This window comes from Halobellus sp. GM3 (genome assembly GCF_052545375.1).
This window is the reverse complement of record NZ_JBQWLT010000002.1, coordinates 54,681-110,272: the sequence shown is the minus strand read 5'-3', so window position 1 is coordinate 110,272 and position 55,592 is coordinate 54,681. Positions and strand designations below refer to the sequence as shown.

The 55,592-nt window shown below is 64.0% G+C and carries 52 protein-coding genes, 1 tRNA gene and 1 pseudogene (2 of these 54 cut by a window edge); 27 read left to right on the top strand and 27 right to left on the bottom strand.

Going from position 1 to position 55,592, the window contains the following annotated elements:
* Together ACT3HL_RS03325 and ACT3HL_RS03320 are read right to left on the bottom strand one after the other, a co-directional pair.
* Positions 1 to 366, bottom strand: the 5' portion of a protein-coding gene (locus tag ACT3HL_RS03325; RefSeq protein WP_445085392.1) for a PIG-L family deacetylase. The gene continues 306 nt to the left of window position 1, outside the view; 366 of the gene's 672 nt are visible here — the first part of the coding sequence; its start codon is at positions 364 to 366; its stop codon lies beyond the left edge, outside the window.
* A 536-nt stretch (positions 367 to 902) separates the two neighbouring features.
* Positions 903 to 1,946 (bottom strand): glycosyltransferase, encoded by a 1,044-nt coding sequence (locus ACT3HL_RS03320; protein WP_445085391.1) that lies wholly within the window; start codon positions 1,944 to 1,946, stop codon positions 903 to 905.
* A gap of 319 nt (positions 1,947 to 2,265) precedes the next feature.
* Between ACT3HL_RS03320 and ACT3HL_RS03315 the strand changes: the two genes are divergently transcribed.
* Together ACT3HL_RS03315 and ACT3HL_RS03310 are read left to right on the top strand one after the other, a co-directional pair.
* Entirely contained in the window at positions 2,266 to 4,059 is a 1,794-nt protein-coding gene (locus ACT3HL_RS03315) for an ATP-binding cassette domain-containing protein (RefSeq protein WP_445085390.1), read from the top strand.
* Between the two features lie 228 nt (positions 4,060 to 4,287).
* Positions 4,288 to 4,695, top strand: coding sequence for a serine O-acetyltransferase (locus ACT3HL_RS03310; protein WP_445085389.1), 408 nt, complete (start codon positions 4,288 to 4,290; stop codon positions 4,693 to 4,695).
* An 88-nt stretch (positions 4,696 to 4,783) separates the two neighbouring features.
* Here ACT3HL_RS03310 and ACT3HL_RS03305 read toward each other — a convergent pair whose 3' ends face one another.
* Positions 4,784 to 6,058, bottom strand: coding sequence for a nucleotide sugar dehydrogenase (locus tag ACT3HL_RS03305; protein WP_445085388.1), 1,275 nt, complete (start codon positions 6,056 to 6,058; stop codon positions 4,784 to 4,786).
* A gap of 60 nt (positions 6,059 to 6,118) precedes the next feature.
* Positions 6,119 to 7,039 (bottom strand): glucosyl-dolichyl phosphate glucuronosyltransferase, encoded by a 921-nt coding sequence (gene aglG / locus ACT3HL_RS03300; RefSeq protein WP_445085387.1) that lies wholly within the window; start codon positions 7,037 to 7,039, stop codon positions 6,119 to 6,121.
* A gap of 202 nt (positions 7,040 to 7,241) precedes the next feature.
* On the opposite strand from aglG, the pseudogene ACT3HL_RS03295 reads away from it, so the two are divergent.
* Together ACT3HL_RS03295 and ACT3HL_RS03290 are read left to right on the top strand one after the other, a co-directional pair.
* Positions 7,242 to 7,481: pseudogene (locus ACT3HL_RS03295) on the top strand (UTP--glucose-1-phosphate uridylyltransferase); the annotation flags it as partial.
* Positions 7,482 to 7,570: 89 nt separating this feature from the next.
* Positions 7,571 to 10,783: an oligosaccharyl transferase, archaeosortase A system-associated gene (locus ACT3HL_RS03290; RefSeq protein ID WP_445085386.1), complete on the top strand. Its 3,213-nt coding sequence runs from the start codon at positions 7,571 to 7,573 to the stop codon at positions 10,781 to 10,783.
* Between the two features lie 119 nt (positions 10,784 to 10,902).
* Here ACT3HL_RS03290 and ACT3HL_RS03285 read toward each other — a convergent pair whose 3' ends face one another.
* Positions 10,903 to 11,526: a methyltransferase domain-containing protein gene (locus ACT3HL_RS03285; RefSeq protein ID WP_445085385.1), complete on the bottom strand. Its 624-nt coding sequence runs from the start codon at positions 11,524 to 11,526 to the stop codon at positions 10,903 to 10,905.
* A gap of 81 nt (positions 11,527 to 11,607) precedes the next feature.
* Entirely contained in the window at positions 11,608 to 12,771 is a 1,164-nt protein-coding gene (locus ACT3HL_RS03280) for a DUF7350 domain-containing protein (RefSeq protein ID WP_445085384.1), read from the bottom strand.
* 120 nt (positions 12,772 to 12,891) lie between these two features.
* On the opposite strand from ACT3HL_RS03280, the gene ACT3HL_RS03275 reads away from it, so the two are divergent.
* Both ACT3HL_RS03275 and ACT3HL_RS03270 read left to right on the top strand, forming a co-directional pair.
* Positions 12,892 to 13,467 (top strand): DUF7342 family protein, encoded by a 576-nt coding sequence (locus tag ACT3HL_RS03275; protein WP_445085383.1) that lies wholly within the window; start codon positions 12,892 to 12,894, stop codon positions 13,465 to 13,467.
* Positions 13,464 to 13,931: a hypothetical protein gene (locus ACT3HL_RS03270; RefSeq protein ID WP_445085382.1), complete on the top strand. Its 468-nt coding sequence runs from the start codon at positions 13,464 to 13,466 to the stop codon at positions 13,929 to 13,931. Before ACT3HL_RS03275 ends, ACT3HL_RS03270 begins: the two co-directional genes overlap by 4 nt.
* Before the next feature lie 12 nt (positions 13,932 to 13,943).
* Here ACT3HL_RS03270 and ACT3HL_RS03265 read toward each other — a convergent pair whose 3' ends face one another.
* From ACT3HL_RS03265 to ACT3HL_RS03240, 6 genes are all read right to left on the bottom strand, one after another.
* Positions 13,944 to 14,381: a CBS domain-containing protein gene (locus tag ACT3HL_RS03265; RefSeq protein WP_445085381.1), complete on the bottom strand. Its 438-nt coding sequence runs from the start codon at positions 14,379 to 14,381 to the stop codon at positions 13,944 to 13,946.
* Positions 14,382 to 14,448: 67 nt separating this feature from the next.
* Positions 14,449 to 14,880: a PIN domain-containing protein gene (locus tag ACT3HL_RS03260; protein WP_445085380.1), complete on the bottom strand. Its 432-nt coding sequence runs from the start codon at positions 14,878 to 14,880 to the stop codon at positions 14,449 to 14,451.
* Positions 14,877 to 15,152, bottom strand: a complete 276-nt coding sequence (locus tag ACT3HL_RS03255; protein WP_445085379.1) for a hypothetical protein — start codon at positions 15,150 to 15,152, stop codon at positions 14,877 to 14,879. The genes ACT3HL_RS03260 and ACT3HL_RS03255 overlap by 4 nt, the downstream gene beginning before the upstream one ends.
* An 85-nt stretch (positions 15,153 to 15,237) precedes the next feature.
* Positions 15,238 to 16,107: a succinate--CoA ligase subunit alpha gene (gene sucD, locus ACT3HL_RS03250; protein WP_445085378.1), complete on the bottom strand. Its 870-nt coding sequence runs from the start codon at positions 16,105 to 16,107 to the stop codon at positions 15,238 to 15,240.
* Positions 16,104 to 17,249 (bottom strand): ADP-forming succinate--CoA ligase subunit beta, encoded by a 1,146-nt coding sequence (gene sucC / locus ACT3HL_RS03245; RefSeq protein WP_445085377.1) that lies wholly within the window; start codon positions 17,247 to 17,249, stop codon positions 16,104 to 16,106. The genes sucD and sucC overlap by 4 nt, the downstream gene beginning before the upstream one ends.
* Before the next feature lie 157 nt (positions 17,250 to 17,406).
* Positions 17,407 to 20,010, bottom strand: a complete 2,604-nt coding sequence (locus ACT3HL_RS03240; RefSeq protein WP_445085376.1) for a carboxypeptidase regulatory-like domain-containing protein — start codon at positions 20,008 to 20,010, stop codon at positions 17,407 to 17,409.
* Between the two features lie 684 nt (positions 20,011 to 20,694).
* Between ACT3HL_RS03240 and ACT3HL_RS03235 the strand changes: the two genes are divergently transcribed.
* The 6 genes from ACT3HL_RS03235 to ACT3HL_RS03210 all read left to right on the top strand — a co-directional run bounded on the left by ACT3HL_RS03235 (position 20,695) and on the right by ACT3HL_RS03210 (position 25,247).
* The gene (locus tag ACT3HL_RS03235; protein ID WP_445085375.1) at positions 20,695 to 21,651 is read left to right on the top strand and encodes an alcohol dehydrogenase catalytic domain-containing protein; all 957 of its coding nucleotides are present in this window, start codon (positions 20,695 to 20,697) and stop codon (positions 21,649 to 21,651) included.
* Positions 21,652 to 21,850: 199 nt separating this feature from the next.
* A complete protein-coding gene (locus tag ACT3HL_RS03230) occupies positions 21,851 to 22,135 on the top strand; it encodes an AbrB/MazE/SpoVT family DNA-binding domain-containing protein (protein WP_445085374.1) in 285 nt (94 codons plus the stop codon).
* Complete coding sequence (locus tag ACT3HL_RS03225) at positions 22,128 to 22,595, top strand: hypothetical protein (RefSeq protein ID WP_445085373.1); 468 nt, start codon at positions 22,128 to 22,130, stop codon at positions 22,593 to 22,595. Before ACT3HL_RS03230 ends, ACT3HL_RS03225 begins: the two co-directional genes overlap by 8 nt.
* Positions 22,596 to 22,763: 168 nt before the next feature.
* Positions 22,764 to 24,137 (top strand): sodium-dependent transporter, encoded by a 1,374-nt coding sequence (locus ACT3HL_RS03220; protein WP_445085372.1) that lies wholly within the window; start codon positions 22,764 to 22,766, stop codon positions 24,135 to 24,137.
* Positions 24,138 to 24,403: 266 nt separating this feature from the next.
* Positions 24,404 to 25,006 (top strand): hypothetical protein, encoded by a 603-nt coding sequence (locus ACT3HL_RS03215; RefSeq protein WP_445085371.1) that lies wholly within the window; start codon positions 24,404 to 24,406, stop codon positions 25,004 to 25,006.
* On the top strand, positions 24,984 to 25,247 hold the full coding sequence (locus ACT3HL_RS03210) for a hypothetical protein (protein ID WP_445085370.1): 264 nt from the start codon (positions 24,984 to 24,986) through the stop codon (positions 25,245 to 25,247). Before ACT3HL_RS03215 ends, ACT3HL_RS03210 begins: the two co-directional genes overlap by 23 nt.
* Before the next feature lie 64 nt (positions 25,248 to 25,311).
* Here the strand turns inward: ACT3HL_RS03210 and ACT3HL_RS03205 are convergent, their stop codons facing one another.
* Positions 25,312 to 25,947: an NAD-binding protein gene (locus ACT3HL_RS03205; protein WP_445085369.1), complete on the bottom strand. Its 636-nt coding sequence runs from the start codon at positions 25,945 to 25,947 to the stop codon at positions 25,312 to 25,314.
* 63 nt (positions 25,948 to 26,010) lie between these two features.
* A complete protein-coding gene (locus ACT3HL_RS03200) occupies positions 26,011 to 26,928 on the bottom strand; it encodes an alpha/beta fold hydrolase (protein WP_445085368.1) in 918 nt (305 codons plus the stop codon).
* 170 nt (positions 26,929 to 27,098) lie between these two features.
* Between ACT3HL_RS03200 and ACT3HL_RS03195 the strand changes: the two genes are divergently transcribed.
* On the top strand, positions 27,099 to 28,532 hold the full coding sequence (locus ACT3HL_RS03195; protein ID WP_445085367.1) for a sodium-dependent transporter: 1,434 nt from the start codon (positions 27,099 to 27,101) through the stop codon (positions 28,530 to 28,532).
* 55 nt (positions 28,533 to 28,587) lie between these two features.
* Here ACT3HL_RS03195 and ACT3HL_RS03190 read toward each other — a convergent pair whose 3' ends face one another.
* Positions 28,588 to 28,785, bottom strand: a complete 198-nt coding sequence (locus ACT3HL_RS03190) for an HVO_0649 family zinc finger protein (protein WP_445085366.1) — start codon at positions 28,783 to 28,785, stop codon at positions 28,588 to 28,590.
* A 176-nt stretch (positions 28,786 to 28,961) separates the two neighbouring features.
* On the opposite strand from ACT3HL_RS03190, the gene ACT3HL_RS03185 reads away from it, so the two are divergent.
* Both ACT3HL_RS03185 and ACT3HL_RS03180 read left to right on the top strand, forming a co-directional pair.
* Positions 28,962 to 30,506 (top strand): carboxyl transferase domain-containing protein, encoded by a 1,545-nt coding sequence (locus ACT3HL_RS03185; RefSeq protein WP_445085365.1) that lies wholly within the window; start codon positions 28,962 to 28,964, stop codon positions 30,504 to 30,506.
* A 4-nt stretch (positions 30,507 to 30,510) separates the two neighbouring features.
* A complete protein-coding gene (locus tag ACT3HL_RS03180; RefSeq protein WP_445085364.1) occupies positions 30,511 to 30,792 on the top strand; it encodes an acc operon protein in 282 nt (93 codons plus the stop codon).
* Positions 30,793 to 30,922: 130 nt separating this feature from the next.
* Here ACT3HL_RS03180 and ACT3HL_RS03175 read toward each other — a convergent pair whose 3' ends face one another.
* A complete protein-coding gene (locus tag ACT3HL_RS03175; RefSeq protein WP_445085363.1) occupies positions 30,923 to 31,120 on the bottom strand; it encodes a 30S ribosomal protein S17e in 198 nt (65 codons plus the stop codon).
* Between the two features lie 112 nt (positions 31,121 to 31,232).
* Positions 31,233 to 31,655: an AsnC family transcriptional regulator gene (locus ACT3HL_RS03170; RefSeq protein ID WP_445085362.1), complete on the bottom strand. Its 423-nt coding sequence runs from the start codon at positions 31,653 to 31,655 to the stop codon at positions 31,233 to 31,235.
* A gap of 97 nt (positions 31,656 to 31,752) precedes the next feature.
* Here ACT3HL_RS03170 and carA point away from each other — a divergent pair, with 97 nt between their 5' ends.
* Positions 31,753 to 32,826: a glutamine-hydrolyzing carbamoyl-phosphate synthase small subunit gene (carA, locus tag ACT3HL_RS03165; RefSeq protein ID WP_445085361.1), complete on the top strand. Its 1,074-nt coding sequence runs from the start codon at positions 31,753 to 31,755 to the stop codon at positions 32,824 to 32,826.
* A gap of 75 nt (positions 32,827 to 32,901) precedes the next feature.
* On the opposite strand, the gene ACT3HL_RS03160 is transcribed toward carA, so the two are convergent.
* Positions 32,902 to 34,587: an NAD-binding protein gene (locus tag ACT3HL_RS03160; protein ID WP_445085360.1), complete on the bottom strand. Its 1,686-nt coding sequence runs from the start codon at positions 34,585 to 34,587 to the stop codon at positions 32,902 to 32,904.
* Between the two features lie 169 nt (positions 34,588 to 34,756).
* Here ACT3HL_RS03160 and ACT3HL_RS03155 point away from each other — a divergent pair, with 169 nt between their 5' ends.
* Positions 34,757 to 36,235 (top strand): DUF7115 domain-containing protein, encoded by a 1,479-nt coding sequence (locus ACT3HL_RS03155; RefSeq protein ID WP_445085359.1) that lies wholly within the window; start codon positions 34,757 to 34,759, stop codon positions 36,233 to 36,235.
* 7 nt (positions 36,236 to 36,242) lie between these two features.
* Here the strand turns inward: ACT3HL_RS03155 and ACT3HL_RS03150 are convergent, their stop codons facing one another.
* The gene (locus ACT3HL_RS03150; protein ID WP_445085358.1) at positions 36,243 to 36,800 is read right to left on the bottom strand and encodes a DUF5830 family protein; all 558 of its coding nucleotides are present in this window, start codon (positions 36,798 to 36,800) and stop codon (positions 36,243 to 36,245) included.
* 70 nt (positions 36,801 to 36,870) lie between these two features.
* Between ACT3HL_RS03150 and ACT3HL_RS03145 the strand changes: the two genes are divergently transcribed.
* Both ACT3HL_RS03145 and ACT3HL_RS03140 read left to right on the top strand, forming a co-directional pair.
* Positions 36,871 to 37,563, top strand: a complete 693-nt coding sequence (locus ACT3HL_RS03145) for a VTT domain-containing protein (RefSeq protein WP_445085357.1) — start codon at positions 36,871 to 36,873, stop codon at positions 37,561 to 37,563.
* Between the two features lie 125 nt (positions 37,564 to 37,688).
* Positions 37,689 to 37,843 (top strand) — tRNA-Met (locus ACT3HL_RS03140).
* 7 nt (positions 37,844 to 37,850) lie between these two features.
* Here the strand turns inward: ACT3HL_RS03140 and ACT3HL_RS03135 are convergent.
* The 4 genes from ACT3HL_RS03135 to ACT3HL_RS03120 form a co-directional block, all read right to left on the bottom strand.
* Positions 37,851 to 38,111: a HalOD1 output domain-containing protein gene (locus ACT3HL_RS03135; RefSeq protein ID WP_445085356.1), complete on the bottom strand. Its 261-nt coding sequence runs from the start codon at positions 38,109 to 38,111 to the stop codon at positions 37,851 to 37,853.
* 106 nt (positions 38,112 to 38,217) lie between these two features.
* On the bottom strand, positions 38,218 to 39,381 hold the full coding sequence (locus ACT3HL_RS03130) for a hypothetical protein (RefSeq protein ID WP_445085355.1): 1,164 nt from the start codon (positions 39,379 to 39,381) through the stop codon (positions 38,218 to 38,220).
* A gap of 321 nt (positions 39,382 to 39,702) precedes the next feature.
* Positions 39,703 to 42,534: a BGTF surface domain-containing protein gene (locus ACT3HL_RS03125; protein WP_445085354.1), complete on the bottom strand. Its 2,832-nt coding sequence runs from the start codon at positions 42,532 to 42,534 to the stop codon at positions 39,703 to 39,705.
* 312 nt (positions 42,535 to 42,846) lie between these two features.
* Positions 42,847 to 45,300, bottom strand: a complete 2,454-nt coding sequence (locus ACT3HL_RS03120; RefSeq protein ID WP_445085353.1) for a DUF7827 domain-containing protein — start codon at positions 45,298 to 45,300, stop codon at positions 42,847 to 42,849.
* Positions 45,301 to 45,605: 305 nt separating this feature from the next.
* Here ACT3HL_RS03120 and mntA point away from each other — a divergent pair, with 305 nt between their 5' ends.
* From mntA to ACT3HL_RS03100, 4 genes are read left to right on the top strand one after another with little or no spacing between them, the layout of a single operon-like run.
* The gene (mntA, locus tag ACT3HL_RS03115) at positions 45,606 to 45,992 is read left to right on the top strand and encodes a type VII toxin-antitoxin system MntA family adenylyltransferase antitoxin (protein ID WP_445085352.1); all 387 of its coding nucleotides are present in this window, start codon (positions 45,606 to 45,608) and stop codon (positions 45,990 to 45,992) included.
* Entirely contained in the window at positions 45,993 to 46,424 is a 432-nt protein-coding gene (hepT, locus tag ACT3HL_RS03110) for a type VII toxin-antitoxin system HepT family RNase toxin (RefSeq protein WP_445085351.1), read from the top strand.
* Between the two features lie 43 nt (positions 46,425 to 46,467).
* Positions 46,468 to 47,412: a methenyltetrahydromethanopterin cyclohydrolase gene (mch, locus tag ACT3HL_RS03105; protein WP_445085350.1), complete on the top strand. Its 945-nt coding sequence runs from the start codon at positions 46,468 to 46,470 to the stop codon at positions 47,410 to 47,412.
* Between the two features lie 10 nt (positions 47,413 to 47,422).
* Complete coding sequence (locus tag ACT3HL_RS03100; protein ID WP_445085349.1) at positions 47,423 to 47,914, top strand: hypothetical protein; 492 nt, start codon at positions 47,423 to 47,425, stop codon at positions 47,912 to 47,914.
* A gap of 1 nt (position 47,915) precedes the next feature.
* Here ACT3HL_RS03100 and ACT3HL_RS03095 read toward each other — a convergent pair whose 3' ends face one another.
* Positions 47,916 to 49,235, bottom strand: coding sequence for a M48 family metalloprotease (locus ACT3HL_RS03095; protein ID WP_445085348.1), 1,320 nt, complete (start codon positions 49,233 to 49,235; stop codon positions 47,916 to 47,918).
* A 142-nt stretch (positions 49,236 to 49,377) separates the two neighbouring features.
* Between ACT3HL_RS03095 and ACT3HL_RS03090 the strand changes: the two genes are divergently transcribed.
* Positions 49,378 to 49,608: an AbrB/MazE/SpoVT family DNA-binding domain-containing protein gene (locus ACT3HL_RS03090; RefSeq protein WP_445085347.1), complete on the top strand. Its 231-nt coding sequence runs from the start codon at positions 49,378 to 49,380 to the stop codon at positions 49,606 to 49,608.
* Positions 49,609 to 49,986, top strand: a complete 378-nt coding sequence (locus ACT3HL_RS03085; RefSeq protein WP_445085346.1) for a PIN domain-containing protein — start codon at positions 49,609 to 49,611, stop codon at positions 49,984 to 49,986.
* 43 nt (positions 49,987 to 50,029) lie between these two features.
* On the opposite strand, the gene ACT3HL_RS03080 is transcribed toward ACT3HL_RS03085, so the two are convergent.
* Positions 50,030 to 51,715 (bottom strand): GTP-binding protein, encoded by a 1,686-nt coding sequence (locus ACT3HL_RS03080; RefSeq protein ID WP_445085345.1) that lies wholly within the window; start codon positions 51,713 to 51,715, stop codon positions 50,030 to 50,032.
* Positions 51,716 to 51,830: 115 nt separating this feature from the next.
* A complete protein-coding gene (locus ACT3HL_RS03075; RefSeq protein WP_445085344.1) occupies positions 51,831 to 52,382 on the bottom strand; it encodes a DnaJ domain-containing protein in 552 nt (183 codons plus the stop codon).
* Positions 52,383 to 52,533: 151 nt separating this feature from the next.
* On the opposite strand from ACT3HL_RS03075, the gene ACT3HL_RS03070 reads away from it, so the two are divergent.
* Positions 52,534 to 53,028 (top strand): hotdog domain-containing protein, encoded by a 495-nt coding sequence (locus ACT3HL_RS03070; protein WP_445085343.1) that lies wholly within the window; start codon positions 52,534 to 52,536, stop codon positions 53,026 to 53,028.
* 145 nt (positions 53,029 to 53,173) lie between these two features.
* Here the strand turns inward: ACT3HL_RS03070 and ACT3HL_RS03065 are convergent, their stop codons facing one another.
* Positions 53,174 to 53,938, bottom strand: a complete 765-nt coding sequence (locus ACT3HL_RS03065) for an SDR family oxidoreductase (protein WP_445085342.1) — start codon at positions 53,936 to 53,938, stop codon at positions 53,174 to 53,176.
* A gap of 178 nt (positions 53,939 to 54,116) precedes the next feature.
* Here ACT3HL_RS03065 and ACT3HL_RS03060 point away from each other — a divergent pair, with 178 nt between their 5' ends.
* Positions 54,117 to 55,592, top strand: the 5' portion of a protein-coding gene (locus ACT3HL_RS03060) for an alpha-amylase family glycosyl hydrolase (RefSeq protein ID WP_445085341.1). The gene runs 165 nt beyond the window's last position; only the first 1,476 of its 1,641 coding nucleotides appear in the window; its start codon is at positions 54,117 to 54,119; its stop codon lies beyond the right edge, outside the window.

Here is a 55,592-nt window from a genome sequence, read left to right as displayed (position 1 = left end):
TTCGTAGACTGCAACGTGGTCTTTGTTGACCTCGTGGGGTGAGTGGGTGTATATCACATCCGGATTGACAACCTCTACAGTCTGCTCAATCACAGAGTTGACCTTAATGTGAGCCGTCGCATCAAGTTTCATATCAGTGAGATCACCGAAGTGGACATCTTTTAGGCCGAGTCTATCAGCGCACGATCTAGCGGCCGTTCGCTTCTGTTCAACGAGGGACTCGTCGTCGTATTGCGTGGTCGTTCCTTCGGTGACGATCAGCGCGTGAACCTCATCGCCGGTATCGGCGTGTTTTGCAAGTGTCCCACCGGGTCCGAGCACTTCGTCGTCGGGGTGTGCACCGACAGCTAACACAGTTTGTGGCATATAGGATCCCTTCTAAACCCAATTATTTCTCTCTGCTGGTCTGCCGATTCTCACTCGGCAAGGACCTCATCTGTGATCGGATCACCGAGAGCAACCAAATTGGAGAGACGGTGACCAAGAATTTCCTCGTATCGCCCGGCTAAAGGCCGTTGGATGGACGAATGGCCCCGATATAGTCGGCCGTGAGCGTCTTTCCGCCCTCAACATCGGTAGTTGTGTACAATGACTTCCTAGTGATAAAAGCCCTATACATCTCATCAGCGACGGGCACTTCTCCGGAGATTCTTGCGCTCGTTCAGCATTACGTATAATATTAACTGATTGACTCAGTTTGGCTGAGACGGGTCACACCGTCACGCCAGCGAATCTTTTGGAGTAGGTCCGCGGCTCGATGCTCCGAGACGAATGTCTTGATTGAGAACATCGTTTGTCGGGTGACGCGGTCGCGTCACCCCTGCCCGCTGTGATTTCCAGCCACTGCTGAGAACTGACCAACAATCCTCTACCCAAGAGTGAATAGGTAAGCAGGTCCTCGATTATACCACATATGAATTATTGAATTTATGAACAACTGAGTCTATATTATGCGTTTTTTTCACATATTTCCGGCTTTTCTCACCATATTTTTTTAATTCGCCTCGGCAATTAACAAGATTTTCCAGACAGTCGCTAAGATTCTCTGGATTGGCCTGAATAACCGGATTTCCCTCCGGCAAATATGTTTTTACTGATTCACTTAGGGACGCAACAACCGGCTTTCCAAGCGCCATTGCCTCTTTACTGAACATCCCATATATTCCATAATCTGAATTCATCCAGCCGATGACGATATCTGCCGTTTTATAGATCTCTATTGCCTCAGAGTGGGGTGTATCCTCAACAATCTGAAGCTCCACATCATATCCTCGAAATTTGAGAGTTGAAACTGCATCAATGATATGTTGTGTTCCTTTTATTTCTCGATCTGTTGGTGCATGAACTATCTTAATTGGTTTTGAACTATTTGGGTCAGGGTAATGTGGATCGAATGAACTTGTATCAATTGGTGTGGGAACCCAAGTCGCAGTGTCTGGAGCCCAATCTAGCAGATCAGGTGTAGCGACAAGAATTGCATCCGAGAAGTTTCGATAGAACCATGGAACACCCTTCCACCGGATATCGTGGCCATGGAAGTGCATAACAATATGTTTTCCTTGAGCTTTCCATAGGGGAAGATCGAGACCGTACGGAATATAAAACTTTGAGTAGGATATGACACTCCTATAGTGGAAATGAATCACATCAAAAGATGAAATTATATTCTGTATAACTTTCATCTTGTTAAATAATTCTATACAATTGGTAAGATACATAGGAATATATTTCGGTTCTGGATGGACCTGAATAATACGATCTGCTCCAAATTCATAGGGATCCTCATTAAATACTACCACGGTACTTTCCATCCCCAGATCACGCTGCTTCTCAGCAATTACAGAGGGGACACCAGCAGTATTGCCAATATGAAGAACAGATTTATCCAAAGGGTTATGATCAGGATGGTCAGTAGTAGAAGAACTAGCGCGTCCTTGTTTGTCCATAGCCCAAGTAAAGTCATCAACTAAATATATCTTGTGAGCACGGGGTAGTTTCGTTTTAATCGTTAGTATCTAGTGAACCGTCAGACGATATTGGGTTGTAGTGCTTTCCTGTCTTCCTAAAACCGACAAATCAGTTCGTCACCGGTAAATTCCTCGAGTTACAGTCTCGATTGCTCCAGTATGACAACATAAGAGACGTGATATTTACACAGAGTCACTGCCGTATGATGATTCAGTAGAGCCGAAGGATTCAACAGAGCCAAGATAGAACGGATTTCACTATTCTTATACACATTCGCCTGAAACACTCGCCAATTCGATGACCTCCGCAGACGAACTTTCGTGGGCCGAAAAGATAGCGGCCCTCCGACGTGTGGCCGCCTATCGCCCCACATTCACTGTCGTTCTCGTCCTTTTCGGTGGCTTGGCCGCAGTCCTCGAGGGCGTCGGGCTGGGCTTCATCTATCCCATTCTCGAAGTCGCCCAGACCGAAGGTCCGGTCGAAGGCGGCGGTCCGGTCCTCGAAACCTTCCTCTCTTTCTACGACTTCGTCGGCGTCCCGTTCACGCTCGGGTATCTGATCGTCGGCGTTGCGCTCGTTATGATCGTCCGCTATACGTTCTCCTTCTTGGTTGCCTGGCTCCGGGCCATCCTCGCAAAAAACTACGAGAAGTATCTCCGAACCCGAGCCTTCGGGAGCGCACTCGACGCGCGAATCGGCTATTTCGACCAAGAAGGGTCAGACGACGTACTCAACGCCATCATCACGGAGACTCGCTATTCCGGCCGGGTCATCCGCGACGGCGTCCGGACGATGGAATACGTCTTTCTCGTTATCGTCTACCTCGGAGTTATGCTCTACATCACGCCGGCGATGACCGTGTTGGCCATCGTCCTTCTCGGTGGAATTACTGTCCTCCTACGCTTCGTTATTGAACCGGCGGTGACAGTCGGCAACCGGGTCGCCGAGGCCAACGAGGAAGTCCAAGAGACCGTCCAAGCAGGTACTCAGGGCGTTCGAGACGTCAAGCTCTTCGGACTCTCCGATGAGGTGTTTTCCTCCTTCCGCGATTCGATCGAACAGTACGCCGATTCGAGTATCAATCTTACCCGAAACAAGGCCGCGATCCAGAACTACTACCAGCTCGCCGCCGCATTGACGATCTTCGTTCTCATCTATGTCGGCTTTACGTACTCCGGGCTCACGCTCGGCGAACTCGGCATCTTCCTCATTGCAATGTTCCAGCTCGCCCCACGTGTGAGTACCCTCAACAGTTTCTTCTACAACCTCGAAGGGAACATCTCCCATCTCGTCCGCACCCAAGGCTTCCTTGACCGCCTTGATGAAAATCAAGAACCGGACGGCAATAAATCGGTCCAGTCTGTCGAAGAGATCGAATTCGAGGACGTCTATTTTTCTTACGAGCCGGATGAACCCGTTCTGCAGGGCGTCTCCTTCGGGGTCGAACGTGGCGATTTCGTGGCCTTCGTCGGTCAATCCGGCGCCGGAAAGTCCACGATCGTCTCGCTTCTGGCCCGACTGTACGATCCTGACGCGGGCGAGATCAGGGCCGACGGCACTCCAATCGAGAAATACGATCTCGACCAGTGGCGCGAACGCATCGCCGTAGTTCGCCAGCAGCCGTACATTTTCAACGACACCCTCGAAGCGAACATCACGATCGGCAATCGGGGCGCCTCGCGAAAGGAAGTCGAGGAAGTCTGCGAGATCGCCAAGGTCGACGAGTTCTTGGACGAACTCCCCAACGACTATGACTCTCAGCTGGGCGACGACGGCGTCCGCCTCTCGGGTGGGCAGCGCCAGCGCGTCGCCCTCGCTAGAGCCCTTCTCAAGGAGGCCGACTTCCTCGTGCTCGACGAGGCCACGAGCGACCTTGACTCGAACTTAGAACGCCAAGTTCAGCGGGCGATCGAGTCGATGGACCGCGATTACGGGATGATCGCCATCGCCCACCGCCTCTCCACGGTGAAAAACGCTGACCGAATTCACACTGTAGATTCCGGGGAAATCGTCGAATCTGGCACCCACCGAGAGCTACTTAACACCGAGGGAGAGTACGCCGAACTGTACGCAATTCAGTCGAAGGAATAGCATTATCGGGTCCTATTGAAGCGACATACTGCGTTGGAATCATTGGGGTTACGTGGTATGTAGACGAGATACATCAGGACGACTGCATAGATCGAGTGAGTGATGACGCGCAAACGCTACTAAACAGTGAGATCTATCCACCAACAGTTATTTGATTGACCCTCGAACGGACGTGCTATGGGATTGCTCAGGAGATTTATAAACCGGTTGAAATCGGATGGGTTGTTTATGACCTCACATCTTACGTTGAAATATCTGACCGGATTCAACGTAATTAATATTTTTAACGCGGTTCTTTTCCGCGAACACAAGATATTGATGTCGTGCGATATCTCGACCGTTCTCCCAGCAAGTACAGAGCTTCCACATCCCGTTGGGATCGTTGTTGGGCACGACGTTGACGTTGGGTTAAACGTTCTCATCCGTCAGAACGTCACGATCGGAAGAAGAAGCCCAGAGCGTTCCGCAGGCTACCCGACAATCGGCAACGGCGTCTCGATCGGAGCAGGGTCTGTTATTCTCGGCGACATCGAACTGGGTGATGGCTGTGTTATCGGGGCGAACTCAGTCGTTTTAGACGACGTGGACGCAAACGAAACGGTCGCTGGAGCCCCTGCGAAGAACATCAACACATAGTTCTTCGACCTCTCGCCGAAATTCGCCGCAAGCGGTCACGAAGAAATAATTCTAATTCGGTTAACGGACAGATACAATCCGTATGTACCTAAAGTTGACAGACGTTCGATTCTTTTCCGCTCGTCGCGTTCCGCGTATCGAACACCAGCGACGACCAATCGGCGATCCGATCGAAGTCGATGACCGAATGGTCGGTCAGCACCAACACGCAGTCGGCGTCGCGCAACCGTCCCTCAGCCAGTGGGACTGATTCGTATTCGCGCCCCTCGACCTCGAACTCGGGAACGTGCGGGTCGTGGTACACGATTTCGGCTCCGTAATCGTCCAGTAGGCCGATCACGTCGTAGGCAGGAGATTCCCGGACGTCGGAGACGTCCGGCTTGTAAGCGACGCCCACAACGAGCACCGAAGACCGCGACACCGCGAGACCCTCGTCGTTCAGCAGTTCCATCACGCGCTGGACCACGTGCTTCGGCATCTCGCGGTTCACCTGATCGGCGAGATCGATGAATCGCGTCTGGATGTCCTGTTGTCCGGCCTTCCAAGAGAGATACAGCGGATCGACGGGGATGCAGTGTCCGCCCAGTCCGGGACCGGGGTAGAACGGCATAAACCCGAACGGCTTCGTCGCGGCGGCGTCGACGACGTCCCAGACGTTCACGTCGAGTTCGTGGGCGATCTGTGCGACCTCGTTGATCAGTCCGATATTGACCGCCCGGAAAGTGTTCTCCAGCAGCTTCACCAGTTCGGCCTCCGTCGCCGACTCGACGCGGATGACCTCGTCGAAGACCGGTTCGTACAGCGCGGCAGCGTGGTCACCGCATACCAGCGTAACGCCGCCGAGCACCTTCGGGATCGCTGTGATTGGGTAATCCTCTCGTCCCGGATCGATCCGTTCGGGTGAGAAGGCGACGAAGACATCCTCGCCGACGGTTCTGCCGTTCTCTGAGAGCGTCGGAGCGACGAGTTCCTCGGTCGCGCCCGGGTACACAGTGCTCTCGAGGACGACCGTACAGCCGTCCGGGATGACTGTGGCGAGAGATTCCGTCGCGTTGGCGACGAACGAGAGATTGGGCTGGCCGGTCTTCCGAAGCGGCGTCGGCACGCAGATCGAGACGCCGTCGACCTCGTCGAGATCCTCGTAGGACGTCGTCGGTCGAAAGCCCGCGTCGAGGGCGCGCTCGACTTCAGCGTCGCTCACGTCCGTCACGTACGATGTGCCGCGCGCCAGCGCATCGACGCGGTCATCGTTAACATCGACGCCGACGACGTCGTATCCGGAACGGGCGAAAGCGAACGCCAACGGGAGGCCCACATAACCCAGTCCGACGACGCCGACTGTCTCGGCGGTTCGCGTACTCATTGACCGTCCCTGCGTCACCGCGGCTTGTTAGGCTTGTTATTCCGAGCCGAACTGCCTCCGCTACCGCCACTTGACGATCCCGTACAAGTATCCGAACCCAACCAGTCCGGTCAACAAGAGGAGCCAGACGAGCTGACTCACACGCGCTCGCGAGGGGTCCCGAAACAATCGACGGAGCCGGTCGGGAACCGATTCCAGAAGTAAATACCGGAGGAAGTCCGACTCTTCGCCGCTTTCGGCATCGGAGATCAACGTCTCCAGCGCGCGCTTCGAGTAGCCCTGCCAGAATGCGCGCTTTGCCAGCCATGCCGGATCAGTTCGGTAGTCGAATACCTTGTGCGCGACCTTTGCGTCAGGGTTGTAGATGACCCCCCGGCCGAACTCGCGTCGCAATCGCGTTCCGAGTTCGGACTCGTGCGCTTGGATTTCGGCGTCGCCCTTCCGGCCGACGTGCGGATCGAATCCGCCCAGCTCCTCGATCACCTCACGCCGAAACGAGATGTTCGAGCCGAAGGTGTTTCGCACCTCCTCTCCGGGCTCGGCAAATCCCCGGTGAGTGACGCCGATCAGCCAGTAGAACTCCTCGGGGAGAAACGAGGGCTTGCCGGCGACCCACGCGGCTGTCATCTTCCCGCCGACGGCGATGGCATCGGTGTCTTCGTATACGCCGACGAGCTCTTCGATCCACTCGGGATCGGCGATCGCGTCGTCGTCGATCTGGGCTACGATATCGCCGGAGGCATACTCGATCCCGTGATTGCGCGCCGCCGAGATACCGACGTTCTCGTCAGTCATCGTTACGACGACATCCTCGAGATCCCCGTAGTCATTCCGCAGACGCTCGAAAGCCGCCTCGTTTCCGTCAGAGACCAGAACGATTTCGACGTTGTCGTACGTCTGATTCACCACGCTCTCGACGGCCTCCTCGAAGTGCTCGTAGCTGTCAAGCGTGTACGTACAGATGACGACGGAGACTTTCATCGGTCGAGAGATGCCGACGCGGTACCGTAAGGGTTGTTACTCGTCTCAACGTCAGTTAATGGCGAGAAATAGAGATCTCGTCGGTAATAGCGACGGGAATCAAGATACTGCTCACACCGATATCTCTGACGGTGAGAATCAAGATTCCTTTCACGGTCTTGACCTCAAATCTCGTCGACTTTACTCTGAGTTTCGTCGCTTACACACGTTCTCGCCGGCGATCTTCCACGCGTGTCACCTCGTGCAGCCGTCGGACCGCGGCGAATACGAGCTTTCGGACGCGATCAACCTGCTCATCCAGTCCGGTCGGACGATCGACGCCATCCGGATGGACGGCTGGCGCATCGACGTCGGCTACCCCGAGGACCGCGACGAGGCCGAACGGAGACTCGAAGAGGGATACGAGGTCGACGAGGCGGAATCGAGCGTCACGGCCGAGTGACAGCACATAGGGGGGCGGCCTGCGACCGCGTCGACGCTCGTCCGCTTAACAAAAGGCTTATTCGCGCTTTCCGAAACAATCTCTTCATAATGGGTTCGCGCAGCGAAACAGACGGCGGTGGGGACCAGTCCGTTCTCGATATCGTCGAGGACTGGTATCACGTTCCCGCGCTCCTCCTCGTGGTCGTCGCGATGGCGGCCATCCGACTCCAGTCGTACAGCAACTTCATCCGAGACGGCGACGTGTTCTTCTCGGGCAACGACGCCTGGTACCACTTCCGGTCGACGATGTACGCGGTCCAGAACTGGCCGTCTACGATGCCGTTCGATCCGTGGACGGGCTTTCCCTACGGCACCTTCGCCGGGCAGTTCGGGACGCTCTACGACCAGATCGTCGCCACCGTCGCCCTGATCATCGGGCTCGGCTCACCGAGTCCCGAACTCGTCGGGAAAGTCCTCCTCGTCGCGCCAGCGATCGCCGGCGCGCTCACGGCAATCCCTGTCTACGTGATTGGAAAACGTCTCGCCGGCCGGCTCGCGGGACTCTTCGGCGCTGTCGTCCTGCTACTGCTCCCCGGATCGTTCCTCAACCGGACGCTCGTCGGCACCGCCGATCACAACGCGATCGAACCGCTCGCGATGGCGCTCGCCGTCGCCGGTCTCGTGGTCGCTCTCCAGAAGGCCCAGCGAACGATGCCCGTCTGGGAAGTCGTCCGCGAGGAGCTCATCGAGAACCGCACGCTCGACACGCTCGAAGAGCCGCTGAAGTGGAGCCTCTTCGCTGGCTTTCTCACCGGTATCTTCCTCTGGATGTGGCCGCCGGGCGTCGTCCTCGTCGGTATCGTCGGCGTCTTCGCACTCGTGAAGATCACGAGCGACGTCGTCAACGGCCAGACGCCCGAGCCGACGGCGTTCGTGATCGCGACAGGGATGCTCGTCGTGACCGTGATGGCGTTGCTCTCTTTGGAGGTCGTCGGCTTCGATACGAACGATCCGTCGCTCCTCCAGCCGCTGGCCGCCTTGAGCGTCGCCGTCGCGGCGGTCGTCCTCTCGTGGCTCGCACGCGTGTGGGAGGACACCGATCTCGACACGAGCCTCTACCCGGCAGCGGTCGCCGGCATCGCGATCGTCGGAATCGGCGTCCTCGCCGTCCTCCCGCTCGGAATTACCGATCTCGTCGTCAACAACCTCCTCCGTATCGTCGGCTTCTCCGCGGGCGCGTCGGCTCGGACCATCGGCGAGGCCCAGCCGTTCATCTCCCCCTCGAACCTCCAGCGCTACGGCGTCGACGCCGCCGGACGGATCTCGCTGGAGTACGGGCTGACGTTCTTCACCGGACTCTTGGCCGCAATCTGGTTCCACGGCCGACCGCTCGTGAAGAAGGGAACCCAGCGCGCATACGGCTACCTTGCCGGCGGGCTCGCGGTCATCGCACTCATCTTCCTCGTGCCCGCGATCCTCGGCGGCATCGAGAGCGTCGTCGGCGTCGACGACCAAGTCGCCGGGCTGCTCATCGTCTCGGCGATTATCGTCGGCGCGACCTTTATTACAGAATACGACTCTGAGAAGCTCTTCCTCGTCGTCTGGGCGGTGTTCATCACCGCGATGGCCTTTACCCAAGTCCGATTCAACTACTACCTCGCGGTCGTCGCCGCCGTCTTCAACGCATACCTCTTCGGCCAGATACTCTCGTGGGTGGATCTCGACACCTCCGCGCGCGAAGCGGTCGACGACATCGACGGCTATCAGGTGCTCGCGGTCGTCGCCGCGATCCTGCTGATCCTCGGCCCCGCGCTGATGGTCCCTATCACCGTCGGCAACACCTCGACCTCGCCCGCGTGGGAACAGGCACAGAGCAACGGGCCCGGAGCGGTCACCGTCTGGGACGAGTCCCTCGAATGGATGCAGGGTAACACGCCCGAGGAAGGGAACCTCGGCGGCGCGGGCAACGCCGATCAGCTGGAGTACTACGGTACCTACGAGCGCACCGACGACTTCGAGTACCCCGACGGGGCCTACGGCGTGATGTCGTGGTGGGACTACGGCCACTGGATCACCGTCCAAGGAGAGCGGATTCCGAATGCGAACCCGTTCCAGCAGAACGCCGGTACCGCGGCGAACTTCCTGCTCGCGCCGAACGAGACTCAATCCGAGAACGTTCTCACCTCCCAGAGCACCGAGGGGGACCAGACCCGATACGTGATGGTCGACTGGCAGATGGCGACGCCGGGATCGAAGTTCGGTGCGCCGACAGTGTTCTACAGCGCCGAAGAGAACGTCTCCCGCGAGGACTTCGTCCGGACGATGTACCGCTTCGACGACGCGAACGAGGGGCAGTTCGTCGGGACCACCTCGATCCGCACCGACCGCTTCTACGACAGCACGATGACGAAGCTGTACTACTACCACGGGAGCGCACAGGAGCCCTCGCCGGTCGTCGTCGACTGGGAGACCCGCGAGGTCCAGACCACCGGCGGCGACTCGCTCACCGTCCCCGCCAACCCGCAGGGCGAGGACAGCTTCGTCCGGACCTTCGATAATATGAGCGCCGCCGAGGAGTACGTCGCGAACGACGAGACGTCGCAACTCGGCGGGATCGGACAGTACCCGGCCGAGCGCGTCGAGGCGTTAGAGCACTACCGCCTCGCGCACGTCAGCGACACCTCCGCGAGCAACTCGATCCTGCGGAACAACTTCCAAGACGCCCGAGTCGCCGGTGTCAACCCGCAGGCGACCGTTCCGAGTAACCCCGCGTGGGTGAAGACCTTCGAGCGCGTCCCCGGGGCGACCGTCGAGGGCAGCGGCGCGCCCGCGAACGCGACGGTGCGCGCACAGACCGAGCTCCGGATCCCGAACACGAACTCCACGTTCACCTACACGCAGCAGGCGGAGACGAACGCCGACGGGGAGTTCGAGATGACGCTGCCGTACTCGACGACCGGATACGACGAGTACGGTCCGGACAACGGCTACACGAACGTGAGCGTTCGCGCGACCGGTCCGTACACGCTCTCGACGTCGCCGACGATCACCGACAACGGCTCGCTCGTCACCTACCAGTCTGACCTCTCGGTCTCGGAGGGTGCGGTCAACGGCGACGCGGACGGCACCCTGAGCGTCGAACTCGAACGGAGCGAACAGGAGCTCCAGATCGGCGGCAGTTCGGGCGGTGACGGCTCCGAGAGCTCCGAGAGCGCGGGCGGATCGACCGATGACGGATCGACCGATGACGGATCGACCGACGACACGCAGTCGGCGCTGCGCGGCTCGGCGGTCGCGATCGACAGCGCGCGCGCGAGCTGATCGTCGTCGTCCGTTTCGGGTGAGATCGGTTTCCAGACCCGGCGTGGGTTCGACGCTTCTGTGCGGGAGCGGGACGAATCCGTCGTCAGCGGCTCTCCTTTCGGCGCCCAGACCTCACGCTACTTCGACGCCGTGCGGAACGCGCGCACGGTGTCTCGCCGCATCGATCGGACGTCGACTTCGACCAGTCCCAGATCGGTGAACACCCCGTTCCAGTCGCGGTAGTAGAGCGGGACGTCGTCGTTGACGTAGTTCACCGCCGGGTCGGCCGATCCCGTCCGGTCGGGGTCGCCCTCGTTCTCGACGGTGACGAGGAGTTCGTCCGTGATCCGAGCCAGTTCCTCGAAGACCCACGCGGAGTCCGGATGGATGTGCTGGAGCGTCTCCACGGAGTAGACCGCGTCGAACTGACCGTCGTCGAAGTCGCCGACGACGTCTCCGATCGCGCCGAGGTAGAACTCCCCGTTCGCGGCGAGATCGGGGTAGACGTCTTCCATCACGTCGAAGGCCTCGTCGTTGATGTCGACTCCCGAGAGGTCCTCGAACCCGCAGTCGTGGAGGTGCGAGAGGTGCCGTCCGGAACTGCACCCGAGTTCCAAGACGGCCGCGGTGCGGTCGACGTGTCGGTCAAGAATCTCGCGGAGGACGTCGCTCGTCTCGTTCGGGCCGTGGTAGGCGTAGTACGCCGGCGAGTACTCCCCGGAGCGCTCCACCCACGCTCGTCGAACGTCGTTAGAATTCACACATAACGAACGCGGCGGACACGTAAATCCCCATCGTCGCCCCGAGAGCGCACCGGGCCCGCGGTCCAGATCCGCCCGCGATCACGACACGTCAATCGAGACGTCGCCCGTCTCGAAAAACGCCGTCTCGTAACCGTCGTGGCGGGCGATCTGCGGCGTCGTCGTCGTCTTGACCCGCAGTTGATCGCCCTTGCGCACGTGCGGGGCGGGAGCAACCGCGCCGTAGTGATAGCCGAGTTCCGGATCCAGTGTCGACCGCAGCGTCTCCTCGAATATCGGCTCGCCGTCTCGAGACAGCGTGGCGCGCAGTCCCATCATCGGGAGCGTAATCTCGTTGTGGGGGGTCCGCACGGAGACGTACAGGTACGGCGACGCGCCGAACCGCTGGTCGGTGCTGTCTCCGTCGCTCGTATCCTCGCCGACGAGGAACGCATCGAAGACGGCGTCGCCGGACGCGGTCCGACTGTCCGCCGAGCGTTGCTCGGCGCCCGCGCGCCCGAGGTGTCGACCGGGGAGCGATTCGACTGCGGGCGCCCGCCCCACCGGGATCTCCCCCATCTCCATCGGCGGGACCGCGCCGCGCTCACCCGCGTTCTCCGGTCGAGAGATGGAGACCTTTCGTAGCTCGTCGGCGTCGAACTCGACGTCAAACGTCGCCGTCGCCGCCGACTCGAACGCGCCCGCGAAGCCGCCGGTCCGTCGGACGGAGACGCCGCCGACGCGGACGTGCGCCTCGTAGGCGCCCTCGCCGTCGAGCGCGTAGTTGTCGCCGTAGTGCATCCCCATCTGCTGGGAGAGCATCGGATAGGCGACCTCCTGGGTGACGAGCCCCTCGTCGTTCCGGATCTCGACGTCCAGCCCGGAGTCGACGGGCAGCGCCTGTCCGGTCTCGGTGTCCCACAGCGACACCATCAGGTGGACGTCGTCGTCGGCCTCGACGACTGTCTTCGACGTGTCGGTCCCCGAAAGCGTCCAGAAGCGGTGCGGGTAGGAGTACGTGAGCGCGACGCCGTACCGGCCGGCTGTCGTCTTGCCGTACATCCCCATTCCCTCGGTCATCGCCGGGACGTAGACGGCGTCGGGGCGATCCTCGGCCAGCGGCGGATCGCGCCACGCCGACTCGCGGCGGAAACCGAGCGTCTGTAGACAGCCGGCCGTGCCGAGCAGCCCCCCGGTGGCGACGCTGCCGAGGAACGCGCGCCGGGTCGCCCCCGATCGAGGGTTCGACGGTGGTGACGGCGACATCTTCTCAGTTCGAGACTTTCGCCTCGACGCTGATGACGGTTCCGAAGGTCGGCTGCGTGGCCAATAAAACAATATAGTAGTCCACAGATTATTATACTAATCCGACGTACAGAGTTCATAATGCCCGATAACTCGGACGGCTCCCACGACGTGAACGAGCACGTCAGCGAGGAGTGGGTGAACGACACGACGCCGTTCGAACGCGTGTACGCGGTCGTCCAGCGAACCTACGATCCGCAGTCCACCGCAGCCATCAGCGACCGCGCCCGCGTCTCCCCGACGACCGCGCGCAAACACCTCCGGACACTCGTCGACGCCGGCGAGGTCGTGACGGATCAAAGCGGTGAGGCGACGCGCTATCGGCGGTCCGAAACGGCAATCGTCACCGAACACGCCCAACAGCTCCTCTCGGAGCGCTCGACCGGGGAAATCGCCGAGGGAATCGCGGCGATGAAATCGAAGGTGAGATCCTGGCGTGAGGAGTACGGCGTCGAGACGCCGGAGGAGTTCGCTCGCGAACTCGGCGTCGCCGACGCGGACACGGAGCACGGCGACGTCCTCACCGAGTGGCAAACGACTCGTCGCAACCTAGCGCTCGCGCAGGCCGCCCTCGCCATCGGAGAGGCCTCCCGCACAGGTCGCCTCCTCGGTGGCGACCGTGACGAGGGCGAAAGCGGTTCGTCCGTCGTCGTATGAGCGGCCGGGGCGAATCAGGGACCGAACGCCCCGAGGGGTTCGGTCCGATAGACGCCGGGGCGTTGCGCGAGATACGAGATCTGTTCGTCGAGTCGGAACCGCTCGTCGAGAATGCGGAGTTAGTCGATCCGCTGAATCCACAGACGCTCTCGATCGAGTTCTCCGACGGCGTCGGTGACGCGACGACGGCGCGCCTCGACGTTCGATGGAGCGTCAGCGGACACTACGCGTTCCATCACACCGACGACGCGACGCAGAACTTCCGATTCGACCGCCACCCGAAACCCGACGCTCCGACGCACCACTTCCATCCGCCGCCGGATGCGCCGAGTCGACCCGTCGAGAGATCGTGCATCGAGGTCACGGAACTCCCGCTCGTCGCGCGGGCGGTCCTCCAGCGCTGGCGCGACGCCTACGACCGCGGAACGGTACGCCGACTCAACGACGCGGTGGATCCACCGTAGGGCGCGTCGCTCTCACCGCACGTCCTCGCGCGTGAGCCAGTCGTACTCGGCGTCCGCGTGCCTGCGTTCGTCCTCTCGAATGGCCGCGAAGTTGGCGATCAGATCGGTCGTCGAGACGACGCCGACCACGTCGAGGCCGTCGACGACGACGAGCCGGTGGACGTCGTTCTTCCGCATCTGCTGGGCCGCGTGGCGGACGGACGCCGAGGGACCGGTCGTGACCAGCGGCGCGCTCGCCGCTTTCCTGACGGGAATCTCCGACAACGGGTCGTCAGTTCGGTACGCCGCGTCGAGCACGTCGCTCTCGGTGACGATGCCGCCCGGCGCGCCGTCGTCGGTGACGACCGCGCTGCCGACTCCGGCCTCCAGCATCCGACCGACGGCGTCGGCGAGCGAGGCCTCGACGTCCACGGTGACCACCGACGACGAGCTGATTTCGCTGACGCGCATTGTCTCCTTGTCACGGTCTCACAATAAAGGAGTTCGGGACGGAAGAGCCCGAAAAGGATGTATCAACTCACACGACTTCCGGGTCAGTCCGCTGGACGATACCATCGAAGTCGTCGTCGAAACTCAACACTCGGTCAATGCTGTGGCGTTCGGTAAGCGCGATCGTCGTCGCATCCGTAAAGCTCAGACGCTGATCGTCGTACCGTTCGAATACCGCCACCGCGTCGTCGAAGACGGTCGCCGAGACGTGAAGCATCTCGTAGACCGCCGGGTACCCCCTGACCCCTCGGAGCCGATCGCTCAGGTGTTTGGCGGACGAGAAGGACCCCGTCCTTCTGCGAGCGAGCGTGATCGCCTCGTCGAACACGTAGTCGCTGATGTACGGATGTCCCATCTCCCCATCGTAAACCGCTTCGAGCGCCGCAGCGGCCGAGTCGTGTCTCGTCGCGTCCGTGTCGTGGTCGGCATACAGGACACCTGTGTCGACGAGCACGGTCATCCGTACAGAATCTCGTCGACGTCTCCCTCGTCGGTTTCGACGCCCGAACTGATCCGACCCTCGCGCATCGCTTCTTTCTCCGCTGCAGAGAGCGGTACGGTGGTCTCGCGGAAGGAGTCGATGACCGCTTCGCGCGATTCGTAGGCGTCGTCTATCAACCGCGTCAGGAGCTCCTGCTGCGTGACTTTCTCGCCCGTCCGAAGGCGAATCTCGGCCTGGAGCTCTTCGAGCCGGGATTTTGCGCTCTCATCGACCTTCACTGCAGTAGCCATAGTTGTATCTCGACCGCCGTGGCAGTAAACGTTTCCACCAAGTAAACTATTCCACAGTCGATGAAAAACAGACGCAACGGGAAGGCTACAGGAAGCCTTCGATGTGGTCGGCGACCTCGTTCGGCGTGTCGCCGACGGGGACGCCGGCGTCGTTGAGGGCGTCGATCTTCGATTCTGCGGTTCCCGTTCCGGACCCGGAGACGATCGCGCCCGCGTGGCCCATCCGCTTGCCCGGCGGCGCGGTGCGGCCGGCGATGAAGCCCGCGACGGGCGTGTCCATGTTCTCCGCGATGTACTTCGCGGCCTGCTCTTCGTCCTCGCCGCCGATCTCCCCGCACATCGCGACCGCGTGCGTGTCGGGGTCGGCCTCGAAGGCTTCGAGCGCGTCGATGAACGACGTCCCGATGATCGGGTCGCCGCCGATGCCGATCGCGGTGGTCTGGCCGATCCCTCTCTCGGTCAGATTCGAGACGACCTGATACGTCAGCGTCCCCGAGCGGGAGACGAGACCGACGTTGCCCGACTCGAAGATGTTCCCGGGGAGGATGCCCAGTTTCGCCTCGCCGGGCGTGATGATCCCGGGGCAGTTCGGCCCGAGGAGGCGGGTGTCGGTCTCCGAGAGGCGCTTGTTGACCTTCGCCATGTCCTGCGTCGGGATGCCCTCGGTGATGGCGACGACGAGATCGAGGTCGGTGTCGAGCGCCTCGAAGACGGCGTCCGCAGCGAACGCCGGCGGGACGAAGATCACGGAGGCGTCCGCGTCCTCGGCCTCGACGGCCCCGTCGACGGTGTCGTAGACGGGGACACCGGCGACCTTCTGGCCGCCCTTTCCGGGCACCGCACCCGCGACGACGTTCGTGCCGTACTCGATCATCTGCTCGGTATGGAACTTCCCTTCCCCACCGGTGATTCCCTGTACCACAACGCGCGTGTCGTCGTCGACGAAGATGCTCATTGGCTTGCCTCCTGTGCGTTCTCGACCGCTCGCTGAACCGCGTCCTCGAGGGTCGCCTCGACGTCGACGAGGTCGGTGTCGAGGATCTCCATTCCCTCTTCCGCGTTGGTGCCGGCGAGGCGGACGACGACCTTCTTCGGGATCTCGTCGAACTCGCCGAGCGCCTCGTTGATTCCCTTCGCGACCTCGTCGCCGCGGGTGATGCCGCCGAAGATGTTGAAGACGACGGCGTCGACGTTGTCGTCGGAGAAGACCATGTCCAGCGCGTTCACGACGCGCTCGGCCTTCGCGCCGCCGCCGATGTCGAGGAAGTTCGCGGGCGCGCCGCCGTAGTAATCGACGAGGTCGAGCGTCGTCATCACGAGCCCGGCGCCGTTGCCGATGATCCCGACGTTGCCCGAGAGGCGGACGTAGTCGAAGCCGTACTCGTTGGCCTTTCGCTCGAGGTCGTCGGCGGCCGCCTCGTCCTCCATCTCCGCGAGGTCGGGCTGACGGAACAGCGCGTCCTCGTCGATGTTCATCACGGCGTCCGCGGCGACGACCTCTCGGTCCGCGGTGACCATCACGGGGTTGATCTCGACCTCGGAGGCGTCCTTGGATTCATAGAGGTCATAGAGCGTCGAGAGGATCGACGCGACGTCGCCGGCGACGTCGCCGGGGATGCCCGCGTCGTAAACGGCTTTTCGCGCCTGGTAGGGATGCAGGCCGAACGCCGGGTCGATGTGCTCGCGGGCGATCGCCTCGGGCGTCTCCTCGGCGACGGACTCGATGTCGACGCCGCCCTCCGTCGAGACCATCGCGACGGGCTCGCCCTCGCCGCGGTCCATCGTGATGCCGACGTAGAGCTCGTTCTCGAAGTCGACGCCCTCCTCGACGAGGACTTTCTCGACCGTGTACCCCTTCAGGTCCATTCCGAGGATGTCGTCGGCGTACTCCCGGGCCTCGTCCTCGGTGGTCGCGATCTTGATTCCGCCGGCCTTGCCGCGGCCGCCGACGTGTACCTGTGCTTTGATCGCCGCCGGGAACCCGATCTCCGAGACGGCCTCGACGACCTCCTCGACGGTGGTCGCGAGGTGCGACTCGGGCACCGGAATGCCGGCGTCGGCGAAGACGTCCTTCGCCTGGTATTCGTGTAAGCGCATCGTCCGAATGAGGGGTTCGCGCCTGCATAAAGCCCGTCGATATCGTTTCCTCGACGGCGGGGGTCGACAGCGACGCCGACCGCAACGTGATCGATTCGGGGCGCGAAACTATCGGTGGCTGACGGTGTGACTTACCGCCGACGGCTGACGGTGCGAACTACCGGCGGCGGCCGACGAGCAATCCAGATCCTAACAGCGCGAGAACGGCCGCACCGACGCCCATCCCCGGCATCGGTTGGCTCGTCTGTCCGCCGAAGGCGGTCGTCTTCCGGTCAGTCACGCGCGAGTCCGTCGGCGTCGGGCTGTCGCTTCCGGCGTCGTCGCCGGACGCCGCGGTCGGTGTCGCCGTCTCGACCACCGTCGGCGTCGGTGAATCCGTCGGGGCAGGCGTCGCAGTCGGCGTCGGGGTGTCGTCGCTGCTGTCACTGTCGCTGCCCGAACTGCTCGGCCCGTCGCTCTGCGGGTTGGCCTGGACTTCGACGTAGCCGGCGGAGTAGTTGATGTTCTCGAGTCGGATGCGCGCGCCGCCAGCTGTCTCAGTCACGGTGAAATCGCGGCTCGATCCCTTATACAGCGCTTGCAGCTCTGTCTCCGGGTCGTCGACGCCCCACTCGTCGAGCAGCGCGTCCGGAATCGTCGCTTGGTAGAACCCGGTGTGCTCCTCGCCGTCGACGGTCGTCGACGGGCCGGCGATCCAGATACGCAGGCTCTCGTCTTTCACTGCCGGCGTCGAGAACCGCTGGGCGTTCGTCGTTACGCTCACGCCGCGCAACGTCTCGCGAACCTCGCCGGGAACGTTCGCGAGATCGAATATGCCGATGTAAACCGTCTTGTTGAATCCCTCGTCCGCGCGGTCCTTACGCTCTGTCGGCCACTGAACGTCTCCCGGATCTTTGAATAGCAGCGGACCGACACTGGTTCCGCTGGACCGGGTCGCCTGAAGCGTCACCGGCTTACCGGTGATTGTGACGTCGGTCCCGTTGGTCACGGTTTCGTTCTCGGTGGTCGAGTAGTGGGCGTCGTCGAGGCCCCACAGCAGCGAGTCCGCGCTGAAGTTCGTGACCGTGACGGTGATGTTGAACTCCGTGTCATCACTCACGCCCATCGACTCCAGTTCCTGCGGTGCGCCCACGCTGCTGCCGGGAGTCTGGCTCTCGTTGACCAGCTGAATCTGGAGGAGGCCGCTGGACACCTGCGCTCGGACACCGAGTTCCGCTTCGCTGCCGGGGCCGCTCTCGATCGCGACCGACTTGGCGACAACCTCGGTTTTGACGAGGGTGAAGTCGGCGGTCGAGACGCTGCCGGTCGTCGCATCAACCGTCTTCGATTCGGCGTCCTGACCGCTAGCGAACACCGAGGTCGTGTACTCGCCCGGTGCGACGGTGATGTTGTAGTGGCCCGTCGCGTTGGTCATATTGAAGTACTGACCGTCATCGGAGTCGGCCAGGATGGGGACGTTCGGGACGCCGCCGCTGGAGTTCGTCACGCGGCCGGTGACGTAGGCCCTCTCGGGAACGACGAGTTCGACGTCGGTCGGCTCGCCCGCGGTGACCGATACGCCGGTCTCCCGCTCTGCCGGGCGGCCGCTCGGATTAGTGCTCACCCGATAGACCCCTTCCGGCACCCGGAGCGTGAAGTACCCGCTCCCGTTTGTCATCGTGGAGTTGTAGTACCTGTAGCTGGAGTCGCCCGCCGACACGCGCTCGCCGGTGATCGGCGTCCCGTCAGCGGTGACGACTCTGCCGGTGACGGTCCCCGAAGCGGGCTTCTCGGTTACCGTGAGTCCGCTGACCGTCTCTTGATCCGAGCTAACCGTGAGGTTGGCCGTGAGCTCGAACTCGTAGTCGTCGTTGTCGTAGGCGACGAGGTCGTACTGCCCCGGTTTCAGTCGGAACGAGAACGACCCGTCGGGGGCAGTCGTAGTACCCCGTCCGTCGCTCGTGCCGCGCTCGTCTGCGATGAGGTTGATCCCGCCGACGCCGTTTCCGCCCTGATCCGTGACCGTCCCGTTCAGGTACCCCTTCTTCGTCAGCGTGAAGTCCTGCACCGAGGTGGATCCCTGCGAAACCGTCACGTTCACCGCATCAACGGCGTACGCGGTCGCACTGGGTTCGATCCTGTACTTGTCGGGAACGAATCGGAACGAGTAGTTCCCGCTAGCATCCGTCTGGGTCGACGTAATGTACTCGTCCGTCGTGGCGTTGAACGCCATCACGGACACGCCGGACATCTCTGTCGACGAGTTCGTTACAGTCCCGTTGATATCGCCGCCCGCTTCGATGGTGAACGACTCCGATTTCGAACCGAACGTCTCCGTCGAGTTGTTCAGTTCGATTGAGGCGGTGTGCGTCGTCGCTGTCGACGGGTTCCGAACGTTGATCGCGGTGAAGTTGACGCGATCGCCCTCCGAGACGACGACAGGCGAACCGAGTGTCAGGTTGGCCTTCGTACCGCTCTCGAACGACATCGACTTGACCGTCACCGTGCTCTGATTGGCGGTTACTCCCTGAACGTAGATCCCGGGATCGGTAAGGTCGGCTCCAGTGCCAGTGTAGTTCACGATCAAGTGCTCGAGCGTGCCGTTCGCTCCCGACGGGAGCGTCGCGTTCCACTCGTGGTCCGCTTCGGCGCTGTCCGCCGGGTTGTCGACGGCGATACCCCCCGGCGACGCCGCAGCGGCGCCCCCCGAGAGAACCCCCACAGCGAGCAGTGCGATCACGACGAAAACGAGTATGATGTGTTCCCTGTCAGCTAGATGCATACACGCCGATTAAGGGGGTGCTAAATAATTCTAGCTAATACAAACTACTTCTGACCATCCGGACCTAGCAATCGGCAGTCGGAGCGATGAGGACCCCGTGACGGAGCACAACCGCAGGTTGACATCCTCCTCCGCCTGAAGGCGGAGGAATCCCGAGCGGTGGGAGTTTCAGGTTTGCAACCATCGATGCCGCCACTTTACGGGAGTCCGCATCTAACCCAGTCGTCGTGGTCGGTGGCTGGTTAGCCGTGCCAAGCGGCTGTTACTCCTATCCTCAGCGTCGTTGACTCCCATCTGTTGTGTTTGCCAGCAGGGAATCGCTGACACGTCGCCGGACTCGGAGGTATCGTGGGCTTGCTCGACCGACGGGCACAAGACGAATCCTTCGAGGATTCGCGTTCATCGCATCGGTGTTTCGGATACTGTCTCATTAAGTGGCGGGCTGGCCGCCTCCGAAGGTCGTTCGGAATCCACTCCGTTCCGACCTGACCTTACCGACGTATAGCGGTTCTTGGTACTTCAACGCATGGATTGGAAACTCGGCTCTGCAATTTGTCGGTGAATTGTGTCCCTGAGTGACGGCGCGTATCCACGGCCTGAACGCCGTGGTATTGCGCCTGCCCCGCATAGAAGGCGAGCACCGTTCCTCCGATTTTATCACGCCGCTTCTCCAACCACCGGCTGATGCGCGCAGTCAGATTCCACGAGCACGGCGGTCCCGAGGTACTGACGGTCGACGAGGTCGACGACCCCCAACCCGGCCACGGCGAGGTCCTCCTCGACGTGGCGGCCGCCGCGGTGAACCCGGTAGACACGTACTTCCGGGAGGGCGAGTACCCCGTCCCGCACCTCCCCTTCATCGGCGGTTCGGACGTCGCCGGCACCGTCGCCGCCGTCGGCGGGGGCGTCGACGCCTTCGCCGTCGGCGACCGCGTGTTCGGGACCGGATTAGGAAACGGGCGGCCCGGATCGTACGCCGAGGCGGTGAGCGCACCCGCGGACCTCCTCGCACGCCTCCCCGAGGCGGTCGACTTCGAGACCGCCGCGGCGGTCGCGCTCGTCGGGACGACCGCGTGGCAGGCGCTCGTCCACCACGCCGCGGTCGAACCCGCCGAGACGGTGCTCGTCCACGGCGGGAGCGGCGGCGTCGGCCACGTCGCGATCCAGCTCGCGGAGACGACGGGCGCGCGCGTCCACGCGACCGCCTCGCCCGACGACGCCGCGGACCTCGAGGCGCTCGGCGCGAGCGAGGTCTTCGACTACACCCGCGCGGACCTCGAAGAGGCCGTCGTCGACGCCGGCGGCGCGGACGTCGTCGTCGACCTGCATATGGACCGGTATCTCCAGTTCAACGCGAACGTCGCGAACGCCGGCGCGCGCGTGATCGGCATCGGCAACGACACGGCCGAAGGCGGCTTCGACGACATCGGGATCACGAAGGGCAAGGAGATCCGCTATCAGTTCATGTCGATGTACAACGCCGACGACGTCGGCGCGGTGCTCGCCCGCCTCGCTGACCTCTGCGCCCGCGACGAAGTCGCGCCCGTGATTCACGAGACCTACGACCTCGATGAGACGGCCGAGGCGCAGCGCGCGGTGCTGGAAGACAGCTTCGTCGGAAAGTTGGTCGTCACGCCGTAGGTGGTTCGCGTCATCGACTAGCGTCGATACGCTTCGAATTTGTTCACGTGCACTGTAGTAAGTGGTCCACAGTGGCGATAGTAGCGTTTGCAACTAATTGCGCATCCGATCGCACGCAGTCGTGCGATCGAGTGAGCGAAGACTTGCAAACGCTACTATAGGCAACACGATTATATCCCGTCCCACTGTAGGTGGGAATATGGCGAAAGTGGATTCCAAAGGGCGAATCGTCCTCCCACAGCGCGTCCGGGAGCGACTCGGAATCGAGCCCGGGACCGAGGTGGAGGTCCACGAGAAAGACGGGAAGGCCGTCGTCGAACCCGAAGACGATCCACGAGAGATTGTCGAGCGGATGGAAGAGCTCATCGCAGAGACATCACCAGCAAGCGAAGAGACCCGACCACTTGACACAGATGTCGATCCGGTCGCCCGGAAACACAGAGAGACTGTTCGAAGCGGTGCAGAGCGAGACGCCGATGAGTGAGCGGAATGGTCCGTATCTCTTCGACGTCGGAGTGATCGCACTCGCCCATACGGACGCTCCAGTTCGCGATGCTGCACTAGAATACGTCCGAGCGGGCATCGTTGGTGAGATCGATGCGGTCGTTCCATATCCTGCAGTAATCGGGGCTCACAACGTCTTGACGACGTACTACGGACGCTCAAACGAGGAGGCGTCTCGGCTTTTGCAGAATTTCTTGGACGCAAACCGAATCCATTGGCACGACGAAATCACCCGTACTGTCGTCCGGGACGCGTTTTCTCGAGCCAGCGATGCAAACGTCGAGGGATGGGACAGCTACTACGCGGAGGTCGCGATCGACGAGGGTGTGTCCACTGTGTTGACGATCGACGACGACGTCGAGCGATTCGACGCGTTCGATACCGAGACCGTACTCTCGCCCGACCAATTCCGCGAACTGAACCAGTATCTCAGTCAGTGACCTCGGCGGGGACGTCGAGGCGTTGCTGGTCGATATAGAGACAGCGTGGGCCACAATCATCGAATGTACAGAACTATTCTCTCTGAATCTCTTGTGTACAATTGTTGTGCAGTATACGCACGATTATCGCATGTCTTATCACTTCTCGACTGAGTAGATGCAGAAAGAATGAGTCAACGAGAGACGTGGGCGACGCGCGCGGGGTTCATCCTCGCCGCCGTCGGCTCGGCGGTCGGACTCGGGAACATCTGGCAGTTCCCCTTCAAGACCTCCGAGTACGGCGGGGCGACGTTCCTCGTGGTCTACCTCGTCGCCGCGCTGGGTATCGGCCTCCCGGCGATGCTCGCGGAGTTCGTCATCGGGCGGAAGAGCAACCTCAACGCCATCAGCGCCTTCGAGAAACTGGGGCACAGAAGCTGGAAGTGGGTGGGTGTCCTCGGTGTGGGCATCGGCTTCTGGATCCTGTCGTACTACAGCGTCGTCGGCGGATGGGTGCTGCGATACATCGGCGGGAGCGCCACCGGCGCGTACTTCGCCGACCCCGCCAGCTACTTCGGACAGGTCTCCGCCGGCCTCGACGCGCTCGCGCTCCACGCGCTGTTCATGATCTTCGTCGTCGCGATCGTCGCCGGCGGGATCGAGGAAGGGATCGAGCGGGCGACGAAGCTCATGGTGCCGAGCATCGTCGTCATCCTCGGCGTCCTCGCCGTCTGGGTGTTCACGCTCCCCGGCGCGACACCGGGGTACAGCTACTTCCTCTCACCGGACCTCTCACAACTCAGTCTGAGCGTGTCCTTCGATCCGCTTCCCTCATTCAGCGGGCCGCTCACGGAGGTCATCCCCTTCGCGGTGAGCCAGGCGTTCTTCTCGCTGTCGCTCGGGATGGGCGCGATGATCACCTACGCGTCCTACGTCGGCGACGATCAGAGCCTCTTCGGCGACAGCATCACGGTCGTCGTGTTCAACAGCGCGGTCGGCGTCCTCGCCGGCCTCGTCGTGATCCCGCTGCTGTTCGTCCAGGGCGTCGAACCCGGCTCCGGCGGCGCGGGCGCGCTGTTCGTCAGCCTCGCGACGGCGTTCGCCGAGCTTCCGGCCGGCCGCCTCGTCGGCGCCGTCTTCTTCGCGGTCGTCCTCATCGCGGCGCTCTCCTCGGCGATCAGCCTGCTCGAGGTCGTCGTCTCCTACGCCGTCGACCACTACGGCGCGCGGCGGCCGCAGATCGCCACGGCACTCGGCGGGCTCATCTTCCTGCTCGGCGTCCCCTCGGCGTGGGACACCGCGTGGCTGACGTGGTTCGACACGCTCGCCTACCAGCTCCTGCTCCCGCTGTCGGTGCTCGGCGTCCTCCTGTTCATCGGCTGGGTGTACGGCCGCCCGGCCGTCGAGGAAGTCCTCGCGGGCTCCGGGCTGGGTTCGGGCGTCGGCATGACGTGGCTGTGGCTCGTCCGGACGATCGTCGTCCTCGCCGTGCTCCTCACCCTGTATCTGGGGATCCAGACGCTGTTCTTCGCCGAGAACCCCGCGATCATTCCGCCGTTGTAGGACCGACTTCGGTCGGTTTTATAGAGAATACCCTCGGTGAAAGAACCGTTGGGGAGGCGTGCGCCTTGAGCATCCGCGAGCGAACGAAGTGAGCGAGCGGTTCATCGACGGAGCCGTCGAAGACGGCGGAGTCGGGGTTTTTAGTCCAGATTCTTCGAGGAGCGGTTCCCGCAGCGAACGGAGTGAGCGAGGAAACCCGACGATGAAAAAGGTGGCTGAACATACCACTTCCAACGATTTATGCGGCCACCTGTCCACGAACAGCTATGGGCGGTATCGAGCTACGGGGGGGAACACTCACCGTCGAGCGTGAGCCGAATCGGCTCGACGAGCTGGCGATTGGGTTCTCCGAAATCCTCGATCAGTTTGACATCGAACACGTCTACATCGCAGGGTACGTCTCCATACTCGCCGGACGAGCACGATCCACCGAAGACGTCGACGTCCTCATCGAACAGATCGACGAGGAGACCGCAGACGAACTCGCAGAGACGCTTACGGAGAGCGGGTTCTGGGGACCGGCGATGCCTCTCACGTCGATGTATGAGATGCTCGACAATGGCGATAACATCTGGGTCGCCCCGGAAGACCAGATCACACCGCATCTCGAAGTTAAATTCGCACGTGATGAGTTCGATCACGCATCCCTCGAAAAGGCTATCGCGGCTAGAATCGGCGATGAAACGCTCCCGATTGGACCGCTAGAGCTTCAAATCGGATACAAGCTCCACCTCGGTGCACAAAAAGACATCGAGGATGCGGTTCACCTCTACACCCTTTTCGAGGAAAGTCTTAGTGTGGCCCGCCTCGAAGAGTGGGTAACGCGACTCGACGTCAAAGACGAATATGAGCGACTCAAACGCGCCTGAACACCTCGAGACGAAGCACGAGCGCAACCGAGAGCAACGCATCGAGGGCATCAAGCGCTGGGTCGAGTACATCAGATCCGAGCCCACCGAGACGTGGGGACCACAGCAGAACGCGGTCGTCAACGACCAACTCGATGCAGCCCAGAGCGTACAGATGTCGGCGTCCCATCGGCAACGCGTAAGGGACGTAGCGGCCGAGATCCTCGATGCGAACGACAGCTCCGAAGACGATTCGGAGTAGACGTCCCTCTGCTGTACTATCCGAATCGAGACCGTACGCACTGATAGACGAATCCCGGCAGACGTCACTCACCGCGACACTGCGCGATGACCTCGCCCACGACGTCGCGGTCGGCCGCGATGAGGTAGCGACGACCGTTCACCAGTCTCGTGGAGTGCTGAACGGCGACGTGGCCGCCGGACTCAGCGATCACGACGGAGCCCTCCGGAAGCGCCTCGGCGACGACTGCTCCCGCGGCCGGCGCGTCGTAGTCGATTCTGACGTCGAGGACCTCGAGTTCGCCGGTGACTTCCTCTAAGGTTCGAACGTCGCTCCCGGCGAGCGCGTTGACGGCCGCGCGGACGCTGGCGCGCTCGGGGAAGTACACCTCGTCGACGTACGCCTCGTACTCGTCGCCGGCCCGGTCCTCGATGCGGGCGACGGTACGGATCCCGGTCGCGTACCGCTTTGCCGCCATACAGATCACGAGGTTCGTGTCCTCCTTGTCAGTGAGCGCGCCGACGACACCCGTCCGGTCGGTGATGGCCGCTTCGAGCACCGACGGTTTCGTCGCATCGCCCTGAATGACCTCGACCCCGTCGCCCTCGACGTCCCCGTCCGGTTCGGGGTCCACCACGGTGACTGCTCGTCCCCGGTCGGCGAAGTGCTGGGCCACCCGTACACCGACCCGACCGCTCCCGGCGATCACGACGTGGTCCATATTAATCACGTTTGATCATTATAGTAATAGATCATAAGCCTGCCCCCGGCCAGTTTCTGGTATTCAAAAGCGTCCGGCGCGGCCGTCGTCAGCGGACGACCGTTGCACCCCCAGCACGTCGTCGACGCTCCGAAGGAGCGTGCCGAGGTGGTCGGCCCCCTCGAGCACGCGGAGATCAGCGGACGGCAACCGGTCCCGGAGCCGCCTGACGCCGTCAATCGGGACGTTCGTGTCGTCGTCTCCGTGCCAGAGACGGACGTCGGCGTCGACTTCCTCGAAGTCGATCCCCCATTCCGCCGCCGTGAGCCGGAATTCGGTGACGACACCGGCACGGGTGCGTGCGAACGCTTCGAGGAAATCGTCCCTCACGACGGACGCGACGGCGTCGGGGACGGCTTCGTCCCCACCGGTCGTGTACTGTGCGACGACGAAGGAGGGGTCAAGCCGCCGCGCGAGGACCGCCTGTCCCCTGAGCAGTCCCGCGAGGAGTGACGGCGCCCGCGTCGCCAGTCCCGAGAGCAACCGCTGGACGATCGGGAGGTCGTCGGTCGATCCCGGCGGAGCCACGCCGGCGACGCTGTCGACCCGCCGCACCCGCTCCGGACACGTCGCCGCCGCGGCGAGCGCGAACGGACTCCCGCCGGAGAACGCGATAATCCCGGCTCGCTCGACGCCCGCGTCGTCGAGGAGCGCGCGGACGAGCGGTCCCGCCTCACGCACCCCAGACAGCGGCCGGGGCGATGATCGTCCGTACCCCGGTCGGTCGGGTGCCAGTATTCGAACGCCGCGCTCTCGCGCGTCCGCGTGAAAGAGCGCCCCGAGTCGGCGTGATCCGGGGGTTCCGTGGAGGAACACGACCGGCGTTCCGTCGGGGTCGCCGTACGTCGCGTACGCGATCTGCCGGCCGTCTGCGGCGGTCGTCGTCGACGGTTCGGGGCTCGGAGGCGACTCGAACGGCGAAATGGAGGGCTGGTCCGACATCACGCCGTGGGATGGACCGCGCCGACGAAAGTCTGGCGGGTTCCGCCGGAGCAGAATCCGCGTCACCACGTTGCCGAAGTCGACGCTTCACTCGGTGAAGATGTCAGTCTTCGCCGACTGTAGATTCCGGTCCGAAAGCGACTTACTCGAAAGCGGTGGACTGAGAACCAATGGCACGTGAGACGTGGGCGACACGGGCGGGGTTCATTCTCGCCGCCGCGGGATCGGCGGTCGGGCTCGGGAACATCTGGCGGTTCCCGTGGGTGACCGCGGACAACGGCGGCAGCGCGTTCCTCCTCGTGTATCTCGGCATCGTTCTGGTCGTCGGTGTCCCCGGGCTCCTCGGGGAGTTCGTCGTCGGCCGGCGCGGGAAGAAGAGTCCGGTCGGCGCGCTCCGGGACCTCTCGGGGTCGCGGGCGTGGGGCGCGTGGGGCGCCTTCTACGTCGTCACCGCGATCGCGCTGATCTCCTTTTACAGCGTCGTCGGCGGGTGGATTCTGCGGTACTTCGCCGAGAGCGCGCTCGGAATCGTCGGCGGTGCGCCGGCCTACTTCGCCGCGCCCGGCGAGTACTTCGGCGGCGCCGCCGCCGGCCTCGACGCGCTCGGCTTCCACCTGCTCTTTCTGGGGCTGACCGCCGTCGTCGTCTACGCGGGCGTTCGCCGCGGCATCGAAGTCGGGACGAAAGTGATGATGCCCGCGGTGCTCGCGCTGCTCATCGGGCTCGCCGTCTGGGCGGGGACGCGATCCGGCGCGGCCGAGGCGTACGCCTTCTACCTCCGATTCGACCTGGCGACGGTCCGCGCGAACTTCTTCGACGTCCTCGGCCCGGCGGCCGGGCAGGCGCTCTTCACGCTCTCTCTCGGCGCGGGGACGATGATCACGTACGCCTCCTACATCGACGAGGACCGGTCGCTCCCCTTCGACGGGACGGTCATCGCCGTCCTCAACACGCTCGTCGGCGTCCTCGCCGGTCTGGTGGTGTTCCCGCTGCTCTTCTCACTCGGCGTGGACCCCTCCCAGACCGCTCCCGGCCCCGGGGCGCTGTTCGTCGGTCTCGCGGGCGCGTTCGCGCAGCTCCCCGCGGGCGCGCTCGTCGCGACGGCCTTCTTCGGCGTCGTCGTCCTCGCGGCGCTGTCGTCGTCGATCAGTATGCTCGAGATCCCCGTCTCCTTCCTCGTCGACGAGTACGGCCTCTCGCGCCCCCGGGCCGTCGCGCTCGTCACCGCCGCGGTGGTCGTGACCGGCGGGATCTGTGCGATCAACCCCACCGTCGCGGGCGTCGGCGTGTTCGGGTTCGTCGCGGGCCCCCTCGTCGACACGCTCCTGACGGCCGGTCTCACAGCGGTGCTCGTCTTCGTCGGCTGGGTGCTCGGCCGCGACGCGGTCGCGGAGCTTCGATCCGGGGCAGGCGGTCTGGCGGCGTCGCTCGCGACGCCGTGGCTCCTCACCGCCGGCGTGGTGCTACCCGTCTTCCTCGTTTTCACGCTCCTGACGAACGTCGGCGTCGACGCCGGCCTCGGCTTCTGGCCGACGGCGCTCCTCGCCGTCGTCGTCGGGGCGGCGGCGTTTCTCGGCGTTCGGACCGAGCGCTCGCTGGTGTAGGGCCCGAGCGAGACGTTCAGGGGCTGAGCGAGACGCTCGGGGGCTAAGCGAAAAGTCAGGGCCCGAGCGAGAGCGTCCGGCGGCGTATCGACCCGCAACTCGGACAGATGTGCCGGTACTGAACCGTCCGACCGGTCGTCACCGCCTGCCACTCACCGTGTTCGTCGTCGTAGCCGCACTTCGGGCAGACGAGGTCGACCTCGCTGTACTGCGTTCGGAGCCGCTCGAAGGGTGACCGGTTTGCGCTCGCCATTGTGCTATCTATTAGCACGACTCCGACGCACATAAACATAATTATTTTTCATACGCTATTCGGCAGATCGGCAGAGGTATCGACGTTCGACGAACCTGCCCTTGTCGGATTGCGGAAACCCTTTTGCCTCCCGTCGGGACGTACGTGACGATGATCAGAGGTGGTCCGACGTGACGATGGAGGACCGTATCGAGGAGTTGCGCGAGAAGCGCGAGCGCGCGCTCAAAGGCGGCGGGCAGGACCGCATCGACTCCCAGCACGAGAAGGGGAAGATGACCGCCCGCGAGCGCATCGAGTACTTCCTCGACGACGGGACGTTCAACGAGATCGACCAGCTCCGGACCCACCGGAACCACAACTTCGGGATGGAAGAGAAACAGCTCCCCGGCGACGGCGTCGTGACCGGCTACGGGGAGGTTGAGGGGAGAAAGACGTTCGTCTTCGCGCACGACTTCACCGTCTTCGGGGGGTCACTCGGCGAGGTCTTCGCGGAGAAGATCACGAAGGTGATGGACAAAGCCGTCGAGGTGGGCGCGCCGGTCGTCGGTCTCAACGACTCCGCGGGCGCGCGCATCCAGGAGGGCGTGCAGTCGCTCGGGGGCTTCGGCGAGATCTTTCGAAGGAACACCGAGGCCTCCGGCGTCGTGCCGCAGATCTCCGCGATCATGGGTCCCTGCGCCGGTGGGGCCGTCTACTCGCCGGCGCTGACTGACTTCACGTTCATGGTGAAGGACACGAGCCACATGTTCATCACCGGCCCCGACGTGATCAAGACCGTCACGGGCGAGGAGGTGAGCTTCGAGGAGCTCGGCGGCGCGGTCACGCACGCGTCGACTTCGGGCGTCGCGCACTTCGCCTGCGACACCGAGGAGGAGGCGCTCGACGACATCCGGCATCTGCTCTCGTATCTCCCGCCGAACAACGTCGAGGACCCGCCGCGCGTCGAGCCGTGGGACGACCCCGAGCGCGCCGACGAGTCGCTGAACAGCGTCGTCCCCGACGAGCCCCGAAAGCCCTACGACATGCGGGACGTCTTCGCGGGCGTCCTCGACGAGGGCTCCTTCTTCGAGGTCCACGAGGGCTTCGCGAAGAACGTCCTCGTCGGCTTCGCTCGCCTCGACGGCCACTCGGTCGGCGTCGTCGCCAATCAGCCCCGCGTCAATGCCGGCACGCTCGACATCGAGGCCTCCGAGAAGGCCTCCCGATTCGTCCGCGTCTGCGACGCGTTCAACGTCCCGATCATCTCCTTCGTCGACGTGCCGGGCTTCCTGCCGGGCACCGATCAGGAGCACGGCGGCATCATCCGCCACGGCGCGAAGCTGCTGTACGCCTACTCGGAGGCGACGGTCCCGCTCTTGACGGTGATCACGCGGAAGGCCTACGGCGGCGCCTACGACGTGATGGCGTCGAAACACCTCGGAGCCGACGTCAACTACGCGTGGCCGACCGCCGAGATCGCCGTGATGGGTCCGCAGGGCGCGGTCAACATCCTCTACAGCGAGGAACTGGCGGCCGCCGAGGACCCCGAAGCGCGCCGCGAGGAGCTCATCGAGGAGTACCGCGAGGAGTTCGCGAACCCCTACACGGCCGCCGACCGCGGCTTCGTCGACGCCGTCATCGAACCGACGGAGACGCGCGCCCGCCTCGTTTCGGACCTCGAGATGCTCCGCTCGAAGCGCGACTCGCTGCCCGACAAAAAGCACGGGAACCTCCCGATCTGAGCCGATGACGACGCACGACCTCACAGAGCGCCTGTCGCTCCCGGAGGACGCCACCGACGAGGAGGCCGCGGCTATCACCGCCGCTATCGCCGCACACGTCGCCGACGGCGAGCGCGCGGCCGCCGCCCTCGCCGCCGCGAAAGCGCAATCCGCGGACTCGTGGTCCGGCGAGAAGTGGACCTTCGCGGGCCGCGTGAACGCGACGAGCGGGCGTCGCGTCCGTCGCGTGCGAGACGGGACGCCCCGCGAGAAGTGGAGCGCCGCCGGTCGCGCGGATCGGCTCTGAGAGATCTGGCCACCCTGTTGTCGCTCTTTCGGCCCCGTTCGCACATACGACGCGCGAGAGCGAGCGATCGGCGAACGCGACGATATCCGTCGCTAGCGACGTCGACAACTATCGAGAACAGATCTCCAGATTACGCCGAGGCGGGGTTCGTGCTGCCCTTCTTCCGCGTGATGTAGCCCGCGATCCGGTTTCGGACGCCCTTCGATTCGACGTTCGTCAGCGTCGCGACGCTCTCTTTGTTCGTCTCGAAGTCGGTGTTGAACGCTTCCGGATACTTCTCGAGCAGCACCGTTCCGAGCTGTTTGACGTACTTGGGTTTGATCGCCATACTCGCTTCTTCCGTCAGCGCACACTAAAACGATTCGTTCCGCGCTCCGTGGGCGCCGTCAGCCCTCGTCTCGGAGGGATGTCCTCGGAGACCGGCCGGCACCCGCCACCCACTACGGCGTCCGGCCGAGCCGCTCGTCGAGGATGAGCCGCGTCTTGGTGTCCTGCACCTCGTCGAGCTCCCGCGCGCGTGTGATGAGTTCGTTGACGGCGCGGGTGTCGGCGGCGTCGACGACGAGGACGACGTCCTCCTCGCCGGAGACCTGCCAGACGAAGTCGACCTGCTCCCACTCGGCCATCGCCTCCGACACCTCGGTCGTGTCGACGTCGACTTTCACCGACACCTCGATCATCGCCTTGATGTTGCCCGTCTGCGTCGAGATGGTGAAGCGCTCGATGATCCCCTCGTCTATCAGCCGCTCGACGCGGTTCCGGACCGTCCCCTCTGACGTTTCGACCTGCGCTGCGATCTCGGTGTAGGGCGTCCGGGAATCCCGTCTGAGGATGTCGAGGATCCGCCGGTCGAGGTCGTCCATACCGACCCCACGCACTCGGGGGGCTTACCGATTACGAATTTCGTAACTCAGCTACGAAAGTAACACTTATACCCCCAGATGACGTGCGTTTCTCGTAATGTCGGACGCCTATCTGGCCCTGGAGGACGGCCGCGTCATCGAGGCCCGCGGTCGCGCTCCGGGACGGACCCGCGGCGAGTTAGTGTTCACGACTGCGTACACCGGCTACGAGGAGAGCCTGACGGACCCCTCCTACGAGGAGCAGGTCCTGACGTTCTCGTACCCGCTCATCGGAAACTACGGCGTCCGAGCGGAACGGTTCGAGTCCGACCGCGTCCACCCGCGCGCGGCGATCTCCCACGAATTCACCGAGGACGTCGCCGAGTGGCTCGAAAGCGAGAACGTCCCCGCGCTGGATCACATCGACACCCGCGATCTCGTTACCTCCATCCGCGAGGAGGGCGCGATGAAGTGCGGGATCGCCGTCGGCGAGCACGCAACGCCCGCGGACGCGAAAGCCGAGCTGGCGGAGTGCAAGGGGATGAGCGAGCACGTCGATATCGGCGAGCAGGTCACGACCGCCGACCCCACGACCTACGGCGACGGCGCGGTCGACGTCGCGCTCGTCGACTGCGGCGCGAAGCAGTCGATCGTCGAGTCGCTCGTCGAGCGGAACGCCACGGTGTCTGTCCTCCCGTACGACACGACCGCCGCGGAACTCGCGGACGTCGACCCGGATCTGCTGTTCATCTCGAACGGCCCGGGCGACCCGGCGAACTTCAGTGCGGCGCAGGACCTCGTCGAGGAGTACGTCGGCGACGTGCCCATCGCGGGCATCTGCCTCGGCCAGCAAGTCGTCGCGCGCGCGCTCGGCGGCACCACCGAGAAGATGGACTTCGGCCACCGCGGCGTCAATCAGCCGGTCCGCGACCTCGACTCCGGAACGGTCGTGATGACCACGCAGAACCACGGCTACACCGTCGGCGAGCCGGGCGAGGAACTCGACGTCACGCAGGTCAACGTCAACGACGGCACCGCCGAGGGCCTCGCGAACGAGGAACTCGACGTCATCACCCGGCAGTACCACCCCGAGGCCCACCCCGGCCCCCACGACTCGCTGGACTTCTTCGACGACGTCCTCGCGATGACGGGCGCCGCGAGCGAGAACACCCACGCCGTCGCCGACGACTGATCGACCGCGCTTTGCCGGCCGTTCGGTCGATGCCTTCTTTCCTCTTCGATCGGAGACCGTCTCCAGAGCGTCGCCTCAGGAATCCCCGGCTTCTCGCTCGAACGCTTGAATCGCTTCGTCGCTCCCCGCGACGAACATCTCGTCGCCGACCTCGATTCTTGTCCGTTCGTCAGTGAGGACGGTACCGTCGCGCGAGACGCCGACCACCGTCCAGCCGCGTTCGGTGTTCCGGCGAGCGTCCGCGAGAACCTCTCCGGCGAACGGTCCGGCGTCGGCTCGAACGAGGCGGATCTGACTTATCGGGTCCATCACCCGTTCGCCGTAGACCTCCGCCGCGACGAGGCGAGCGGAGACCCGCTGGGTGGAGAGAACGTAGTCGGCGCCCGCCCTGAACGCCGCTCTCGCCTTCGCCGCGTCGGTTACGCGCGTGAGAATCTCGACGTCCGCGGAGAGCGAGCGGGCGATAGCGACGGTCAAGAGCGCGATCGAATCGTCGCCGACAGTGACGATCAGCGCAGAGGCGTCCTCGATACCGGCGTCTCGAAGCGTCTCGGGCTCGGTGACGTCGCCGACGACATCCGGGGTTCTCGTCGCCGCCTCGTCGACGGTCGTCACCGAGACGCCGTCCGAAAGCGCCTCGATGGCGGCGGCTCCTCCCTCGCCCAGACCGGCGACGACGACCCGCGACGGCGTCTGCAGCCGCCGTGACCGGACGCCGCTGATCTCGTTCGTCATCTCGTCGATCTCGCGTCCCGGGCCGGCGACGACCAGCACGGTGTTCGGCGTCAGGACGTCGTCGAATGACAGCGGGAGACGCAGTTCGCCGTCGAACCAGCCGGCGACGAGCGTCAGGTTCGGGTGTGCAGCGACCGGAGAGTCACGCACTCGAACGCCGTGAAGGGGGCTGTCCCGTCGAACGAGGATCTCGCGGATATCGATCCCGTCCTCGTCGGCCGCCTCGTCTGTCTCCCCGTTTCCGCGCCCCACCCTGTCGACCGTGACGGGCGTCGTCGCCTTCTCCGCCAGTCGCTGACCGATCAGCGCGTGCGGGGCGACGCTCCGGTCGACGCCGACCTCCGCGAGCGCTGCCCTGCGGCGCGTCGATTCGGTGAAGCTGATCACGCGGAGGCCCTCGTTGGCCTCCAGTGCGGTCAGAACGATGCTCGCGGTCTTGTCGCCGGCGTCGGTGATGAGAAGCGACGCCTGCCCGATAGACGCGCGATCGAGGTCCGACCGCTCCTCGGGGTCGCCGTTGATGGCTTGATAGCCGTCGTCTGAGAGCCGCTTGGCCTCCTCCTCGTCGGATTCGACGAGGACATAGTCGACGTCGAGTTCCTCGAGTTCATCGAGGAGCACGTACGTGTCACGCTGGTACTCCGCGATGACGACGTGGTCGTTCTTGGTCGTGAGACGGTCATCGAGGTTCAGCGGCGTCCGCTCGAAGAGCGGAATGACCAGAATGCGAAGCGTGACGAATCCGATGACGACGCCGGTCAGCTGGATCGTCACCATCAGGACGTTCATCACCGGCGTCGCCCAAGGTGAGTCCGCGCCGAACCCGGTCGTCGTCATCGTCTCGACCACCGTCTGGAACGACCGGAAGACGGACTGCGGGCGGTTCTCGAGGGCCGCCATCCCCCAGTTGTAGACCAACGTGAAAAAGAGGACAACCGAGGCGAGGCTGACAACGAAAACCAGCAGTAACCGCTGTCGTTGCGTCAGATCCCGGGGATGCAGTCCCTCGAGTCGGAGTTCTCGCATTCGATGATCTCTCGTTCTCCTCACTATCACGGCCGGGTGATTAAATCCCGCCGCCGCTGCGACGTCTCGGACCGCGTCCGAGGTTTCGGATCGACGGTCGCCGCGATGCCGGTCGTTGCCCGCCGCGAAGACCCACGGATTTATGACGAAACGGACGGTGGACGGATCTATGAGCCAACCGGAGATCGTCCAGGCCGACCTCGCCGGTGAGGACGTGGTCGCCCGCGTCGACCTCGGCGGCGAGGACGAACTGTTCGTGACGCCGACGCGAACGCTGCTCTACCGCGCCGAAGGGCTGCTCTCGGACGAATCCGTCGACGAATACGCTCACGAGGCCGAGCGGATCACGGTCTCGGAGGGACGACGAAAGGCGAAGATAACGCTCGATTACGGGCTCGACGGCCAACAGACGCTCTCGCTGCCGGCGAAGCGACTCGAACGCGCCATCCGCCCGATTCTCGAAGGCGTGTTGCACGCGAACGACGTGCTCGGACCCGAGGAATCGATCGAGCGGCTGTTCCGTTTCAGCGAACTGACGATCGTGGTCGCGGGCGAGCGCGTGGTCCGCCACATCGGCGCGAACCTCTGGGACGAGGACTTCGAGTCCTATCACTACAGCGACATCAGCGACCTCGACTTCGAGGACGGCAGCGTCGCGACCTCGGTCGTCCTGACGGTCGACGGCCGACAGGAGCGGTTCAAAGCCCCCAACGAGGACGCCCGCGCCGTCCGCGCCGCGCTGGAGACGACGCTTCTGTCCTACTGGGGCGTCGAGACCGTCGAGGACCTCCGCGCGGCCGCCGCACCCGACGACGAGGCGGTCGACGCCGAGGACGGACCCGCCTCCCGGGAGGAGGTGTCGTTCGGCGACGGCCCCGACCCGCTGATCGCCGACCCCGCGGAACCCGATGAGCTCCCCGAAAACGCCACGCGTGACACCGAGAGCCGTTCGGCACCGGAGACGCCGGACGAGCGATCGACGCCGACTGCGGGTCAGGACCGTCCGACCGCCGAGGCCGCCGCCGACGAACCCAGCCCGGACGCGCTCGCTCAGCAGGTCGAACGCCCGCCGGCATCGGAATCGGCGACCGACTCGACCCGGCGGGAGGACGCCGAGACGACCGACGCCGAACCGGTCGCTGACGTCGGGACGGCTGGCAGCGGGACAGCCACCGACACGGAGGCTGACGCTGGCAGCGACTCCGACGAGTCCCCGACGGGACGGACCGACGCGGACGCGGCCCCCGCTCCCGACGAGGTGACGTGGGCTGAGGCGACCCGAGAGGCCGAACCGAGGGGGAACCCGGAGACCGGCGCGGCGCACCCGGACGCGGACTACGGCGGGCGCGACGATCTCGTTCGGGGCGGTCCTGCGAGCGAGGACGCGGAGCCGAAGGCTACGGCGCCGGCGGACGCGACGCACGCCGACGGGCCAGCGTCGAACGCGGGCGAGCGAACCCCCGCACCGACGCCGCCGGAGCCCGGCTTCGAGGGCTCCGGGTTCGAGTCGGCCACGCCCGCCGTCGACGAGCAGGTCCGCGAGGAGCTGGCCGCGCTCCGCGAGACGGTCGAGCGCCAGAACGCGGAACTCCGCGCTCAGCGCGAACTCGTCGAACAGCTCATCGAGGAGCTCCGACGCGGTCGGTGAGCGCCGCTCACTCGCGCCCGAGGACGCGCCGCACGCAGGAGGGACCGAACGGTCCGAGTTCGCCCGACTCGAAGCGCACGAAGTGTCCCGTCGAGAGACTCGCCCCGCAGCGACGACACTGGTAATCGCCCTCCCGGCGGACGACCTGTCGGTCGAACCGGACGAACGTGCCCCCGCGGCGGGTCAAGAGCCGCCCGCCCTCGCGGTCGATCACGCCGCGGAGTTCCGCGGTATCGAGAATCTCCCGCGTCAGCGCGGGGTCCGTCGTCACCGTCTCGATCCGGTCGACGGCCTCCGAAAGCGAGAGCGACTCGACCTCGACGTGCGCGAGGAGGTCGACGCCGAGTTCGACGCGCGCGCTACGGTCGAGTTCTGCGACCGGGGAGCGGGAGAGAGCATCGACGTCGTCGCCGGCGTCACATTCCCCGTTATGCTGACCGACGGCCCCGTCACGGTCCTCGCCGCCGTCGCTATCGGCGGTCGCGTCGCCTTCTCCGCTGCCGTCGCTATCGGTGTCCCCTCCGCCACCGAACGTCGATAGCTCCGGTTGGTCGTCGTCCGCCACGGCTCAGTCCGTCCTGCGCGCCGCGAAAACAAAACAACTGTTATGCCCGCCGGGCGGCGATCCGGAGACGATGGACCGCTCCCGACTGCGAGCGCGACTCGTCGCCGGCGCGGCGCTCGCGTTCGTCCTCGCGGCGGCGCTCGTCACCTCACCCGACGCCGTGCTCGCGCGCGCGGCGTGGCTCGTCGCGGACCCGGTCCGACTCGTGGCCGCGACGATCGCACTCGCCGCCGTTCGGCCGCTTCTCGCGTGGCCGACAACGCTTCTCGCGGTGCTTCTCGGCTACGGACTCGGACCTGCTTCCTTCCCGCTGGCCCTCGCGCTCGTCGCGCTCACGAGCGTTCCGCCGTTCCTCCTCGCGCGGCGCTACGGCCGCGGCGGCGGTCTCGCCGCCGCTGGAGAGTCGTTCGTCGATCGAGCGGGCGGCGTCCGGAGCGTCGTCGCCAGTCGGCTCGTGCCGGCGCCCTCCGACGTGGTCTCGGTCGCCGCGGGCGTCGCGGGCGTTCGGCTCTCGACGTTCCTGCTCGGCACGGCGATCGGTGAGATCCCGTGGGTGCTCGCCGGCGTGCTCGCCGGTGCGTCCGCGGAGTCGCTCGCCGCCGGCGACCTGGCGGGCGCGACGGACCTCAGACTCGTGGCCGCGGCGAGCCTCCTCGCGGCCCTCCTCGTCGGGCCGACGGCATACGGGTGGTACGCCGACCGCCGCGCGTCGCTGGAGGAGGAGCACGCAGAGGAGGCAGAGCGCGCAGACCGCGAGGCGTGAGCGCAGATCGGATCGATCAGACCAACCCTAGCCGACCGGATCAGACTGGACGTCACGCAGACCGAGCCCCCGCCGTCGTCGAACTTGCGAAGGTTTAAGAACGTCATCGGACTACGGGAAGACGAGCCCGGGTGGCTTAGCTGGACATAGCGCCGCACTCATAGGGTTTCCCGAGATTCGGTGCGGTACGCCTTGGAAGCCTCCGCCGCTCCCCACGGGGCCCGCCGAGCCTCGAACCTGGGACATGCGGAGATCGTGGGTTCGGAGCCCACCCCGGGCACTCTTCCCTAATCGTCGCTCGTCGCGACCTCTCTCGACGATCCTCGAGTGAACCGCTCGTCGGCCGTGACGCTTCCCTCGCTGTCGACGGTGACCTCACAGCCCGCGTAGGCGAACGTGAGCTCTCCGGCGTCGAGCCCCGCGATCACGTCCTCGAGGCCGTCCGGGTCGATGGCCTCATACAGCGGCGGAAGCGCTGTGGGATCCCTGTTCGTCTTCGCAGCGACGCGCTGGACAACCCGTTCGGAGACCGTCGGCCTCGGATCCATCACAGTCTGACAACGAGTAAACAACACATAAATGTCAGTCAGACAAATGAAGGTGTTCTTAGATATCTGAGCTTGGATCTACACCCTATGCCACGGTGCCGGAGACTCACGACTGCCCGAGCCGATTCGCGAGGTACGCGATCCCACCGAACGAGGAGATTCCGGCGAGCGCCAGCAGCCAGTCGAGGTCGTCCGAATCGACCGCGACCCGCTCGTTGCTGCGTTCGCCGTCGATGACACCACCGCCGCTTCGCCGCAGCGACTCGTTCGATTCTGGCGTTCGGTTCGATGTCTCTGTGGGGAACGTAGTCTGCGTTCTCGTCAACGACGGCGTCGACCCGTTTTCGGTTGAAGACGCTGTGGACGTCTCTGCTGTCGGTGCTGGTGTGGGTTCGGTTGACGTCTGGGGCGTGGTCGCCGTGGGTTCCGACGGTTCCGTCGCTTCCGCCGGTTCCGACGCGTTCGATGATTCCACCGACTTCGACCCCTGCGATGAACTGCCACCCGCGTCACAGGAGTCGATATCGGGGTTCGTGTAGGTGAACATCGCCGATCCGGTGACGTCGTTCCAGATGTTGAGGTGTTCGATACCCTTGCCCTCGTGTTCGCCCGTCCCGGCGAAGGTCTGCGGCGGTTCGAGCATCTCATCGGGCTCCGACAGCAGTTGTCGCGTTCCGTCAGCGAACGTCAGTGTGGGTCGGTAGATTTCCTCGACACCGTTGACGAACTCCTCGGGGCGGACCGTAACGGTGGTGCAATCGAACGTCACCGCGACGTCGCCGTCGGGGTCGCAGTCCTGTCGGTTGTCGAAGTCGATTTCGAGCTCGTGGGCCATCTCCTTGATAGACCGAATCGTCCGTCCGGGCGACCCGTAGACCGGTTCGTCGCCGACGGGGCCGTCGTACATCTTGTGGGCGTTCTCATATCGCATCCGGAAGTCGTAGGGTGCTTCGTTCGGCGTCCGCCACAGCGAACAGGTCACCTCCAGCGTCATCTCCATATCGTTCTCGACGATCACCGTTCGACTGCCCCGCGTGGCTTCCACCCGCTCGATGTGCCCGTACCACCCGTCGTCGATGTATCCGTTCTCCGCGTAGTGATAGCCGCCTCGAACGCACTCGTCGAACTTGTGCGCCGTGCCGTCCGCCGTGTAGATGATCACGCGGTCGGCGTCGGCCTCGGGATCCATCCGAACGCCGAGCCCGTCGTGTGTGATGGCTACTCGCGGGCACCACTCCGTTTCGTGCGTCGCACCGGCAACCCCGCTCAACAGACTGAATGACGCGAGTGCGCACCCACTTGCGGACAGCACGCGTCGCCGACTCACCGATGTCGCGTTTCGTTTCGCCATCGTCTCAGGCGGCTCGCGGACCCGCGTTTCTGGATTGTTCGTGGGTAGTGAGGCTCGTGATGACAGTTACGGCGGTGCGCGGAGGCGCGTTGGGGAACCCGGCCATACCTCGGGATGATCTCGTGTCGAAAAGAGTACAAACAGCCTATCGAGAGTACAGTCGGCTTACGCGTACTCTCTGGCTCGTACACAACACGGAAGCAAGACGGAAATCAGAAAACCGCTGTCGGGGCGAAGGAACTATCGCTGCGTACGGACCGCGAGCAGCGCGGCGGCCAGCAGCGCCGTCAGCGCGACGACCACACCGAATCCGGGCGTGGAAGTCGGCGTTTCCGTGTCGGCTCCGTCGGTATCTGTTCCGGGCTCGGACTCGGTCGCCGTGTCGGGTTCGGGCGTGTCCGTGTCCGGCTCAGGCGAGTCCGTGTCGGGTTCGGGCGTGTCCGTGTCCGGCTCAGGCGTCGGCGTCTCGACCACCTCGACGACCTGACCGGATTCCGTCACGTCCGCGGCGGCGCCGCCGGAGACGACGATGTCGTAGGTGTCACCGACGCTCTGCTCGCTGAAGTCGAACTCCGCGCTCCAAGTCCGGTCGGACTGGACCACGGGCGAGGCCGTCTTCAGGAAGCTCGGGCTGGTGCCCTCCGTACTGCGGACGCGGAGGCGGAGTTCCGTTCCGGGAGCCAGCGTCGTCTCACCGCTGACCGTCTGCTCGGCCGCGTTCGAGACGTTGTACGGCTCGCTCACGGTGTGTTCGGGTTCGACGACGTCGTAGTCGACGAGGGTCGTCTCGTCTTCGTCGTCGTCGAGTTCGGCCGACGTGAAGTCGGTGGCGTCGTCGTTAAACACCGTGAAGTTCGCCGTCAGGCTCTCGTCGTTCGGGATCGAACTCCCATCGTAGGTGTTGACTTCGCCGGTGTCGACGAACACGTAGTAGGTGTCGTTGTCACCGTCGGCGATCACGGTCGTGTTCTCCGCGCTGAGATTGAGCGCCCACGCCTCTTGGTTCGCACCGGGGTCAGCCTGCTCGATAGAGAAGTTGTAGACGGTTCCGGCCGCGCTCTTGTCGAGGAAGGCGCTCGTGATCTCCTCGCTGTGCTGGGCGTCGAAGGTCCCCTCGAAGCCGGTCGTCACGAGTTCGTGGACCGCGACGTCCCCGTTGGCGACCTCGTCGGCCGCCGTGAGCTCTCCGTCGTCGAGCGCCTCGTTGACGTCTTCGAGATCGGTGGGGTCGAAGCCGTCTTGCGCCGTCCATGTGTTTATCTCGGTCGTTCCGCGCGCTTCGAGAACGAGGGTCGCGACGTCGGTCGAGTCCTCGCCGGCGTTCTCACCCGGACGGACCGCCAGATCGTACTCGCCGGCGTCGATGAGGTCGTCGACGTTCGTACCGATGTCGGCCGTCACGATCCCGTCGTCGCTATCCGAATCGAGCGAGTAGACGTTCCCACCGTCGCTGTACGTGCCCGTCGCGTCTTCGAGTGCGGTCGTGTTGAGATACAGCGTCACCCGGTCGTCACCGTCGTCGTCCTCGACGGTCACGTTGGAGACGACGCCCTGATCTTCGGTGCCGAGCGTGAGCGTCGCCGTGCTGGTCCGTTGCAGTTCGACGGCGAGTTCGACGACGTCGCCGCGTTCGTCGGTGACGACGCTCTCGGTGAACGTCGCGTCCTCGTCGCCCGCCGCGGTGACGGAGACGTCCTCGGATTCGACCTCGACGCCGGAGTAGTCGTCGGTCACGAGGACCGTGTAGTTACCCTCCTCGAGGTCCAGCCCGGAGCTGGAGGCATCGAAGCTGAAGTCGTACTCGCCCTGTCCGTTGAGCGAAGCGCTGGTGCTCGACCCGTCGACGGTGTCGCCGCCGCTGTCGAGTAGTTCGAGCGTGATCGCGCGCTCGGAGCCGCGGGCCTCGACGGTCCCCTCGATGGCGTCCGCCGTCGTGACGTTGTAGTCGTCGACGGTGACCCCGAGCTCGAGGTCACGCAGCGTGAGGTGCGTGTTGTCGATGTCGCTGCCGTCGATGCTGACGTTGTACTGGCCGAGGTCGCGGTTCGTCGTGTTCAGGACGAACACCTCGCTGTTCGTGTCGGTCGAGCCGTCGAAGTAGAAGCTTTCGGGCCCCTCGATCTCCACGCCGACATCGTTTCCGCTCTCGCTGACGATCGCGACGTTACCGCCCTTGTAGGCGCTCTCGTCGTCGTTCGTCTTCACCGTCACGGGCGCGAACGTGACGGAGTTGTTGCCCGCGTCGGTGAGGGCGTCGCCGTCGACGTCCTCGATGGAGTCGCCGAGGTTGACCTCGAGGTCACCCGTGAGGATTTCGCTGTTCGTCGTGACGAACACGCGCTCTGTGACGCCGGTGTCCTGAACCGTGTGTGTAACCGCCGAGCCGTCCTCGTACAGCGCGATGTCGCTCGCCGAAACGTTGACCGCCTCGCTGAACGCGAGTTCGACACCGATACCCTCGTCACCGCTGTCGTCGTAGTGGACGGCGCTCTGGAGTTCGGGTGCGCCTTCGGGCGTGGATTCGACAGTCAGCTGTTGGATATCTGTCGAGTACTCCGAGGTGCCATCGTCGTTCGTGTCGAGAGCGAACGACGCCTGGCCACTGGTAGTGCTGCTAACCTCTGGTGCAACGATGTCTCGGAGTTGGAAGGTGAGATTCAGATCCTGTTCACCAGATGTAGATCCGGTTCGTTCAACTCTGATAGTGAAGTTGTTATTGTCTGAATCCCAGTACGTGCTGTCGAGAGCGACAGTCCCGCTTCCCCCGCCGGACACCTGGACTGTCGAATTATCTTCGGACGAGAGATCGAAGTCTGGCGAATCCGGGAATGAAACCGTGTAGTTCGCGTACTGTGTGGTCGTAACTCCATCTGTGGTGTTCAGCGTGGAATTGAGCTGCACCGTGTGCGTGTTGGTCGTCTGCTCGTACACCGTCGCGTTCGAGACGTTTCCACCGTCGGCGCTTTCGGCCGCAGCGACGCTCCCCGAGAACACCACGGTTCCGGCGAAGACGCTGAGGATCAGTATCACCGCAAGGAAGGCCGCGCGAAATTGATTCGTATTTTCAGTCATAATGAATGGCCGTCCCCCCAAGTGTGCGGTGTCGACTCGTCAGTCCGGTCTCACTCGCCTTCGTGTGGACCGAACGACGAGGCTTCCGCACCCCCTTGTAGGGATACTACAAGCAGTTGGCAGGAGCCCTAAATATGTTTCTTTGCAATTCTCAGAAAAGGGATCGACGGCGTCGTGGCGATGTGATTGTTCTCGTTCGCGTTATAAAATGACTCCGCGCGCTCAGGTATTCCCTGTGGCTGTCGCTCACCACGTAGCGTCGAAAGAAATGGGAAGTCGAAGGGCCGGAATTACTTCCGGTGGGTTAGCGCGTTAGTCGCGACGGGTCGCGAGCAGCGCAGCCGCGAGGAGAGCCGTCAGCGCGACGACCACACCGAAGCCGGGCGTGGAGGTCGGCGTCTCGGTCTCAGGCTCGGGCGTGTCCGTGTCCGGCTCAGGCGTGTCCGTGTCCGGCTCAGGCGTGTCCGTGTCCGGCTCAGGCGTGTCCGTGTCCGGCTCAGGCGTCGCCGTGGAGACAGCCTCTACGACTTGACCCTCTTCCTCTGTCGGACCAGCCGTGTAGATTTGAGCGTTAGCGATGATATCGTATTCGTCGCCAACGTTCTGTTCGCTGAAGTCGAGCGTCGCGCTCCATGTGCCGTCAGGCTGGACCACGGGTGAGGCCGTCTTCAGGAAGCTCGGGCTGGTTCCGGTCTGACTGCGGACGCGGAGAGTCAGCTCAGTACCGGGGGCGATGTTGGTGTCGCCACCGAGAGTCTGCTCGGCCGCGTTAGAGACGTTGTACGGTTCGTTGATGTTGAGTTCAGGCTCGTTAGCATCGAACTCGACGAACGTCTCGGAGTTCTCGTCGTCGTCGAACTCGCTGTCAGGCGTGAAGTCGTACCCACCGTCGTCCTGCACGACGGTGAAGTTTGTCTCCAGTGCCGTGTCATCGTCGTTCGGGAGCGACTCGCCGGCTCGGTCGCCGGAGAACTCCACATCGCCAGTATCAACGACGACGTAGTAGGTGTCGTTGGGGCCGTCACCGATGACAGTCACGTTGTCACCGTAGCCCAGATTGAGTGCGGACGGGTTCTGGTTCGCACCGGGGTCCGCTTCCTCGATCGTCAGTTCGATCGCACCGAAGTTGGAGAATGCGTTAGTGACATCCTCATCCTCGCGTGCGTTGAGCGCACCTTCGAAGCCGGACGCTTCGAGTCGGTGAACCGCGTAGTCACCAACGGCAACCTCTGAGGACTGCGTGATCTGGTTCTCGTCGAGCGCCTCGTTGACGTCCTCGAGACTGGAGATGCTACCGATTTCATCGGAGCTTCCCGTCCACATCTGGAGGGAGTCAGTGCTGCGCTCCTCAAGCGTGACCGTCGCAACGTCGTCGGAGCTAGTCACAACAGGGTTTCCACTGCCGTCATTCACGTCGCCAGCCTGAACCTCAAGGTCGTAGTCGCCGGCGTCGATTAGGTCACCAGTACCTTGGTGGAGCTGCTCATCGACGAGGTTATCGTCGCTGTCCGAGTCCACACTAAAGGCATTGTCGTCGTAGACATTCGAGTCGAGGTTGTACGTGTTGATGTATACGGTCGCTTGACCGTCACCATCATCGTCCTCGACGGTCGCACTCGCGTTGACTCCGTCGCTGTCCGAACCGAAGGTGATTGTTGCCTCCGAAGTCTCTGTCATCTCGACAGTCACTTCGAGGATGTCACCTCGCTGTTCGGAGATCGCGTTTTGCGTGAAGTCGACGTCTTCGTCAGCAGCCTCGGAGACATCGATTTCCGAGGATTCAACTGCAACACCGGACGTCGTGTCGGTCACTTCAATCGAGTACGTGCCCGTGTCGATCTGGGACCCGTTGTCCGCGGTCATCGCGTCGAACTCGAAGTCGTAGTCACCCTGACCGGACAGATCAACATTAGTCGTGTTGATGCTGTCTCCGCTGCTGTCGAGGAGGTCGATGTCAACGTTTCGACCGCCAGCCACAGCAGAGGCGGTTCCCTCAATCGTGTCCTCGTTGGACACGTTCAGGTCGTCAATCGAAACATCGAGCTGCAGGTCGCGAACGTTGATGAACGTCCGGTTACCAGCATTGTCGTTGTTCTGAACGAAGACCTTGTACTCTCCGATTTCGCGGGCGGAGGTGCTAAAGGTGAACACCGTACTGTTCGCGCCCGTGCTACCTTCTCGGAAGTAATTGTTGTCTTCACCCTCAACAGTCACATCGGTGTTGGTGCTGTCAGAGACATTAATTGCGACTGTCGACCCCTGGTATGAACTAACGTTGTCAAGGGGACTGTCGTCGCCCGTAGTGAACTCGATTGTCTGGCCTGCGAAGACAACCGCCTTTTCACCAGTGTTGGAGACTCCGCTACCACTCTTGATGTTAACCTCAAGGTCGTTCGAGGAGACTCTCTCGCTCAGATGGAGGTAGACGGCACTGTCTGACTTGTAAACGTTGCTTACATAGTCATCAGTGACGTTATCACCATCATCGAGCAGGGAGAACGTACTATTATCTGCGGTGACCGAACCTATGCCACCTTCAATCGGTACCTCAATGACCCATTCGTTGGAGTCATTCTGATATTCGACCGCATTCCCGGCGTATTCCTGCGCTGCAGCACTTCCCGTGAACGCCACGGTCCCAGCGAAAACGCTGAAGACCATAAGCGCCGCGAGGAAGACCGCGCGGGACTTGTTTGTATTTCCTGTCATAGTTTGGTTGGATTGTGTATCCATCGTCGGCGACAGCAGCTTTGCGCGCACGTTCACCGCGTCGATCCGACCGATCGGATCTGGTCCGCAGTACTCGCTGGTGCCACCATGGGTAGGGGTACGAGACAACCAAGTACCACGTCCGGTAAATACTTTGTGTAGTCGTCTGACGCGAACCACCGCGAGAAGCGCCCTACGGCCCGAATTATGTGAGAAAGATTCACACACCACTCTGGCCGGAGATGACTCGAATCGATCTGGCCCTTCACGCTCGCGTGGGTACTATCATTATCTCGGAGCCGCAAGGGTCAGCTATGGTGGGCGCGTCTCGACCAAATGCAGCGGATATAGATCTCGACGGAATGAGTGCGTTCCTCGCTGGGACGGATGTCGATTTCGCCGTTCTGTTCGGCTCGTACGCCCGCGGTACGGCGGGCGCAGCCTCGGACGTCGACGTCGCGCTGAAATTTCCCGACAACGCCGACGAGCGCGAGCGCTTCCGTCGTCGCAACCGAATCGATGCCGTAGTACAGGAGTATGCCGACGGGTTCGTCGACGTGAGCGATATTGAGACGCTTCCAATTCACGTCGCGCACGCCGCTCTCCAAGAGGGGATTCGACTCGTTGGCGAGGAGTCGACCATTGAGGCGTACAGATCTCGGATCGAGTCGGAATACGAGGCCCACTCGGAGGAACGAAAAGAGGAACGAGAACAGTTCATCGATCGGCTCGCGCGTGGAGACGTCTGAATGGTCGACGACGACGTAATCATCGATAAACTCCAGTATATCAACGAGTACACGCACGATTTGAAACGGATGCGTGGACTGTCGAGAGACGAGTACGTAGCAGACATTGTGAGACAGCGAGCAGTTGAGCGGACGTTTATGAATCTCATTCAATCCTGTATCGACCTTGCACAACACATCCGAGCCTCAGAGGATATAGGCGGTGCGCAGACGTCAAAACAAGAGATCGAGGCTTTGGGCGATGCGAGTATCATCTCGAGAGAGACGCAACGGAGAATGGAGGAGGCCGTGGGGTTCCGAAACGTTCTCGCACATCGGTATGGAGACGTCAACCACGACGTTGTCTACGATGTTCTGCATAACGATATCCACTGGTTCGAAACATTCCAGCAGGAGGTTGCATCGTGGTTTCGGAATCGGCATTCTGAATAGCGGACTGCCAACGCCTTTTACTCGGGGCGACCAACCCCGGCCTATGGACTCCATCAATCGGATGGCCATCGAACTCATCGACGAGGCCATCGACTTCGCGGAGGAACTCCGCGTCGAGCCGTACGAACTCGACTCGGGGGCGACCGTCCTCGACTTCGGCGTCGACAGCGAGGGCGGCGTCGAGGCCGGGATGCTTCTCACAGAGGTCCAGACCGCCGGCCTCGCGACGGTGCAGACCCGGATGGACGACGTCGCCGGCGCGCCCACGCCGCATATCGAACTCCAGACCGACCATCCGGCGCTCGCGCTGCTCGGCTCGCAGAAGGCCGGCTGGGAACTCGGTTTCGAGGACCCGCCGTTCGACGGCCTCGGCTCGGGGCCGGCGCGCGCGCTCGTCGCCGAGGAGGAGGAGTTCCACGCGCTCTCGTACTTCGACGAGTTCGACCTGACGGTGCTCGCGGTCGAGAGCATCGACCTCCCCGACGACCGGATCGCCGAGCACGTCGCCGAGCGCGCCGGCGTCGAGCCGAGCGGCGTCTTCCTCCCCGCGTACGCGACGGGCTCGACGGTGGGAAGCGTCACGGCGGCCGCCCGCGCGGCCGAACTCGCGCTCTTTCGGCTCTTCGAGCTGGGATACGACATCCGCAACGTCCAGTCGGCGTTCGGCTCGGCGCCGCTCGCCCCGGTCAGCTACGACGAGAGCGTCGCGATGGCCCGGACGAACGACGCCGTCGCGTACGGCGGCGAGGTCCATCTCACTGTCGCCGAGGACTTCGAGGCGTTCGACCGCGTGCCCTCCACGGCCGGCGAGGAGTACGGCACGCCGTTCGAGGCGATCTTCGAGGACGCCGGCTGGGACTTCTATGAGGTCCCCGAGACCGTCTTCGCGCCCGCGAAGGTGACTATCGACGTCATCGACGGCCCGACGCACGTCCTCGGGGAGACCGACGAGAAACTCCTCGCGGAATCGTTCGCGTACCGACAGTGAGGGTCACGAGATGAGATTCAAACTCCTCCCGGCGGTCCCCGACTCGCTCGATCGCGTCGAGGCGGCCCAACGGGCCGTCCCGCTCGTCCCGGGCACCGAGGACGACTGCTGCGCCCGCCTGATGCGACGGCTCGACTTCCCCTCTCGCGACGTCGCGCGCACGTGGCTCACGTTCCTCCGCGCGCTCGAACTCGCCGCCGAGACCGACTCGGGGAGTTTCGTCCGCGAGTCGACCGAGCCGACGCCAGAGCATCTCCGGTCGGCGTTCGAGGCACGGGTTTACGGCGCACGCGAGGTGCTCGCGGCGCTCGACGACGAGGAGCCGCAGACTGTCGACGAAGTTTTTGCGTCGTTCGAAGAGCGCGTGCCCGTCTGGGAGACGCACCGCGCCGCCGGTGACTGGCGCGACGTGTGGCGCGAGCGCGTCGAGCGGATCCTCGAGTGGGCGGTCCTCCTCGATCTGGCCGCCGAGCGCGACGGCGGCTACGTGCGCGAGAAATAGGTTACGTCGCGGGCGGCACGTCCGGACCGCCGTCATCTCCTCCCGCGCCCTCGACGCCGTCTCCGCCGCCCGCTCGGCCGTGTCGCTTCCGAAGCCGTCGGATCCGCTCGGGAATCGGCGGGTGCGTCAGGTGGAACGCGGCGTACGCCGGGTGCGGAAACGGATTACTTAGATTCTCGCCCGCGAGCGTGCGCAACGCGCGCGTCATCGACTCCGCTTCCCCCATCGTCTCGGCGGCGAAGTCGTCGGCCTCGCGCTCGTGCGCAAGCGAGAGTCGGTTCGTTAGGGGCGCGGTGAGCGTGAGAACGGGCCCGGCGAACAGCAGGCCGATTCCGAGCGCCGCGTACGTCTCCTGCGGGAGTCCGAACGCGGCGTACACCCACTGTGACGTCGTTACCCACCAGAGGAACGCGAAGACGAGCGCCGTCTGGACCGCCGAGGCGCCCAGTTGCTTCCAGATGTGCACCTTCTTCCAGTGGGCCAGTTCGTGCGCGAGCACCGCCTGAATCGACTCGCGGTCCATCTGCTCGACGAGCGTGTCGAAGAGGACGACGCGCTTCGCTCGCCCGAATCCGACGAAGTAGGCGTTCGAGTGCGAGGAGCGGCGGCTGGCGTCCATCTCGTAGACCTGCTCGCACTCGAAGCCCGCGCGCTCGAAGACGTCCTCGACCGCGGTCCGGAGCTCCCCCCGCTCGATCGGCTCGAAATCGTTGAACAGCGGCGCGATCACGCGCGGGTAGACGACCATCATCAGAAGCGAGAAGCCGACGACGAGCGCCCAGCCGACGGCGGGCCACAGCGTCGGCAGCGCCGCGACCGCGATGAGGATCCCGCCCGCGACGACCCCTCCCAAAACGAGCGCGACGACGGTCCCGATCGCCAAGTCGCGAAGCCACAGCGCCGGCGTCTGGTTGTTGAAGCCGAACCGCTCCTCGACGACGAACGTCTCGTAGGCGTCGAACGGCGCGGCGAGGACGCGATCCGCGAGGACCGCGCCGGCGAAGAGCAGCACCCCTTGGGCGGCGCTCGGCAGCCCCGTCTCGGTCAGCACCGCGACGAGGTCGCCGTATAACCCCGAGACGACGACCGCGAGCACGGCGACGACGCCCAGCCACGACTGGATCCGAGAGAGAACCGTCTTCGAGCGCTGGTACGCCAGCATCTCCTCGGGGTCGTCGACGTCGAGGGCGTCGCGCACCCACTCGGCGGCCTCGCGGACGGCCGACGCGCCGTACCGGAGGTTCAGCCGGTCGAGTACCGTCTCCAGCACCTGCACGCCGACGAGGAGTCCGACGAGCGCGAGTTCCGGTATCGTCACCATAGGGGAACTGGGTCGCCGCGGGACTTCAACGTCGCGGGGATCGATGGCGTGCTGTTCGCGACCAGCACACCCTCTCACTGTTTGCGGGAAAAACGCTGTTCACCGGGGAATGTTTTTAAATTCTCCCACGGTACTGTCAGGTATGTCAGAGGTGACACTCGACGACCGAGGGCGCTTGACGCTCCCGAAGGAGCTGCGAGAACGATACGGCGATCGTTACTATGTCGTCGAACTTCACGACGGGGTCAAGCTGGTTCCGATCGCGGATGATCCGCTCGGTGCGCTCAGAGACGAGTTTGCCGACGGAGAGACGTCGGCCACTGAACTCCGCGCAGAGGCGCGAGAGGAAGCACTGGACGAGGCCGGACGCTGAATGTACGCCGAAACGGACTTTCTACTCGCACTCATCAAAGACGAAGACTGGCTCGGAGAGGCGGCCGAAACGGTTTATCGGGAGCATCGAAACGAACTCTGGACATCGCAGTTCACACTCATTGAACTCCTCTTGGTCGCCTACCGCGAGGACCGTGACACGGACCGAGTCATCGCGAACGCCGCCAGTCTCGTAGAAGTTCGCGGCGACGTGGACACGGTCGTCAAGGCGTCGACGTACGTTGAAGATCACGGTTTCACTCCTTTTGATGCGCTTCATCTCGTTGAGTCGGAGGGAGACACCATCGTCTCGAGCGACGACACTTACGAGGGGGTTGCTCCGCGACTCGACCTGAAGGACGATACGGTCGGAGAGTGACGAGAGCCGAGAAACTGTCTACATCGGCATCGGTCGTCGTTGGCTATTCGCCGTCGCCGCCGACGTCCGTGACCGTCCCGACGCCCTTCGACTGGCCCTCGCGGAAGACGAAGCGCTGGCCCTCCTCGACGAGGTACGGCCGGAACTTGAACTCGACCGTCGCCGTGCCCCGGTCGCCCGGCAGCAACTGCCCGCCCTCGGGGCGGAAGATCGCCGCCTCGCTCGCGGTCTCGAGGTGTACGACCGGTTCGTAGCCCTCACGGATGCGCGTCGGATGGTTCAACACCATCACCTCCGCCTCGAAGGAGCGCACGGGCGTCGGATCGGCGTCGCCGGAGAGCAGCGCCATCCCGCGTTCGAGCTCCTCCTCGCGGACGCCCTTGAGCGCGATTCCGACGATGCGCCCCGCCTTCGCCCGGTCGACGCGGTGGTGGTGCATCTCGATCGAGCGGACCTCGACATCGCGGAACGAGCCGTCGGGCATCGGGCCGATCTGTAGCTCGTCGCCGGCTTCCACGCTCCCCGAGTTGACCGTCCCGGAGGCCACCGCGCCGACGCCCGTCACCGAGTAGGTCCGGTCGACGTACATCCGGAAGTCTTCGCGGGCGTCGGTGGCGACCTTCGGCAGACGCTCGAACATCGCATCGAGGTCGTCGAGGCCTTCCATCGTGACCGCGCTCGTCTTCAGGACCGGCACGACCGAGTCGCTCAGCTCCTCGACGGCGGTCTCGACGCCGTACCGCTCGACGCGCAGCGGCGTCCGCCCGACGTCGCGCAGCAGGCGCTCGACCTCTCGCTCGACGGTCTCGAGCCGGTCGTCGTCGACGGCGTCGGCCTTCGTGATCGCGACGACAGTCGGCAGCTCCATCGCGAGCAGGATCCCGAGGTGTTCGCGCGTCGTCTTCGTCGGCCCGTCGTCGGCGGCGACCACCAGGAGTCCGTAATCGAGCCGCTGTCCGACGAGCCCCCTGATCGTCGTCCGCAGCCACGGCTCGTGACCGACCGTGTCGACGAACGAGACCAACCGATCGGATTCCTCGACGACGCGCGCGCGATCGGATTTCCGGTGGGGGTTGTCCATGTGGACCGCGCCGTCGTCGTCGAAGCCGTAGACGGCGTAGGAGAGGTCCGCCGAGAGGCCGCGCTCGACCTCGTGGGGCTGGACGTCGAGGAAGCCGCGGGTGCCGCCTTGGCCGTCGTCGGCCGTCCCGGTGACGAGCGAGCCGACCAGCGTCGACTTCCCGTGGTCGACGTGGCCCGCCGTCCCGACGACGATGTGGTCGTCGTCGACGTCGAGGACGGCCCCCTCCGTCAGGGTCGCGACGCCGACGAGCCCGCGGTCGACGTCTGTTTCGGCTCCGCTTTTGGCCCCACTCTCGGCCCCGCTTTCGACGCCGTCAGTGCCGATCCCGTCGGCGGCGACGCCCCACGTCTCGACGTCTTCGATGTGCGCGCCCGCCTCCTCGGCGAGGATCGAGAGGACGTCCATCGACTCGGAGAACGCCTCCGGGGGGATCCCTGCGATGCCGCCGTCGTCGGTGACGCCGACGACGTACGTCGCCGTGCCGTCCCCCGAGAGCACCCGGTGACGCAGTTGCGCCGCGAGGCTCTCCAGCCGACCGTCGGCGAGGTGGAGCTCTCGCGACAGTCGCTCTTTGAACTCGACGCTGCCCCCCTCCTCCTCGCCGCGCTCGAGGGCCGAGTGCAGAACGGCCCGGTCAGCGCTCATAGCCGCGGATAGGGAGCGGCTTAGTAAAACCCTTTTCGTGGTGTGGGTTCTCTTGTCACAGTAGCGATCCGGAGCGCGGGCGGCACTCAGCGGTGAGAGACGAGAACAGACACGATCAGTTCGTCAGCCGCTCGTACGCGCGGTTCACGCGCTTGAACTGCTCCTCGTCGCCGGTGTCGGTGTCGGGGTGGGCCGCTTTCGCTCGCTCCCGGTAGGCGGCTCTCACCGCGTCCTCGTCGGCGCCGGGATCGAGGCCGAGCGTGCGGTACGCCTCCGCGACCGTCAGCTCGGTCGCGGCGGATGACCGGCCCCGCGATCGGCGTCTCCGTCGACCGCCTTGCTCGGCTTCTGACGCCCGTCGATTCCGGCCGAAGCGCCCCCCGTCCCCGGCCGCGCGGCGGCCCGGGCCGAACCCCTCGAAGTCGCGCGGGCCCCGCGACGCGGCGTTCGCCCGCTCGCGGCTCCGCTCCTTCGCGGTTTCGGTGGTACGCTCGACCCGCGCGAGGAGACGGCCGCTGACGTGGTACCACAGCAGGTACGTCGCCGCCGCGAAGATCGCCGCGAAAAGCAGCAGAAACGGCTGATAGACGAGTCCGAGTACCGCGAACAGCGCGGTCGTCGCGGCGAACACCGCGGTGATTCCGACGACGAGTCCGTCTCCGTCCACGCCGGAGAACAGGACGCCCAGAACCGTAAGCCTCTCGGCGGGGACGGGTGCGGACGCGGGTCCGGAACCACCTTGCGACGCCCGGGTCAGACCGGTGGGGTGGTGAACGGAAGCCGACAGATCGAATACGGGGGTCGCAGAACATCCGCCGATGATCCCGCTCGAAGCGACGCACATCACGAACCGGTTTCTCGTCCAGCCGAACGACACCAACAACAACGGGATGGCCCACGGCGGCAACGTCGTCAAGTGGATGGACGAGGTCGGCGCGATGTCGGCGATGCGGTTCGCGGGCCAGACCATCGTCACGGCGCGAATGGAGGGCATTGACTTCCACGGGCCGGTTCCCCGCGGCGAGACCGCGCTCATCGAGTCCTACGTCTACGAGGCCGGCCGAACGAGCGTGAGCGTCTACCTCCGCGTGTTCTGCGAGGATCCGCTCTCCGGCGAGACCGAACTCACGACGGAGTCGCACTTCATCTACGTCGCGATCGACGAGGACGGCACGCCGGTCCCGGTCCCCGACCTCGACGTGTCCACCGAGCGCGCCGCGGAGCTCAAAGCGCTCGCGTACGGGGACGAGGACGCGCTCGACGCCGACAGTGCGTCGCGAACGGAGCCCTCGCGGGAGACCGACGGTCGGTGAGCGACGCCGCGGGGGACCGACGACATCCGAACGTGCGACCACCGAGGCGAACGTACGCTCATCGGGACGAGCGTGCGGCCTCCGAGTCGAACGTGCGACCCATCGGGGCGGTCAACGCGAGCGCCGGACGTCTCCCCGAGGCGGCTCACCGGCTCAGATAGCCGCCCTCGACGCCGAGCGCCTCGCCGGTGACGAAGGAGGCCTCGTCATCGCAGAGCCAGCAGACCGCGTCCGCGACCTCTTGGGGCGTCCCGAGCCGGTTCATCGCGTGCAGCCCCTCGATCTGTTTCCGCATCTCGGGGTCCGAAGTGATCCCGCCCGACTCGAGCAGCGGCGTCTCGATGAACCCCGGGCAGACCGCGTTGACGCGGACGCCCGTCTCGCCGTTCTCCAGCGCCGCCGTCTTCGTCAGGCCCAGCACGCCGTGCTTGGCGGCGACGTACCCCGACGACGCCTCGAAGCCGACCTGCCCGAGAATCGAGGAGTTGTTGACGACGACGCCGCCCCCGTCTTGTGTTTGCATCTGTGCGATCTCGGGCTTCATACAGTTGAACACCCCGACGAGGTTCACGTCGATGACTGACCGCCAGTCGTCCGAGTCGTACTCGGTGACGGGCGTCTGTGCGCCGCCAATACCCGCGTTGTTGAACGCGTAATCGAGCCGACCGTACGCCTCGACGGCGACGTCGACCATCTCCTGCGTCGCGTCCGGGTCGGTGACGTCGACCTCGAGAAACCGCGCCTCCCCGCCGGCGTCTTCGATCTGCGCCACGGTCTCTTCGCCGCCGTCGACGTCCACGTCGGTGACGAGGACGCTCGCTCCGCGGTCGGCGAACTCGATCGCGGTCGTCCGCCCGATGCCCGATCCCGAGCCCGTGACGGCGGCGACAGTGTCAGTGAACGAACCCATAGTAACTCATCGGCTGAGTCTGTCAAAAGAATGGCGGCGGCCTCGCTCGCTTCGGGCCGGTGTTCCACTGCCGTCACTGGGTGGTTCTGCGTCCGTCGAGTTGGTCCCGCTTGCTTGTGGATTGATCGGCTCCGTCAGTGAATTCTCTACGCGCGAGCGCGAACGGACGCTCACGCCTATGGATTCCCCAGCGTGGTACAGAGACGCGGTGGTCTACGGCATCGACGTGGAGGCGTTCAACGATTCCGACGGCGACGGTGTCGGCGACTTCCAAGGGCTGATCGAGAAGATCGAGTACCTCGACCGCCTCGGCGTCTCCGCGGTGTGGCTGCTGCCGTTCTACCCGAGTCCGAACCGGGACAACGGGTACGACGTCACCGACTACTACGGCGTCGATCCGCGCCTCGGGACGCTCGGGGACTTCGTCGAGTTCGTCGACGCCGCCGCAAACCGGGGGATCCGCGTGCTGATCGACCTCGTGGCGAACCACACGTCGGATCAGCACCCGTGGTTCCAGTCGGCCCGATCGGATCCGACGTCGAAGTACCGAGACTACTACGTCTGGGCGGAGGAGCCGCCGCCGCCCGACCCCCGAAGGGGATCGGTCTTCCCCGGCGAGGTGACCGACAGCCGCGTCTGGACGTACGACCACGAGGCGGGCGCGTACTACTATCACCGCTTTTACCCGTTCCAGCCGGACCTGAATCTCACCAATCCGGCGGTCAGAGACGAGATCTACAAGATCCTGAAGTTCTGGCTCGAACTCGGCGTCTCGGGGTTCCGGGTGGACGCCGCGACGCTGATGATTCAGCCGAAGCACCCCGAAACCGACGAACTCGACGATCCGCACGGCCTCCTGCGGAGCCTCAAACGACACGTCCTCGAGCGGCGGGGCGACGGCGTCCTGCTGGCGGAGGCCGACGACGAGCCGCACCGGCTGCGGTCGTACTTCGGCGACGACGACGGCGGCGAGATGGATCTCCTGATGAACTTCCAGCTCAACGCGCACCTCGTCGCCGCGCTGGCGACAGAACGCGCCGACCCCCTGATCGACTGTCTCGAACGCCTCCCCGACCCCCCGCACGGCACGTGGACGAACTTCTTGCGGAACTACGACGAACTCAACCTCGGGGCGCTCTCGGAACCGCTGCGCGAGCGCGTGTTCGAGCGGTTCGCCCCCGAATCGGGGATGCGGATCTACGGCCGCGGGATCCGCCGCCGACTCGCGCCGATGCTCGGCGGCGACACCGACCGTCTCAAACTCGCGTTCAGCCTCCTGTTCTCGATGCCGGGGATGCCGCTCGTCCTCTACGGGGACGAGATCGGAATGGGCGAGGACCTCTCGCTGCCCGGGCGCCGGTCGGTCCGCACGCCGATGCAGTGGGACGAGCGTCCGAACGCCGGCTTCTCGACCGCTCGACCCGATGACCTCGTGACGCCGGTCGTCCGCGGGGGCGAGTTCGGATACGACCGCGTGAACGTCGCGGCCCAGCGTGCCGATCCGGAGTCGCTTCTCAACTGGATGGAACGGCTGATCGCGACGCGCAAGGAGACCCGCGAGATCGGCAACAGGCCATATGAGACCGTCGGCACCGACGACACCGGCACCTTCGCTCACCGGTTCGCGGGCGAGGAGCGGACCGTCGCGTTCGTC

What these genes read in the sequence shown, in the direction of transcription:
- ACT3HL_RS03320 (WP_445085391.1), bottom strand. Translation starts at nt 1,946, where the DNA reads ATGGACAAACAAGGACGCGCTAGTTCTTCTACTACTGACCATCCTGAT.
- ACT3HL_RS03315 (WP_445085390.1), top strand. Translation starts at nt 2,266, where the DNA reads ATGACCTCCGCAGACGAACTTTCGTGGGCCGAAAAGATAGCGGCCCTC.
- ACT3HL_RS03310 (WP_445085389.1), top strand. Translation starts at nt 4,288, where the DNA reads ATGACCTCACATCTTACGTTGAAATATCTGACCGGATTCAACGTAATT.
- ACT3HL_RS03305 (WP_445085388.1), bottom strand. Translation starts at nt 6,058, where the DNA reads ATGAGTACGCGAACCGCCGAGACAGTCGGCGTCGTCGGACTGGGTTAT.
- aglG (WP_445085387.1), bottom strand. Translation starts at nt 7,039, where the DNA reads ATGAAAGTCTCCGTCGTCATCTGTACGTACACGCTTGACAGCTACGAG.
- ACT3HL_RS03290 (WP_445085386.1), top strand. Translation starts at nt 7,571, where the DNA reads ATGGGTTCGCGCAGCGAAACAGACGGCGGTGGGGACCAGTCCGTTCTC.
- ACT3HL_RS03280 (WP_445085384.1), bottom strand. Translation starts at nt 12,771, where the DNA reads ATGTCGCCGTCACCACCGTCGAACCCTCGATCGGGGGCGACCCGGCGC.
- ACT3HL_RS03275 (WP_445085383.1), top strand. Translation starts at nt 12,892, where the DNA reads ATGCCCGATAACTCGGACGGCTCCCACGACGTGAACGAGCACGTCAGC.
- ACT3HL_RS03270 (WP_445085382.1), top strand. Translation starts at nt 13,464, where the DNA reads ATGAGCGGCCGGGGCGAATCAGGGACCGAACGCCCCGAGGGGTTCGGT.
- ACT3HL_RS03265 (WP_445085381.1), bottom strand. Translation starts at nt 14,381, where the DNA reads ATGCGCGTCAGCGAAATCAGCTCGTCGTCGGTGGTCACCGTGGACGTC.
- ACT3HL_RS03260 (WP_445085380.1), bottom strand. Translation starts at nt 14,880, where the DNA reads ATGACCGTGCTCGTCGACACAGGTGTCCTGTATGCCGACCACGACACG.
- ACT3HL_RS03255 (WP_445085379.1), bottom strand. Translation starts at nt 15,152, where the DNA reads ATGGCTACTGCAGTGAAGGTCGATGAGAGCGCAAAATCCCGGCTCGAA.
- sucD (WP_445085378.1), bottom strand. Translation starts at nt 16,107, where the DNA reads ATGAGCATCTTCGTCGACGACGACACGCGCGTTGTGGTACAGGGAATC.
- sucC (WP_445085377.1), bottom strand. Translation starts at nt 17,249, where the DNA reads ATGCGCTTACACGAATACCAGGCGAAGGACGTCTTCGCCGACGCCGGC.
- ACT3HL_RS03240 (WP_445085376.1), bottom strand. Translation starts at nt 20,010, where the DNA reads ATGCATCTAGCTGACAGGGAACACATCATACTCGTTTTCGTCGTGATC.
- ACT3HL_RS03235 (WP_445085375.1), top strand. Translation starts at nt 20,695, where the DNA reads ATGCGCGCAGTCAGATTCCACGAGCACGGCGGTCCCGAGGTACTGACG.
- ACT3HL_RS03230 (WP_445085374.1), top strand. Translation starts at nt 21,851, where the DNA reads ATGGCGAAAGTGGATTCCAAAGGGCGAATCGTCCTCCCACAGCGCGTC.
- ACT3HL_RS03225 (WP_445085373.1), top strand. Translation starts at nt 22,128, where the DNA reads ATGAGTGAGCGGAATGGTCCGTATCTCTTCGACGTCGGAGTGATCGCA.
- ACT3HL_RS03220 (WP_445085372.1), top strand. Translation starts at nt 22,764, where the DNA reads ATGAGTCAACGAGAGACGTGGGCGACGCGCGCGGGGTTCATCCTCGCC.
- ACT3HL_RS03215 (WP_445085371.1), top strand. Translation starts at nt 24,404, where the DNA reads ATGGGCGGTATCGAGCTACGGGGGGGAACACTCACCGTCGAGCGTGAG.
- ACT3HL_RS03210 (WP_445085370.1), top strand. Translation starts at nt 24,984, where the DNA reads ATGAGCGACTCAAACGCGCCTGAACACCTCGAGACGAAGCACGAGCGC.
- ACT3HL_RS03205 (WP_445085369.1), bottom strand. Translation starts at nt 25,947, where the DNA reads ATGGACCACGTCGTGATCGCCGGGAGCGGTCGGGTCGGTGTACGGGTG.
- ACT3HL_RS03200 (WP_445085368.1), bottom strand. Translation starts at nt 26,928, where the DNA reads ATGTCGGACCAGCCCTCCATTTCGCCGTTCGAGTCGCCTCCGAGCCCC.
- ACT3HL_RS03195 (WP_445085367.1), top strand. Translation starts at nt 27,099, where the DNA reads ATGGCACGTGAGACGTGGGCGACACGGGCGGGGTTCATTCTCGCCGCC.
- ACT3HL_RS03190 (WP_445085366.1), bottom strand. Translation starts at nt 28,785, where the DNA reads ATGGCGAGCGCAAACCGGTCACCCTTCGAGCGGCTCCGAACGCAGTAC.
- ACT3HL_RS03185 (WP_445085365.1), top strand. Translation starts at nt 28,962, where the DNA reads ATGGAGGACCGTATCGAGGAGTTGCGCGAGAAGCGCGAGCGCGCGCTC.
- ACT3HL_RS03180 (WP_445085364.1), top strand. Translation starts at nt 30,511, where the DNA reads ATGACGACGCACGACCTCACAGAGCGCCTGTCGCTCCCGGAGGACGCC.
- ACT3HL_RS03175 (WP_445085363.1), bottom strand. Translation starts at nt 31,120, where the DNA reads ATGGCGATCAAACCCAAGTACGTCAAACAGCTCGGAACGGTGCTGCTC.
- ACT3HL_RS03170 (WP_445085362.1), bottom strand. Translation starts at nt 31,655, where the DNA reads ATGGACGACCTCGACCGGCGGATCCTCGACATCCTCAGACGGGATTCC.
- carA (WP_445085361.1), top strand. Translation starts at nt 31,753, where the DNA reads ATGTCGGACGCCTATCTGGCCCTGGAGGACGGCCGCGTCATCGAGGCC.
- ACT3HL_RS03160 (WP_445085360.1), bottom strand. Translation starts at nt 34,587, where the DNA reads ATGCGAGAACTCCGACTCGAGGGACTGCATCCCCGGGATCTGACGCAA.
- ACT3HL_RS03155 (WP_445085359.1), top strand. Translation starts at nt 34,757, where the DNA reads ATGAGCCAACCGGAGATCGTCCAGGCCGACCTCGCCGGTGAGGACGTG.
- ACT3HL_RS03145 (WP_445085357.1), top strand. Translation starts at nt 36,871, where the DNA reads ATGGACCGCTCCCGACTGCGAGCGCGACTCGTCGCCGGCGCGGCGCTC.
- ACT3HL_RS03135 (WP_445085356.1), bottom strand. Translation starts at nt 38,111, where the DNA reads ATGGATCCGAGGCCGACGGTCTCCGAACGGGTTGTCCAGCGCGTCGCT.
- ACT3HL_RS03125 (WP_445085354.1), bottom strand. Translation starts at nt 42,534, where the DNA reads ATGACTGAAAATACGAATCAATTTCGCGCGGCCTTCCTTGCGGTGATA.
- mntA (WP_445085352.1), top strand. Translation starts at nt 45,606, where the DNA reads ATGAGTGCGTTCCTCGCTGGGACGGATGTCGATTTCGCCGTTCTGTTC.
- hepT (WP_445085351.1), top strand. Translation starts at nt 45,993, where the DNA reads ATGGTCGACGACGACGTAATCATCGATAAACTCCAGTATATCAACGAG.
- mch (WP_445085350.1), top strand. Translation starts at nt 46,468, where the DNA reads ATGGACTCCATCAATCGGATGGCCATCGAACTCATCGACGAGGCCATC.
- ACT3HL_RS03100 (WP_445085349.1), top strand. Translation starts at nt 47,423, where the DNA reads ATGAGATTCAAACTCCTCCCGGCGGTCCCCGACTCGCTCGATCGCGTC.
- ACT3HL_RS03095 (WP_445085348.1), bottom strand. Translation starts at nt 49,235, where the DNA reads ATGGTGACGATACCGGAACTCGCGCTCGTCGGACTCCTCGTCGGCGTG.
- ACT3HL_RS03090 (WP_445085347.1), top strand. Translation starts at nt 49,378, where the DNA reads ATGTCAGAGGTGACACTCGACGACCGAGGGCGCTTGACGCTCCCGAAG.
- ACT3HL_RS03085 (WP_445085346.1), top strand. Translation starts at nt 49,609, where the DNA reads ATGTACGCCGAAACGGACTTTCTACTCGCACTCATCAAAGACGAAGAC.
- ACT3HL_RS03080 (WP_445085345.1), bottom strand. Translation starts at nt 51,715, where the DNA reads ATGAGCGCTGACCGGGCCGTTCTGCACTCGGCCCTCGAGCGCGGCGAG.
- ACT3HL_RS03070 (WP_445085343.1), top strand. Translation starts at nt 52,534, where the DNA reads ATGATCCCGCTCGAAGCGACGCACATCACGAACCGGTTTCTCGTCCAG.
- ACT3HL_RS03065 (WP_445085342.1), bottom strand. Translation starts at nt 53,938, where the DNA reads ATGGGTTCGTTCACTGACACTGTCGCCGCCGTCACGGGCTCGGGATCG.